The 54,572-nt window shown below is 55.9% G+C and carries 62 protein-coding genes and 4 tRNA genes; 55 read left to right on the forward strand and 11 right to left on the reverse strand.

Annotated features, from left to right (window positions below; genetic code table 11):
• The first annotated feature begins 207 nt into the window (after nt 1–207).
• The 50 genes from birA to bfr all read left to right on the forward strand — a co-directional run bounded on the left by birA (nt 208) and on the right by bfr (nt 36,752).
• On the forward strand, nt 208–1,167 hold the full coding sequence (gene birA, locus KGB23_RS23765) for a bifunctional biotin--[acetyl-CoA-carboxylase] ligase/biotin operon repressor BirA (RefSeq protein ID WP_223432829.1): 960 nt from the start codon (nt 208–210) through the stop codon (nt 1,165–1,167).
• Nucleotides 1,157–1,906: a pantothenate kinase gene (locus KGB23_RS23770; protein ID WP_223432830.1), complete on the forward strand. Its 750-nt coding sequence runs from the start codon at nt 1,157–1,159 to the stop codon at nt 1,904–1,906. The genes birA and KGB23_RS23770 overlap by 11 nt, the downstream gene beginning before the upstream one ends.
• A 7-nt stretch (nt 1,907–1,913) precedes the next feature.
• Nucleotides 1,914–2,354: a hypothetical protein gene (locus KGB23_RS23775; protein ID WP_095131481.1), complete on the forward strand. Its 441-nt coding sequence runs from the start codon at nt 1,914–1,916 to the stop codon at nt 2,352–2,354.
• A gap of 142 nt (nt 2,355–2,496) precedes the next feature.
• Nucleotides 2,497–2,581 (forward strand) — tRNA-Tyr (locus tag KGB23_RS23780).
• A 23-nt stretch (nt 2,582–2,604) separates the two neighbouring features.
• Nucleotides 2,605–2,678, forward strand: a tRNA-Gly gene (locus tag KGB23_RS23785).
• Nucleotides 2,679–2,704: 26 nt separating this feature from the next.
• Nucleotides 2,705–2,780, forward strand: a tRNA-Thr gene (locus KGB23_RS23790).
• Nucleotides 2,781–2,864: 84 nt separating this feature from the next.
• Nucleotides 2,865–4,058 carry an elongation factor Tu gene (gene tuf / locus KGB23_RS23795; RefSeq protein ID WP_007896619.1) on the forward strand — a complete coding sequence of 398 codons (1,194 nt, stop codon included), beginning with the start codon at nt 2,865–2,867 and terminating at the stop codon, nt 4,056–4,058.
• A gap of 53 nt (nt 4,059–4,111) precedes the next feature.
• Nucleotides 4,112–4,187, forward strand: a tRNA-Trp gene (locus KGB23_RS23800).
• A 45-nt stretch (nt 4,188–4,232) separates the two neighbouring features.
• Nucleotides 4,233–4,601, forward strand: coding sequence for a preprotein translocase subunit SecE (gene secE / locus KGB23_RS23805; protein WP_008145488.1), 369 nt, complete (start codon nt 4,233–4,235; stop codon nt 4,599–4,601).
• Between the two features lie 9 nt (nt 4,602–4,610).
• Nucleotides 4,611–5,144, forward strand: coding sequence for a transcription termination/antitermination protein NusG (gene nusG, locus KGB23_RS23810; protein ID WP_007896622.1), 534 nt, complete (start codon nt 4,611–4,613; stop codon nt 5,142–5,144).
• A gap of 117 nt (nt 5,145–5,261) precedes the next feature.
• On the forward strand, nt 5,262–5,693 hold the full coding sequence (gene rplK, locus KGB23_RS23815) for a 50S ribosomal protein L11 (protein ID WP_003210097.1): 432 nt from the start codon (nt 5,262–5,264) through the stop codon (nt 5,691–5,693).
• The gene (rplA, locus tag KGB23_RS23820) at nt 5,693–6,388 is read left to right on the forward strand and encodes a 50S ribosomal protein L1 (RefSeq protein WP_007896626.1); all 696 of its coding nucleotides are present in this window, start codon (nt 5,693–5,695) and stop codon (nt 6,386–6,388) included. The genes rplK and rplA overlap by 1 nt, the downstream gene beginning before the upstream one ends.
• A gap of 198 nt (nt 6,389–6,586) precedes the next feature.
• Nucleotides 6,587–7,087: a 50S ribosomal protein L10 gene (rplJ, locus tag KGB23_RS23825; RefSeq protein WP_008145489.1), complete on the forward strand. Its 501-nt coding sequence runs from the start codon at nt 6,587–6,589 to the stop codon at nt 7,085–7,087.
• 80 nt (nt 7,088–7,167) lie between these two features.
• Nucleotides 7,168–7,533, forward strand: coding sequence for a 50S ribosomal protein L7/L12 (gene rplL / locus KGB23_RS23830; RefSeq protein ID WP_008145490.1), 366 nt, complete (start codon nt 7,168–7,170; stop codon nt 7,531–7,533).
• 220 nt (nt 7,534–7,753) lie between these two features.
• Nucleotides 7,754–11,827 carry a DNA-directed RNA polymerase subunit beta gene (rpoB, locus tag KGB23_RS23835; protein WP_008145491.1) on the forward strand — a complete coding sequence of 1,358 codons (4,074 nt, stop codon included), beginning with the start codon at nt 7,754–7,756 and terminating at the stop codon, nt 11,825–11,827.
• 64 nt (nt 11,828–11,891) lie between these two features.
• Nucleotides 11,892–16,091 (forward strand): DNA-directed RNA polymerase subunit beta', encoded by a 4,200-nt coding sequence (rpoC, locus tag KGB23_RS23840; protein WP_046047315.1) that lies wholly within the window; start codon nt 11,892–11,894, stop codon nt 16,089–16,091.
• Nucleotides 16,092–16,307: 216 nt separating this feature from the next.
• Nucleotides 16,308–16,679, forward strand: coding sequence for a 30S ribosomal protein S12 (gene rpsL / locus KGB23_RS23845; protein WP_002555494.1), 372 nt, complete (start codon nt 16,308–16,310; stop codon nt 16,677–16,679).
• Nucleotides 16,680–16,797: 118 nt separating this feature from the next.
• Nucleotides 16,798–17,268, forward strand: coding sequence for a 30S ribosomal protein S7 (gene rpsG / locus KGB23_RS23850; RefSeq protein ID WP_002555493.1), 471 nt, complete (start codon nt 16,798–16,800; stop codon nt 17,266–17,268).
• Nucleotides 17,269–17,298: 30 nt separating this feature from the next.
• Nucleotides 17,299–19,404 (forward strand): elongation factor G, encoded by a 2,106-nt coding sequence (gene fusA / locus KGB23_RS23855; RefSeq protein ID WP_046047316.1) that lies wholly within the window; start codon nt 17,299–17,301, stop codon nt 19,402–19,404.
• Between the two features lie 31 nt (nt 19,405–19,435).
• A complete protein-coding gene (gene tuf / locus KGB23_RS23860; RefSeq protein ID WP_046047317.1) occupies nt 19,436–20,629 on the forward strand; it encodes an elongation factor Tu in 1,194 nt (397 codons plus the stop codon).
• A 141-nt stretch (nt 20,630–20,770) separates the two neighbouring features.
• Nucleotides 20,771–21,082, forward strand: coding sequence for a 30S ribosomal protein S10 (gene rpsJ, locus KGB23_RS23865; RefSeq protein WP_003186070.1), 312 nt, complete (start codon nt 20,771–20,773; stop codon nt 21,080–21,082).
• Nucleotides 21,083–21,162: 80 nt separating this feature from the next.
• On the forward strand, nt 21,163–21,798 hold the full coding sequence (rplC, locus tag KGB23_RS23870) for a 50S ribosomal protein L3 (RefSeq protein ID WP_003186059.1): 636 nt from the start codon (nt 21,163–21,165) through the stop codon (nt 21,796–21,798).
• A gap of 12 nt (nt 21,799–21,810) precedes the next feature.
• The gene (gene rplD / locus KGB23_RS23875; RefSeq protein ID WP_007896707.1) at nt 21,811–22,413 is read left to right on the forward strand and encodes a 50S ribosomal protein L4; all 603 of its coding nucleotides are present in this window, start codon (nt 21,811–21,813) and stop codon (nt 22,411–22,413) included.
• On the forward strand, nt 22,410–22,709 hold the full coding sequence (gene rplW, locus KGB23_RS23880; protein WP_002555488.1) for a 50S ribosomal protein L23: 300 nt from the start codon (nt 22,410–22,412) through the stop codon (nt 22,707–22,709). The genes rplD and rplW overlap by 4 nt, the downstream gene beginning before the upstream one ends.
• A 14-nt stretch (nt 22,710–22,723) precedes the next feature.
• On the forward strand, nt 22,724–23,548 hold the full coding sequence (gene rplB / locus KGB23_RS23885) for a 50S ribosomal protein L2 (RefSeq protein WP_003176423.1): 825 nt from the start codon (nt 22,724–22,726) through the stop codon (nt 23,546–23,548).
• A gap of 16 nt (nt 23,549–23,564) precedes the next feature.
• Nucleotides 23,565–23,840, forward strand: a complete 276-nt coding sequence (rpsS, locus tag KGB23_RS23890) for a 30S ribosomal protein S19 (RefSeq protein WP_002555486.1) — start codon at nt 23,565–23,567, stop codon at nt 23,838–23,840.
• Nucleotides 23,841–23,853: 13 nt separating this feature from the next.
• Nucleotides 23,854–24,186, forward strand: a complete 333-nt coding sequence (gene rplV, locus KGB23_RS23895; protein ID WP_003103908.1) for a 50S ribosomal protein L22 — start codon at nt 23,854–23,856, stop codon at nt 24,184–24,186.
• Nucleotides 24,187–24,199: 13 nt separating this feature from the next.
• A complete protein-coding gene (rpsC, locus tag KGB23_RS23900) occupies nt 24,200–24,886 on the forward strand; it encodes a 30S ribosomal protein S3 (RefSeq protein ID WP_003176422.1) in 687 nt (228 codons plus the stop codon).
• 12 nt (nt 24,887–24,898) lie between these two features.
• Nucleotides 24,899–25,312: a 50S ribosomal protein L16 gene (gene rplP, locus KGB23_RS23905; protein WP_008145497.1), complete on the forward strand. Its 414-nt coding sequence runs from the start codon at nt 24,899–24,901 to the stop codon at nt 25,310–25,312.
• Nucleotides 25,312–25,503 (forward strand): 50S ribosomal protein L29, encoded by a 192-nt coding sequence (gene rpmC / locus KGB23_RS23910; RefSeq protein WP_008030901.1) that lies wholly within the window; start codon nt 25,312–25,314, stop codon nt 25,501–25,503. Before rplP ends, rpmC begins: the two co-directional genes overlap by 1 nt.
• Before the next feature lie 2 nt (nt 25,504–25,505).
• Complete coding sequence (gene rpsQ, locus KGB23_RS23915) at nt 25,506–25,772, forward strand: 30S ribosomal protein S17 (RefSeq protein ID WP_003176419.1); 267 nt, start codon at nt 25,506–25,508, stop codon at nt 25,770–25,772.
• Between the two features lie 23 nt (nt 25,773–25,795).
• Nucleotides 25,796–26,164 (forward strand): 50S ribosomal protein L14, encoded by a 369-nt coding sequence (gene rplN, locus KGB23_RS23920; RefSeq protein WP_002555479.1) that lies wholly within the window; start codon nt 25,796–25,798, stop codon nt 26,162–26,164.
• Between the two features lie 11 nt (nt 26,165–26,175).
• On the forward strand, nt 26,176–26,490 hold the full coding sequence (gene rplX, locus KGB23_RS23925) for a 50S ribosomal protein L24 (protein WP_008145498.1): 315 nt from the start codon (nt 26,176–26,178) through the stop codon (nt 26,488–26,490).
• Nucleotides 26,491–26,510: 20 nt separating this feature from the next.
• On the forward strand, nt 26,511–27,050 hold the full coding sequence (gene rplE, locus KGB23_RS23930) for a 50S ribosomal protein L5 (RefSeq protein ID WP_003176415.1): 540 nt from the start codon (nt 26,511–26,513) through the stop codon (nt 27,048–27,050).
• Nucleotides 27,051–27,063: 13 nt separating this feature from the next.
• Entirely contained in the window at nt 27,064–27,369 is a 306-nt protein-coding gene (gene rpsN / locus KGB23_RS23935; RefSeq protein WP_003176414.1) for a 30S ribosomal protein S14, read from the forward strand.
• Between the two features lie 209 nt (nt 27,370–27,578).
• The gene (gene rpsH, locus KGB23_RS23940; protein WP_003186040.1) at nt 27,579–27,971 is read left to right on the forward strand and encodes a 30S ribosomal protein S8; all 393 of its coding nucleotides are present in this window, start codon (nt 27,579–27,581) and stop codon (nt 27,969–27,971) included.
• Between the two features lie 12 nt (nt 27,972–27,983).
• A complete protein-coding gene (gene rplF, locus KGB23_RS23945) occupies nt 27,984–28,517 on the forward strand; it encodes a 50S ribosomal protein L6 (RefSeq protein WP_003176412.1) in 534 nt (177 codons plus the stop codon).
• Between the two features lie 10 nt (nt 28,518–28,527).
• On the forward strand, nt 28,528–28,878 hold the full coding sequence (gene rplR / locus KGB23_RS23950) for a 50S ribosomal protein L18 (RefSeq protein ID WP_003186037.1): 351 nt from the start codon (nt 28,528–28,530) through the stop codon (nt 28,876–28,878).
• Between the two features lie 3 nt (nt 28,879–28,881).
• Complete coding sequence (gene rpsE, locus KGB23_RS23955; protein ID WP_007943782.1) at nt 28,882–29,382, forward strand: 30S ribosomal protein S5; 501 nt, start codon at nt 28,882–28,884, stop codon at nt 29,380–29,382.
• 2 nt (nt 29,383–29,384) lie between these two features.
• A complete protein-coding gene (gene rpmD / locus KGB23_RS23960; protein ID WP_003186033.1) occupies nt 29,385–29,561 on the forward strand; it encodes a 50S ribosomal protein L30 in 177 nt (58 codons plus the stop codon).
• A gap of 3 nt (nt 29,562–29,564) precedes the next feature.
• On the forward strand, nt 29,565–30,002 hold the full coding sequence (rplO, locus tag KGB23_RS23965) for a 50S ribosomal protein L15 (RefSeq protein ID WP_007896782.1): 438 nt from the start codon (nt 29,565–29,567) through the stop codon (nt 30,000–30,002).
• Nucleotides 30,003–31,331 carry a preprotein translocase subunit SecY gene (gene secY / locus KGB23_RS23970; RefSeq protein WP_003228718.1) on the forward strand — a complete coding sequence of 443 codons (1,329 nt, stop codon included), beginning with the start codon at nt 30,003–30,005 and terminating at the stop codon, nt 31,329–31,331. It abuts the gene before it with no gap.
• 27 nt (nt 31,332–31,358) lie between these two features.
• A complete protein-coding gene (gene rpmJ, locus KGB23_RS23975) occupies nt 31,359–31,475 on the forward strand; it encodes a 50S ribosomal protein L36 (RefSeq protein WP_002555468.1) in 117 nt (38 codons plus the stop codon).
• 130 nt (nt 31,476–31,605) lie between these two features.
• Entirely contained in the window at nt 31,606–31,962 is a 357-nt protein-coding gene (gene rpsM, locus KGB23_RS23980; RefSeq protein WP_003186020.1) for a 30S ribosomal protein S13, read from the forward strand.
• A gap of 30 nt (nt 31,963–31,992) precedes the next feature.
• Entirely contained in the window at nt 31,993–32,382 is a 390-nt protein-coding gene (gene rpsK, locus KGB23_RS23985) for a 30S ribosomal protein S11 (protein WP_002555466.1), read from the forward strand.
• Nucleotides 32,383–32,400: 18 nt separating this feature from the next.
• Nucleotides 32,401–33,021 (forward strand): 30S ribosomal protein S4, encoded by a 621-nt coding sequence (gene rpsD / locus KGB23_RS23990; RefSeq protein ID WP_003210056.1) that lies wholly within the window; start codon nt 32,401–32,403, stop codon nt 33,019–33,021.
• Nucleotides 33,022–33,043: 22 nt separating this feature from the next.
• Nucleotides 33,044–34,045, forward strand: coding sequence for a DNA-directed RNA polymerase subunit alpha (locus tag KGB23_RS23995; RefSeq protein WP_003186012.1), 1,002 nt, complete (start codon nt 33,044–33,046; stop codon nt 34,043–34,045).
• 42 nt (nt 34,046–34,087) lie between these two features.
• The gene (gene rplQ, locus KGB23_RS24000; protein ID WP_008145500.1) at nt 34,088–34,474 is read left to right on the forward strand and encodes a 50S ribosomal protein L17; all 387 of its coding nucleotides are present in this window, start codon (nt 34,088–34,090) and stop codon (nt 34,472–34,474) included.
• Between the two features lie 209 nt (nt 34,475–34,683).
• Nucleotides 34,684–36,138, forward strand: a complete 1,455-nt coding sequence (locus tag KGB23_RS24005; RefSeq protein ID WP_223432831.1) for a catalase — start codon at nt 34,684–34,686, stop codon at nt 36,136–36,138.
• 149 nt (nt 36,139–36,287) lie between these two features.
• Complete coding sequence (gene bfr / locus KGB23_RS24010) at nt 36,288–36,752, forward strand: bacterioferritin (RefSeq protein ID WP_007943775.1); 465 nt, start codon at nt 36,288–36,290, stop codon at nt 36,750–36,752.
• Nucleotides 36,753–36,817: 65 nt separating this feature from the next.
• On the opposite strand, the gene uvrA is transcribed toward bfr, so the two are convergent.
• Nucleotides 36,818–39,652: an excinuclease ABC subunit UvrA gene (gene uvrA / locus KGB23_RS24015; RefSeq protein WP_033059462.1), complete on the reverse strand. Its 2,835-nt coding sequence runs from the start codon at nt 39,650–39,652 to the stop codon at nt 36,818–36,820.
• A gap of 191 nt (nt 39,653–39,843) precedes the next feature.
• Here uvrA and KGB23_RS24020 point away from each other — a divergent pair, with 191 nt between their 5' ends.
• Complete coding sequence (locus tag KGB23_RS24020) at nt 39,844–41,241, forward strand: MFS transporter (protein WP_223432832.1); 1,398 nt, start codon at nt 39,844–39,846, stop codon at nt 41,239–41,241.
• A 9-nt stretch (nt 41,242–41,250) separates the two neighbouring features.
• Nucleotides 41,251–41,778 carry a single-stranded DNA-binding protein gene (locus KGB23_RS24025; protein ID WP_056743429.1) on the forward strand — a complete coding sequence of 176 codons (528 nt, stop codon included), beginning with the start codon at nt 41,251–41,253 and terminating at the stop codon, nt 41,776–41,778.
• A gap of 66 nt (nt 41,779–41,844) precedes the next feature.
• On the opposite strand, the gene KGB23_RS24030 is transcribed toward KGB23_RS24025, so the two are convergent.
• From KGB23_RS24030 to KGB23_RS24075, 10 genes are all read right to left on the reverse strand, one after another.
• Nucleotides 41,845–44,049 carry an OsmC domain/YcaO domain-containing protein gene (locus KGB23_RS24030; RefSeq protein ID WP_223432833.1) on the reverse strand — a complete coding sequence of 735 codons (2,205 nt, stop codon included), beginning with the start codon at nt 44,047–44,049 and terminating at the stop codon, nt 41,845–41,847.
• A gap of 108 nt (nt 44,050–44,157) precedes the next feature.
• Nucleotides 44,158–45,315 (reverse strand): glutathionylspermidine synthase family protein, encoded by a 1,158-nt coding sequence (locus KGB23_RS24035; RefSeq protein WP_223432834.1) that lies wholly within the window; start codon nt 45,313–45,315, stop codon nt 44,158–44,160.
• A 12-nt stretch (nt 45,316–45,327) separates the two neighbouring features.
• Nucleotides 45,328–46,053 (reverse strand): DUF1190 domain-containing protein, encoded by a 726-nt coding sequence (locus KGB23_RS24040; RefSeq protein WP_223432835.1) that lies wholly within the window; start codon nt 46,051–46,053, stop codon nt 45,328–45,330.
• Between the two features lie 19 nt (nt 46,054–46,072).
• On the reverse strand, nt 46,073–46,501 hold the full coding sequence (locus tag KGB23_RS24045; RefSeq protein WP_223432836.1) for a DUF350 domain-containing protein: 429 nt from the start codon (nt 46,499–46,501) through the stop codon (nt 46,073–46,075).
• A 15-nt stretch (nt 46,502–46,516) separates the two neighbouring features.
• On the reverse strand, nt 46,517–47,191 hold the full coding sequence (locus tag KGB23_RS24050) for a DUF2491 family protein (RefSeq protein ID WP_223432837.1): 675 nt from the start codon (nt 47,189–47,191) through the stop codon (nt 46,517–46,519).
• Nucleotides 47,178–48,212 carry an ion channel gene (locus KGB23_RS24055; protein ID WP_223432838.1) on the reverse strand — a complete coding sequence of 345 codons (1,035 nt, stop codon included), beginning with the start codon at nt 48,210–48,212 and terminating at the stop codon, nt 47,178–47,180. The genes KGB23_RS24050 and KGB23_RS24055 overlap by 14 nt, the downstream gene beginning before the upstream one ends.
• 73 nt (nt 48,213–48,285) lie before the next feature.
• Nucleotides 48,286–48,849: a rhomboid family intramembrane serine protease gene (locus tag KGB23_RS24060; protein ID WP_046047327.1), complete on the reverse strand. Its 564-nt coding sequence runs from the start codon at nt 48,847–48,849 to the stop codon at nt 48,286–48,288.
• 195 nt (nt 48,850–49,044) lie between these two features.
• Nucleotides 49,045–49,743 carry a PspA/IM30 family protein gene (locus KGB23_RS24065; protein WP_095131456.1) on the reverse strand — a complete coding sequence of 233 codons (699 nt, stop codon included), beginning with the start codon at nt 49,741–49,743 and terminating at the stop codon, nt 49,045–49,047.
• A 24-nt stretch (nt 49,744–49,767) separates the two neighbouring features.
• Nucleotides 49,768–50,457, reverse strand: coding sequence for a YjfI family protein (locus KGB23_RS24070; RefSeq protein WP_150658326.1), 690 nt, complete (start codon nt 50,455–50,457; stop codon nt 49,768–49,770).
• 160 nt (nt 50,458–50,617) lie between these two features.
• A complete protein-coding gene (locus tag KGB23_RS24075; protein ID WP_223432839.1) occupies nt 50,618–51,172 on the reverse strand; it encodes a cysteine hydrolase family protein in 555 nt (184 codons plus the stop codon).
• A gap of 101 nt (nt 51,173–51,273) precedes the next feature.
• Between KGB23_RS24075 and KGB23_RS24080 the strand changes: the two genes are divergently transcribed.
• From KGB23_RS24080 to KGB23_RS24090, 3 genes are all read left to right on the forward strand, one after another.
• Nucleotides 51,274–52,266 (forward strand): GlxA family transcriptional regulator, encoded by a 993-nt coding sequence (locus KGB23_RS24080; protein WP_223432840.1) that lies wholly within the window; start codon nt 51,274–51,276, stop codon nt 52,264–52,266.
• 303 nt (nt 52,267–52,569) lie between these two features.
• Nucleotides 52,570–53,679, forward strand: coding sequence for a DUF3182 family protein (locus tag KGB23_RS24085; protein WP_223432841.1), 1,110 nt, complete (start codon nt 52,570–52,572; stop codon nt 53,677–53,679).
• The gene (locus KGB23_RS24090) at nt 53,669–54,427 is read left to right on the forward strand and encodes an alpha/beta hydrolase family protein (protein ID WP_223432842.1); all 759 of its coding nucleotides are present in this window, start codon (nt 53,669–53,671) and stop codon (nt 54,425–54,427) included. The genes KGB23_RS24085 and KGB23_RS24090 overlap by 11 nt, the downstream gene beginning before the upstream one ends.
• Nucleotides 54,428–54,572 lie beyond the last annotated feature (145 nt).

The following is a 54,572-nucleotide window of genomic DNA, read 5'->3' on the forward strand; positions in this document are numbered from 1 at the left end:
CTCAGCAGTGAAACGATGCATCGCCGATGGTAGTGTGGGGTTTCCCCATGTGAGAGTAGGTCATCGTCAAGATTAAATTCCGAAACCCCTATCTGCGTATGCAGGTAGGGGTTTTGTTTTGTCCGCAGAAAAACTGCCCTGTAGGGTTTCTATGCAATGGTGTGGGGCATGGCTATCATGCGGGCCTCATTGTGAGGCGAGACTTGCATGCTGACATTGTTAAAGCTTCTTAAAGATGGCCGATTCCATTCGGGTCAGGCCTTGGGCGTCGCCTTGGGTGTCAGTCGTAGTGCCGTTTGGAAGCAGCTTCAGCATTTAGAAGCTGAGCTGGGGTTATCCATTCATAAAGTGCGGGGTCGCGGCTATCAACTGGCTGCGCCATTGACGCTGCTTGATCCTGTCGAGATAAGAGAGCAGGCGCCTTCTTGTGATTGGCCCATCCTGGTTTTCGATTCAATTGACTCCACTAATGCCGAGGCTTTGCGCGCCATAGAGCGGGGGCAGACGGCACCCTTTCTGGTGCTTGCCGAGCGGCAAACTGCAGGGCGCGGGCGGCGTGGACGTAAATGGGCGAGTCCATTCGCGGAAAACATCTATTACAGCCTCGTGTTGCGTATTGAAGGTGGGATGCGTCAGCTGGAGGGTTTGAGTCTTGTTGTTGGGCTCGCCGTCATGCAGGCCCTGCGTGAGCTTGGTATTTCGGGGGCTGGATTGAAATGGCCCAACGATGTTCTGGTTGGTCAGAAGAAGATTGCCGGGATATTGCTCGAGCTGGTGGGAGATCCTGCTGATGTGTGTCACGTTGTGCTGGGTGTGGGAATTAATGTGAACATGCAGATTACCGATGAGGTAGATCAGCAGTGGACGTCCATGCGGCTAGAGTCGGGCAAGGTGTTTGATCGAAATCTCTTGGTCGGGGAGTTGGGCGCGATGCTCCAGGCATATCTGTCTCGTCATCAAGTCGACGGATTTTCAGCTATCCAGGCAGAGTGGGAGCAAAATCATCTCTGGCAGGGGCGGGCCGTGTCGTTGATCGCAGGTGTTAACCATATAGATGGCGAAGTGCTGGGTATTGATAGTCAGGGTGCTCTGCGCTTGAAGGTGGGTGGTGTGGAAAAAGTCTTTAGTGGTGGTGAGCTCAGTCTGAGGTTACGTGATGATTCTTGAGCTCGACTGCGGAAACAGTTTTATCAAGTGGCGTGTGCTCGACGCGGACGTTCGGCGGGTGGTTGGCGAGGGCGTCGTTGATTCGGATCTCGCTTTGTTGGAGAGCTTGAAAGCGCTCAAGGGGCTCGCTCTCAAGTTTTGTCGGTTGGTCAGTGTCAGGACCGCCGAAGAAACCAGTGCACTGATTTCTCTGCTGACAGAAGCTTTTGGTGTGTCGGTGGTATGTGCGGCGCCGTCCCGCGAAATGTCCGGGGTTCGTAATGGTTATGAGGAGTTCGAGCGGTTAGGGCTCGACCGTTGGCTGGCGATGCTTGGGGGATTCCAACTGGCTTCGGGTGCGTGCCTTGTGCTTGATTTTGGTACGGCTGTTACCGCGGACTTCATCTCTAGGGGGGGAGAACACCTCGGAGGATTTATATGCCCAGGTATGCCTCTAATGCGGAACCAATTGCGTACCCATACCCGTAGAATTCGTTATGGCGATCTAGCAGCTGAGCGCGCTCTGGAAAGTCTTGTTCCTGGTCGGACAACTGTCGAAGCGGTCGAGCGGGGGTGCTCGTTGATGCTGAGAGGCTTTGTCCTGACTCAGCTGGAGTTGGCGCGTAGCTATTGGGGGGATGATTTTGCTGTGTTCCTCACTGGAGGAGATGCAGACCTGGTTTCCGAGATCGTGCCTGAGGCCAGGGTGGTTCCTGATCTGGTGTTTGTAGGTTTGGCTATGGCGTGCCCCTTGTCGTGAGGTTTTTATGCGTTGGTTGTTTCTGCTGCTGCTTGTTCTCAATGTGTTCTATTACATCTGGCACCAACAAGAGGCTCCTCTGCGTGCGAAGGATGTAACCCCTTTGAATTTATATAGGGGTTCGCAGCAGGATATTCGCTTGTTGAGTGAAACGACTGACGCGGCTCGTGATAAAGGAAAGCCTGCCCAGGCAGACGATGGATGCCTCTATCTTGGCGGTTTTACTCGTCAGGAGGCGGCTCAGGCGGTTGAGCGGCGATTGAGCGGCATGGAAATCAAGTTTGAGTCCTTGCTGAGGCCTCCTGCCGACTCTGATGGTTACTGGGTGCGTGTGGCACCAGAAAGCCGGCGTTGGCTGGATGACTCGCAGCTGAAAAACCTTTCTAGAGAATTCAATGAGTTAAAACATAAAATAATGCCGTGCGAGGGGGTTGCGCCCGCCGAATAGTTTGCATAGAATGGCGCCCGCTTCGCAGTGAAGACCTTTAGTGGTTAACGCCGCAAAGTGATGTCAACGCAGCTAACCTCAGGTTTTTAATGAGAAAATGCTTGACAGAAGGCTGGCATGATATAGAATGCCGGCTCGCTTAGGAGGGGTTCCCGAGCGGCCAAAGGGATCAGACTGTAAATCTGACGTCTACGACTTCGAAGGTTCGAATCCTTCCCCCTCCACCATTTTTAGCGAGAGCTGCAGGCTCGCGGGTATAGTTTAGTGGTAGAACCTCAGCCTTCCAAGCTGATGATGCGGGTTCGATTCCCGCTACCCGCTCCAAGTTTGCAGATCCTGCACAGTGTTGCGCTCTTGTAGCTCAGTTGGTAGAGCACACCCTTGGTAAGGGTGAGGTCAGCGGTTCAAATCCGCTCAAGAGCTCCATATAACAAGGCAGATATGAAAATATCTGCCTTTGTTTTAATGGCTTGTTTGACCTGCTCAATTCTTCTCCTAGGGGTGATTTTGATGGCTAAGGAAAAGTTCGAACGTAATAAGCCTCACGTCAACGTTGGTACCATTGGTCACGTCGACCACGGTAAAACTACTCTGACTGCTGCTTTGACCCGCGTCTGCTCCGAAGTTTTCGGTTCGGCAAAGGTTGACTTCGACAAGATCGATAGCGCCCCTGAAGAAAAAGCTCGTGGTATTACCATCAACACCGCTCACGTTGAGTACGATTCGGCTGTGCGTCACTACGCACATGTTGATTGTCCAGGTCACGCTGACTACGTAAAAAACATGATTACCGGTGCTGCTCAGATGGATGGCGCGATTCTGGTTTGCTCGGCCGCAGATGGTCCGATGCCGCAAACTCGTGAGCACATCCTTCTGTCCCGCCAGGTTGGCGTTCCGTACATCGTTGTCTTCCTGAACAAGGCTGACATGGTCGATGATGCTGAGCTGCTGGAGCTGGTTGAGATGGAGGTGCGCGACCTGCTGAGTACTTATGATTTCCCAGGTGATGACACTCCGATCATCATTGGTTCGGCGCTGATGGCGCTGAATGGTCAGGACGACAACGAGATGGGCACTACTGCCGTCAAGAAGTTGGTCGAGACTCTGGATAGCTACATTCCGCAGCCTGAGCGTGCTATTGATAAGCCGTTCCTGATGCCGATCGAGGATGTTTTCTCGATCTCCGGTCGCGGTACTGTTGTGACTGGTCGTGTTGAGCGTGGCATTGTCCGCATTCAGGAAGAAGTTGAGATTGTTGGTCTTCGTGACACTGTCAAAACTACTTGCACTGGTGTTGAGATGTTCCGCAAGCTGCTCGACGAAGGTCGTGCTGGCGAGAACTGCGGCGTATTGCTGCGTGGTACCAAGCGTGATGATGTTGAGCGTGGCCAGGTTCTGGTCAAGCCGGGCACCGTTAAGCCGCATACCAAGTTCACCGCTGAAGTTTACGTTCTGAGCAAGGAGGAGGGTGGTCGTCATACGCCATTCTTCAAAGGCTACCGTCCACAGTTCTACTTCCGGACCACCGACGTGACCGGTAACTGCGAACTGCCGGAAGGCGTTGAAATGGTGATGCCGGGTGATAACGTCCAAATGACGGTCACTCTGATCAAAACCATCGCAATGGAAGATGGTCTGCGTTTCGCCATTCGTGAAGGCGGTCGTACCGTCGGCGCTGGTGTCGTTGCTAAGGTTATCGAGTAAATTGTTGTAATGTCTTTTTCGGGCCGGCATAATGGTCGGCCTGATTTTGTTTTAGGTCAGTAGCTCAATTGGCAGAGCGACGGTCTCCAAAACCGTAGGTTGGGGGTTCGATTCCCTCCTGACCTGCCAGATTCACTTGGTGTGTCTGGCTTTCTTTTCACAGGATCTTCATAGATGACTCCTAAAGCTGAAGCTCAAGGCTCTCGCTTCGATCTGCTCAAGTGGCTAGTAGTAGTTGCTTTGGTGGTTGTTGGCGTTGTTGGCAATCAGTATTACTCTGCTTCGCCGATCCTGTACCGCGTACTTGCTTTGCTCGCCATTGCTGCTGTAGCTGCCTTTGTAGGCCTGCAGACGGTCAAGGGCAAGTCTTTCTTTGTACTGGTTAAGGAAGCTCGCACCGAGATTCGTAAAGTCGTATGGCCAACTCGCCAAGAAACCACGCAGACCACGTTGATTGTTGTGGCTGTTGTTCTGGTTATGGCGTTGCTGTTGTGGGGGCTTGATTCCCTGCTCGGCTGGCTTGTTTCCTTGATTGTCGGCTAAGGGTGTCCCGTGGCTAAGCGTTGGTACGTTGTGCATGCTTACTCCGGTTACGAGAAGCATGTCATGCGCTCGTTGGTAGAGCGCGTAAAGCTGGCTGGCATGGAAGATGGCTTCGGCGAAATTCTGGTTCCCACTGAAGAAGTGGTTGAAATGCGTAATGGCCAGAAACGCAAAAGCGAGCGCAAGTTCTTCCCGGGTTATGTGCTGGTTCAGATGGACATGAATGAGGGTACTTGGCACTTGGTCAAGGATACTCCTCGGGTGATGGGTTTTATCGGCGGTACTGCTGATAAGCCTGCACCTATCACAGATAAAGAGGCAGAAGCGATTCTGCGTCGCGTTGCTGATGGTAGCGACAAGCCGAAGCCGAAGACGTTGTTCGAGCCGGGTGAGTCGGTGCGTGTCAATGACGGTCCGTTTGCCGACTTTACCGGCACGGTCGAAGAAGTTAACTACGAGAAGAGCCGGATTCAAGTGGCAGTGCTCATTTTCGGTCGCTCTACTCCGGTAGAGCTAGAGTTCAGCCAGGTCGAAAAAGTCTAGCTGAGCAAGCATCCCAACCCCGCAGCCCTAGGCTGTGGGGTTTTGTCGTCACTGGGATAAACGCGCAAGTAACCGGGGAGCCTTTCGAGGCGTTCGAACCCGTAATTGGAGTGCCTCATGGCCAAGAAGATTACCGCTTACATCAAGCTGCAAGTGAAGGCCGCTCAGGCTAACCCAAGCCCACCTGTTGGTCCTGCTCTGGGTCAGCACGGCGTGAACATCATGGAATTCTGCAAGGCTTTCAACGCCCGTACTCAGGGTATTGAGCCAGGTCTGCCGACTCCAGTGATCATCACTGTCTACAGCGACCGTAGCTTCACTTTCGAAACCAAATCCACACCTGCTTCGGTTCTGCTGAAGAAAGCTGCTGGTCTGACTAGCGGTTCCGCTCGTCCGAACACCGTTAAGGTTGGCACCGTTACCCGTGCTCAGCTGGAAGAAATCGCGAAAACCAAAAACGCGGATCTGACTGCAGCTGATATGGACGCGGCCGTGCGTACTATCGCCGGTTCTGCTCGTAGCATGGGCCTTAACGTGGAGGGTGTGTAATGGCTAAGTTGACCAAGCGTCAAAAGGCTATCGCCGGCAAAATCGAAGCAGGCAAGTCCTACAACTTTGTAGACGCTGCTGCTCTGCTGGCTGAGCTGTCGACCGTCAAGTTCAGCGAGTCGTTTGACGTTGCTGTAAACTTGGGTGTTGACCCGCGTAAATCCGACCAGGTCGTTCGTAGCGCTACTGTGCTGCCACACGGCACTGGCAAGACTGTTCGCGTTGCTGTGTTCACCCAAGGTCCAGCTGCTGAGGCCGCTTTGGCTGCCGGCGCTGACCGTGTAGGTATGGACGATCTGGCTGCCGAAATGAAAGGCGGCGACCTGAACTATGACGTAGTTATCGCATCCCCGGATGCAATGCGCGTTGTTGGTCAGTTGGGTCAGATCCTGGGCCCACGTGGCCTGATGCCTAACCCTAAAGTCGGCACCGTAACGCCAGACGTAGCTACCGCGGTTAAGAACGCCAAGGCTGGTCAGGTTCGTTATCGCACCGACAAAAACGGCATCATCCACACCTCCGTTGGCAAGGTTGGCTTCGACGCCGTCAAGCTGAAGGAAAACGTTGAAGCCCTGATCGCTGATCTGAAGCGTATCAAGCCAGCTTCTTCGAAAGGTATTTACGTCAAGCGCGTTACCCTGAGCACCACCATGGGTCCAGGTCTGGTCATCGACCAAGGCTCGCTCGACGCGTAAGACAAAGATTGGCGCAAGCGATTGCGCCAATTGAAAGATTGGGGTCCCTGCCTGGCGGGGGCTATCCAAGACCGTAGGCGGCGCAAGTCTTAAACCCCAAGCCTACGCAGATGGTGCTCCCGGTTCCTTACCGAATCAGACACCAAAACGACATCTGGCCTCGGTTGGATGAAACGGTAACAAGCAGGAGTTTTTCCCGTGGCAATTAAACTTGAAGACAAGAAGGCCATCGTCGCTGAAGTCAACAAGGCTGCCCAAGTTGCTCTGTCCGCTGTCGTGGCTGATGCCCGTGGCGTAACAGTAGGCGCTATGACCGGACTCCGTAAAGAGGCTCGTGAAGCTGGCGTTTACGTACGTGTTGTACGTAACACCCTGCTCAAGCGCGCCGTTGCTGGCACTCAATATGACGTGCTCAACGACGTGTTCACCGGCCCGACCTTGATTGCATTCTCCAAAGATCATCCGGGCGCTGCTGCTCGTATCTTCAAAGAGTTCGCAAAAGGTCAGGATAAGTTCGAGATCAAGGCAGCTGCGTTCGAGGGCAAGTTCCTCGCAGCTAATCAGATCGACGTACTGGCAAGCCTGCCGACCCGTGACGAAGCAATTTCTCAGCTGATGAGCGTGATTCAAGGCGCAACCAGCAAATTGGCTCGTACTCTGGCGGCTCTTCGCGACCAGAAAGAAGCTGCCGCAGCCTAAGGCTGAGCGACTCCTTTCAGCGTTTATTGTTTATTTCGATGGCCGCGTAGGCTGTCACCCCAATACAGGAATTTATAGTCATGTCTCTGACTAACGACCAAATCATCGAAGCAATCGGCGAAAAATCCGTTCTGGAAATCGTTGAGCTGATCAAGGCCATGGAAGAGAAGTTCGGCGTTTCCGCTGCCGCTGCTTCCGCTGGTCCAGCTGCTGTCGCTGCCGTTGTTGAAGAACAAACTGAATTCAACGTCATGCTGCTGGAAGCTGGCGAGAAGAAAGTTAACGTGATCAAGGCAGTACGTGAACTGACCGGTCTGGGCCTGAAAGAAGCCAAGGCTGTAGTTGACGGCGCTCCTGGCGTTGTTCTGGAAGCTGTTTCGAAAGACGCAGCTGACAAAGCAAAAGCCACTCTGGAAGAAGCAGGCGCTAAAGTCGAGCTGAAGTAAGCATCGACTTTGCGTCTCCAGCCCGAGCGTTAAGCGAAAGGCTGATGGCTGGTGGCTCTTGCCACCGGCCTTTTTCCGTTATTGGCAGCCGACTGGGTCGGTGCTGATAACGAGCTGTAACCACCCGATGCGGTGGCGCAAACCATGGGGTTTGCACGATTTTCTGGCTGCTCCCGTCGGGAGGGGCCAAACAAGCAGGTGACCAAGCTGGGGAACGCTGATGGCTTACTCATATACTGAGAAAAAACGTATCCGCAAGGACTTTAGCAAGTTGCCGGACGTCATGGATGTGCCGTACCTCCTGGCCATCCAGCTGGATTCGTATCGTGAATTCTTGCAAGCGGGAGCGACTAAAGATCAGTTCCGCGACGTGGGCCTGCATGCGGCCTTCAAATCCGTTTTCCCGATCATCAGCTACTCTGGCAATGCTGCGCTGGAGTACGTCGGTTATCGCCTGGGCGAACCGGCATTTGATGTCAAAGAATGCGTATTGCGCGGTGTAACTTACGCCGTACCTTTGCGGGTAAAAGTGCGCCTGATCATTTTCGACAAAGAATCGTCGAACAAAGCGATCAAGGACATCAAAGAGCAAGAAGTCTACATGGGTGAAATTCCCCTGATGACTGAGAACGGTACCTTTGTAATCAACGGTACCGAGCGTGTAATCGTTTCCCAGCTGCACCGTTCCCCGGGCGTGTTCTTCGACCACGACCGTGGCAAGACGCACAGCTCCGGCAAACTGTTGTACTCGGCGCGTATCATTCCTTACCGCGGTTCGTGGCTGGACTTCGAGTTCGACCCGAAAGACTGCGTATTCGTGCGTATCGACCGTCGTCGCAAGCTGCCTGCATCGGTACTGCTGCGCGCGCTCGGCTATACCACTGAAGAAGTGCTCGACGCGTTCTACACCACCAACGTCTTCCACGTGCAAGGTGAAAACCTCAGCCTGGAACTGGTGCCTCACCGCCTGCGTGGTGAAATTGCTGTCCTGGATATCCTGGATGACAAAGGCAAGGTTATTGTCGAGCAAGGTCGTCGTATCACTGCTCGCCACATCAACCAGCTGGAAAAAGCCGGGATCAAAGAGCTGCAAGTGCCTCTGGACTACGTCCTGGGTCGCACTACCGCCAAGGTCATCGTGCATCCGGCAACCGGCGAAATCCTGGCAGAGTGCAACACCGAGCTGAACACCGAGATCCTGGCAAAAATCGCCAAGTCCCAGGTTGTTCGCATCGAAACTCTGTACACCAACGATATCGACTGCGGTCCGTTCGTCTCCGACACTCTGAAGATCGACTCCACCAGCAACCAATTGGAAGCGCTGGTCGAGATCTATCGCATGATGCGTCCAGGCGAGCCGCCAACCAAAGACGCTGCCGAGACTCTGTTCAACAACCTGTTCTTCAGTCCTGAGCGCTATGACCTGTCTGCGGTCGGCCGGATGAAGTTCAACCGTCGTATCGGTCGTACCGAAATCGAAGGTTCGGGCGTGTTGTGCAAGGAAGACATCGTCGCGGTACTGAAGACTCTGGTCGACATCCGTAACGGTAAAGGCATCGTCGATGACATCGACCACCTGGGTAACCGTCGTGTTCGCTGCGTAGGCGAAATGGCCGAGAACCAGTTCCGCGTTGGCCTGGTACGTGTTGAACGTGCGGTCAAAGAGCGTCTGTCGATGGCTGAAAGCGAAGGCCTGATGCCGCAAGACCTGATCAACGCCAAGCCAGTGGCTGCGGCGGTGAAAGAGTTCTTCGGTTCCAGCCAGCTTTCCCAGTTCATGGACCAGAACAACCCGCTTTCCGAGATCACCCACAAGCGTCGTGTTTCTGCACTCGGCCCTGGCGGTTTGACTCGTGAGCGCGCTGGCTTTGAAGTTCGTGACGTACACCCGACTCACTACGGTCGTGTATGCCCGATTGAAACGCCGGAAGGTCCGAACATCGGTCTGATCAACTCCCTGGCCGCTTATGCGCGCACCAACCAGTACGGCTTCCTCGAAAGCCCGTACCGCGTGGTGAAAGACGCTCTGGTCACCGACGAGATCGTGTTCCTGTCCGCCATCGAAGAAGCTGATCACGTGATCGCTCAGGCTTCGGCCACGATGAACGACAAGAAAATGCTGATCGACGAGCTGGTAGCTGTTCGTCACTTGAACGAGTTCACCGTCAAGGCGCCGGAAGACGTCACCTTGATGGACGTTTCTCCGAAGCAGGTAGTTTCGGTTGCAGCTTCGCTGATCCCGTTCCTCGAGCACGATGACGCCAACCGTGCGTTGATGGGTTCGAACATGCAGCGTCAAGCTGTACCAACCCTGCGCGCTGACAAGCCGCTGGTCGGTACTGGCATGGAGCGTAACGTAGCCCGTGACTCCGGCGTTTGCGTCGTGGCTCGTCGTGGTGGCGTTATCGATTCCGTCGACGCCAGCCGTATCGTGGTTCGTGTTGCTGATGATGAAGTTGAAACCGGTGAAGCTGGTGTCGACATCTACAACCTGACCAAATACACCCGCTCCAACCAGAACACCTGCATCAACCAGCGTCCGCTGGTGCGTAAAGGTGATCGGGTTCAGCGTAGCGACATCATGGCTGACGGCCCGTCCACCGACATGGGTGAACTGGCGCTGGGTCAGAACATGCGCATCGCGTTCATGGCCTGGAACGGTTACAACTTCGAAGACTCCATCTGCCTGTCGGAACGAGTTGTTCAAGAAGACCGCTTTACCACGATCCACATTCAGGAACTGACCTGTGTGGCACGTGACACCAAGCTTGGGCCAGAGGAAATCACTGCAGACATCCCGAACGTGGGTGAAGCTGCACTGAACAAGCTGGACGAAGCCGGTATCGTTTACGTAGGTGCTGAAGTTGGCGCAGGCGACATCCTGGTTGGTAAGGTCACTCCGAAAGGCGAGACCCAGCTGACTCCGGAAGAGAAACTGCTGCGTGCCATCTTCGGTGAAAAAGCCAGCGACGTTAAAGACACCTCCCTGCGCGTGCCTACCGGCACCAAGGGTACCGTCATCGACGTACAGGTCTTCACCCGCGACGGCGTTGAGCGTGATGCTCGTGCACTGTCGATCGAGAAGACTCAACTCGACGAGATCCGCAAGGACCTGAACGAAGAGTTCCGTATCGTTGAAGGCGCCACTTTCGAACGTCTGCGCTCCGCTCTGGTCGGCCACAAAGCCGAAGGCGGCGCCGGTCTGAAGAAAGGTCAGGACATCACCGACGAAGTTCTCGACGGTCTTGAGCATGGTCAGTGGTTCAAACTGCGCATGGCTGAAGATGCTCTGAACGAGCAGCTCGAGAAGGCTCAGGCCTACATCGTTGATCGCCGCCGTCTGCTGGACGACAAGTTCGAAGACAAGAAGCGCAAACTGCAGCAGGGCGATGACCTGGCTCCAGGCGTGCTGAAAATCGTCAAGGTTTACCTGGCAATCCGTCGCCGCATCCAGCCGGGCGACAAGATGGCCGGTCGTCACGGTAACAAAGGTGTGGTCTCTGTGATCATGCCGGTTGAAGACATGCCGCACGATGCCAATGGCACCCCGGTCGATGTGGTCCTCAACCCGTTGGGCGTACCTTCGCGTATGAACGTTGGTCAGATCCTTGAAACCCACCTGGGCCTCGCGGCTAAAGGCTTGGGCGAGAAGATCAACCGGATGATCGAAGAACAGCGCAAAGTCGCTGAGCTTCGTAAATTCCTGGACGAGATCTACAACCAGATCGGCGGTCGTAACGAAGATCTGGATAGCTTCTCCGACCAGGAAATCCTGGATCTGGCGAAGAACCTGCGTGGCGGTGTTCCAATGGCCACTCCAGTGTTCGACGGCGCCAAGGAAAGCGAAATCAAGGCCATGCTGAAACTGGCAGACCTGCCAGAGAGCGGCCAGATGCAGCTGACCGACGGCCGTACCGGCAACAAGTTCGAGCGCCCGGTTACTGTTGGCTACATGTACATGCTGAAGCTGAACCACTTGGTAGACGACAAGATGCACGCTCGTTCTACCGGTTCGTACAGCCTGGTTACTCAGCAGCCGCTGGGTGGTAAGGCGCAGTTCGGTGGTCAGCGTTTCGGGGAGATGGAGGTCTGGGCACTGGAAGCATACGGTGCTGCTTACACTCTGCAAGAAATGCTCACAGTGAAGTCGGACGATGTGAACGGCCGTACCAAGATGTACAAAAACATCGTGGATGGCGATCACCGTATGGAGCCGGGCATGCCCGAGTCCTTCAACGTGTTGATCAAGGAAATTCGTTCCCTCGGCATCGATATCGATCTGGAAACCGAATAACACGTGACGCGAATCGAGAGCGGGGCAGGATTGCCCGCTCTCTGCTCCGCCAGGAGGAAAGGCCTTGAAAGACCTACTGAATTTGCTGAAAAACCAGGGTCAAGTCGAAGAGTTCGACGCCATCCGTATTGGATTGGCATCGCCTGAGATGATCCGTTCGTGGTCGTTCGGTGAAGTTAAAAAGCCGGAAACCATCAACTACCGTACGTTCAAACCTGAGCGTGACGGCCTGTTCTGCGCCAAGATCTTTGGCCCGGTAAAGGATTACGAGTGCCTGTGCGGTAAGTACAAGCGCTTGAAGCACCGTGGTGTGATCTGCGAGAAGTGCGGCGTTGAAGTCGCGCTGGCCAAAGTTCGTCGTGAGCGCATGGCGCACATCGAACTGGCTTCCCCGGTTGCCCACATCTGGTTCCTGAAATCGCTGCCGTCGCGTATCGGTTTGCTGATGGACATGACCCTGCGTGATATCGAACGCGTTCTCTACTTCGAAAGCTATGTCGTTATCGATCCAGGCATGACCACCCTTGAAAAAGGTCAGCTGCTCAACGACGAGCAGTACTTCGAAGCGCTGGAAGAGTTCGGCGACGATTTCGATGCCCGCATGGGTGCCGAAGCTGTCCGTGAACTGCTGCACGCTATCGACCTGGAACACGAGATTGGCCGTCTGCGTGAAGAAATTCCGCAAACCAACTCCGAAACCAAAATCAAGAAGCTGTCCAAGCGTCTGAAGTTGATGGAAGCCTTCCAGGGTTCCGGCAACCTTCCAGAATGGATGGTGCTGACCGTTCTGCCGGTTCTGCCGCCAGATCTGCGTCCACTGGTCCCGCTGGATGGCGGTCGCTTCGCGACTTCCGACCTCAACGATCTGTATCGTCGAGTGATCAACCGTAACAACCGCTTGAAGCGCCTGCTTGATCTGTCCGCTCCGGACATCATCGTGCGTAACGAAAAGCGTATGTTGCAGGAAGCTGTCGACGCACTGCTCGATAACGGTCGTCGTGGCCGCGCTATCACCGGTTCCAACAAGCGTCCTCTGAAATCCCTGGCTGACATGATCAAGGGTAAGCAAGGTCGTTTCCGTCAGAACTTGCTCGGTAAGCGTGTTGACTACTCCGGTCGTTCGGTAATTACCGTAGGCCCGACCCTGCGTCTGCATCAGTGCGGTCTGCCGAAGAAAATGGCTCTCGAGCTGTTCAAGCCGTTCATTTTCGGCAAGCTGGAAATGCGTGGTCTCGCGACCACCATCAAAGCTGCCAAGAAGATGGTCGAGCGTGAGCTGCCTGAGGTTTGGGACGTTCTCGCTGAAGTGATCCGTGAACACCCGGTTCTCCTCAACCGTGCACCGACCCTTCACCGTCTGGGTATCCAGGCGTTTGAACCGGTACTGATCGAAGGTAAGGCTATCCAGCTGCACCCGTTGGTCTGTGCTGCGTACAACGCCGACTTCGACGGCGACCAAATGGCCGTGCACGTACCGCTGACACTGGAAGCCCAGTTGGAAGCGCGTGCGTTGATGATGTCGACCAACAACATTCTGTCGCCAGCCAACGGTGAGCCAATCATCGTTCCGTCGCAGGACGTTGTATTGGGTCTGTACTACATGACTCGTGAAGCGATCAACGCCAAGGGCGAAGGTCGTGTGTTCGCGGATTTGCAAGAAGTTGACCGTGTGTTCCGTGCCGGCGAAGCCGCACTGCACGCTAAAGTCAAAGTGCGGATCAACGAAACCGTTAACGACCGTGATGGCGGCAGCGTGAGCGGCACTCGTATCGTCGACACCACTGTCGGCCGTGCGCTGTTGTTCCAGGTTGTTCCACCTGGCCTGTCGTACGACGTCGTCAACCAGCCGATGAAGAAAAAGGCGATCTCCAAGCTGATCAACCAGTGCTACCGCGTGGTTGGTTTGAAAGAGACCGTGATCTTCGCTGACCAGTTGATGTACACCGGTTTTGCCTATTCGACCATTTCCGGCGTTTCCATCGGTGTTAACGACTTCGTTATCCCGGATGAAAAAGCCCGCATCATCAATGCTGCTACTGATGAAGTGAAAGAGATCGAAAGTCAGTACGCCTCCGGCCTGGTAACCCAGGGCGAGAAGTACAACAAAGTGATCGACCTTTGGTCCAAGGCGAACGACGAAGTTTCCAAGGCGATGATGGCCAACCTCTCGAAAGAGAAAGTCATCGACCGCCATGGCGTCGAAGTCGACCAGGAATCCTTCAACTCGATGTACATGATGGCCGACTCGGGCGCACGGGGTTCTGCTGCGCAGATCCGTCAGCTCGCCGGTATGCGTGGCCTGATGGCCAAGCCGGACGGTTCCATCATCGAAACGCCGATTACTGCGAACTTCCGTGAAGGTTTGAGCGTACTTCAGTACTTCATCTCGACTCACGGTGCTCGTAAAGGTTTGGCGGATACCGCGTTGAAAACTGCGAACTCCGGTTACCTGACTCGTCGTCTGGTAGACGTGGCGCAGGATCTGGTTGTGACCGAGATCGATTGCGGCACCGAGCATGGCCTGGTAATGACTCCGCACATTGAAGGCGGTGACGTTGTTGAGCCGCTGGGTGAGCGCGTATTGGGTCGTGTTATTGCCCGTGACGTGTTCAAGCCAGGTACCGAAGAAATCATCGTTCCTGCCGGCACGCTGGTAGACGAGAAGTGGGTTGAGTTCATCGAGCTGAACAGCATCGATGAAGTGATCGTGCGTTCGCCGATCAGCTGCGAAACCCGCTATGGCATTTGCGCCAAGTGCTACGGCCGTGACTTGGCTCGTGGTCACCAGGTGAACATTGGTGAAGCGGTCGGCGTTATTGCTGCCCAGTCCATCGGTGAGCCGGGTACCCAGCTGACCATGCGTACGTTCCACATCGGTGGTGCGGCAAGCCGGACCTCCGCAGCCGACAGCGTTCAGGTGAAGAATGGCGGTACCGTCCGTCTGCACAACCTGAAGCACGTTGAGCGAGTGGATGGTTGCCTGGTTGCTGTGTCCCGTTCCGGTGAGCTGGCAATCGCTGATGACTTCGGTCGTGAGCGCGAGCGTTACAAGCTGCCGTACGGTGCTGTGATTTCGGTTAAAGAAGGTGACAAGGTCGACGCTGGCGCAATCGTGGCCAAGTGGGATCCGCACACTCACCCAATCGTTACCGAAATGAAAGGTACCGTGACCTACGTGGGCATGGAAGAAGGCATCACGATCAAGCGTCAGACTGACGAATTGACCGGTATGACCAACATTGAAGTACTCGACGCCAAAGACCGTCCAGCTGCCGGTAAAGATATCCGTCCTGCTGTGAAGATGGTTGATGACAACGGCAAGGATCTCTTGCTGCCGGGTACCGACGTAATTGCTCAGTACTTCCTGCCTGCTAACGCCCTGGTTGGTGTAGCGGACGGTGCGAAGATTGCGATCGGTGATGTTATCGCTCGTATCCCGCAAGAGACTTCGAAGACCCGTGACATCACCGGTGGTCTGCCACGTGTTGCCGACTTGTTCGAAGCACGTCGTCCGAAAGAAGCCTCGATTCTGGCTGAAGTCAGCGGCACCATCGCGTTCGGTAAAGAGACCAAAGGCAAGCGCCGTCTGGTTATCACCCCGAACGACGGTACCGATCCGTACGAAGAGCTGATTCCTAAGTGGCGTCACCTGAACGTCTTCGAAGGCGAACAGGTAAACCGCGGCGAAGTTATCTCCGACGGCCCGAGCGATCCACACGACATCCTGCGTCTGCTGGGTGTGAGTGCGCTGGCCAAGTACATCGTGAACGAGATCCAGGACGTTTATCGTCTGCAAGGCGTGAAGATCAACGATAAGCACATCGAGACCATCCTGCGTCAGATGCTGCGTAAAGTTGAAATCGCTGAATCCGGCGACTCGACTTTCATCAAGGGCGACCAGATGGAGTTGACTCACGTTCTGGTAGAGAACGAGCGTCTGGCTGGCGACGAGAAATTCGTTTCCAAGTTCACTCGCGTGCTGCTGGGTATCACCAAGGCGTCGTTGTCCACCGAATCGTTCATCTCGGCGGCTTCCTTCCAGGAAACCACTCGCGTACTGACCGAAGCGGCGGTAACCGGCAAGCGCGATTACCTGCGCGGCCTGAAAGAAAACGTAGTCGTGGGTCGTCTGATCCCGGCTGGTACCGGTCTGGCTTATCACAGCGAGCGCAAGCGCCGCCGTGATGCTGACAAACCGTTGCGCGTAAGCGCCAGTGAAGTGGAAGCTGCACTGACCGAAGCGCTGAACTCGAGCGGTAACTGAGTTCTGCGATAAATGAGCGTAAGGCCCTGGCCGTTCCGTTCATCGAATCGAGACAATTTGTCGAGGTTCGATGAGCGGGGAGGTCGGGGCCTTGCCTTGACTGGGGGCAAGATCCTCTTTAGACTCTTGTACCCCTAAATTTGGCGGGAATTCGTTCCTGCCATTTTGCTTTTCTTGCAAGACAATAGCGTCGCAAGACAACAGTGGAGCTAGTAGATGGCAACTATCAACCAGCTGGTACGTCAGCCGCGTAAGCGTATCGTCGAGAAATCCGACGTGCCTGCGCTGCAGAACTGCCCGCAACGTCGTGGCGTATGCACCCGTGTGTATACCACCACGCCGAAAAAACCTAACTCGGCACTGCGTAAAGTATGCCGTGTGCGTCTGACCAACGGTTTCGAGGTTTCCTCGTACATCGGCGGTGAAGGCCACAACCTGCAAGAGCACAGCGTGGTACTGATCCGCGGCGGTCGTGTAAAAGACTTGCCAGGTGTTCGTTACCACACCGTACGCGGTTCTTTGGATACTTCCGGCGTCAAAGGTCGTAACCAGGGTCGTTCGAAGTACGGTACCAAGAAGCCTAAGTAGTAGTGGCTTTTTGTAAAAACTGATTTTCTATTTTTCTGAGTCGATAAGAGTAAGGTCGGAGGCGTCCCGAAAGGGCACCGATTCCGAGCGAACCTGAAGACCGTTTGAGGGCTTATCCATGCCAAGAAGACGCGTAGCAGCCAAGCGCGAAGTGCTTGACGATCCAAAATACGGCAGCCAGATCCTGGCCAAGTTCATGAACCACGTAATGGAAAGCGGCAAGAAAGCCGTTGCCGAGCGTATCGTTTATGGCGCGCTGGAAAAGGTTAAAGAACGCAAGAACAGCGATCCCCTGGAAATCTTCGAGAAAGCTCTCGACGCCATCGCTCCGCTGGTCGAAGTGAAGTCGCGCCGTGTAGGCGGTGCTACTTACCAGGTTCCGGTCGAAGTTCGTCCGTCCCGTCGTAACGCTCTGGCAATGCGCTGGTTGGTAGACTTCGCCCGTAAGCGCGGCGAGAAGTCTATGGCTCTGCGTTTGGCTGGCGAACTGTTGGACGCTGCCGAAGGTAAAGGTGCTGCAGTTAAGAAGCGTGAAGACGTGCACCGTATGGCTGAAGCCAACAAGGCTTTCTCGCACTACCGCTTCTAATTTTAGCGTCACTAATTTTGCGAGGGCTTTATGGCTCGTACTACACCGATTAATCGCTACCGTAACATTGGTATCGTTGCTCACGTGGATGCTGGTAAAACCACCACCACCGAGCGCGTCCTTTTTTACACTGGCAAAAGTCACAAGATGGGCGAGGTGCATGACGGCGCCGCGACCACAGACTGGATGGTGCAGGAGCAGGAGCGTGGTATTACCATTACTTCTGCTGCTATTACCGCCTTCTGGCAGGGTTCCGAGAAGCAGCACAAAGACCAATACCGCTTCAACGTTATTGATACCCCGGGTCACGTTGACTTCACTATTGAAGTTGAACGTTCCCTGCGTGTACTCGATGGCGCGGTCGTTGTGTTCTGCGGCACCTCGGGCGTTGAGCCTCAGTCGGAAACCGTATGGCGTCAGGCCAACAAATACGGCGTTCCACGTCTTGTTTACGTAAACAAGATGGACCGTGCTGGTGCGAACTTTCTGCGCGTGATCGGTCAGATCAAGCAGCGTCTGGGTCACACTCCGGTGCCAATCCAGTTGGCTATCGGTTCCGAAGACAACTTCCAGGGTCAGATCGATCTGATGGCTATGGAAGCTGTTTACTGGAACGACTCTGACAAAGGCATGGTTCCAGTTCGCAAGCCTATCCCTGCTGAACTGCAGGAATTGGCTGACGAATGGCGCGGCAACATGGTTGAAGCTGCGGCTGAAGCCAGCGAAGAGCTGATGAACAAGTACCTCGAAGGTGAAGAGCTCACCAACGAGGAAATCAAGGCCGCTCTGCGTCAGCGTACTATCGCTGGTGAGATCGTTCTGGCTGTTTGCGGTTCTTCCTTCAAGAACAAGGGTGTTCCCCTGGTTCTCGACGCCGTTATCGACTACCTGCCTGCTCCAAGCGACATTCCTGCCATCAAGGGTACTGACCCGGATGACGAGACCCAGGAAATGGAGCGTCACGCAGACGACAGCGAGCCGTTCTCGGCTCTGGCGTTCAAGATCGCTACCGACCCATTCGTGGGTACCTTGACCTTCGTTCGAGTTTACTCGGGCGTGTTGGCCTCCGGCGACGGCGTGATCAACTCGGTTAAAGGCAAGAAAGAGCGCGTGGGTCGTATGGTGCAAATGCACGCAAACGCCCGTGAAGAAATCAAGGAAGTGCGCGCTGGTGACATCGCGGCCTTGATCGGCATGAAGGACGTCACCACTGGTGAGACTTTGTGCAACGCTGACAAGCCAATCATCCTGGTTCGCATGGACTTCCCGGAGCCGGTTATTTCGGTTGCCGTAGAGCCTAAGACCAAGGACGACCAGGAAAAAATGGGTATCGCTCTGGGCAAGCTCGCTCAGGAAGATCCATCTTTCCGCGTCAAGACTGATGAAGAGACTGGTCAAACGATCATCTCCGGCATGGGCGAGTTGCACCTGGACATCCTGGTTGACCGGATGCGCCGTGAGTTCAACGTCGAAGCCAACATCGGTAAGCCTCAAGTTTCGTACCGTGAGCGCATCACGAAGAGCTGCGAAATTGAAGGCAAGTTCGTTCGCCAGTCCGGCGGTCGTGGCCAGTTCGGTCATTGCTGGATTCGTTTTGCTCCTGCTGACGAAGGTCAGGAAGGTCTGCAATTCCTGAACGAAGTAGTGGGTGGTGTGGTTCCTAAGGAATACATCCCGGCTATCCAGAAGGGTATCGAAGAGCAGATGAAGAACGGCGTTGTTGCCGGCTATCCGCTAATCGGCCTGAAGGCTACCGTGTTCGATGGTTCCTACCACGACGTCGACTCCAACGAGATGGCGTTTAAGGTGGCTGCTTCCATGGCTACCAAGCAACTGGCCCAGAAGGGCGGTGGTGAGTTGCTTGAGCCGATCATGGCGGTAGAGGTTGTTACGCCTGAAGACTATATGGGTGACGTGATGGGCGACCTTAACCGTCGTCGCGGCATGATCCTGGGTATGGAAGACACGGTTTCCGGCAAAGTGATTCGCGCCGAGGTTCCGTTGGGTGAGATGTTCGGTTACGCAACCGACGTTCGTTCCATGTCCCAAGGTCGCGCAAGCTACTCTATGGAATTCAAAAAATACAATACAGCTCCGTCGCATATCGTCGAAACTGTTACCAAAAAACAAGGCTGATTCAGCCCCTTTAGGCTAGGAGTTAATTGTCGTGGCTAAAGAAAAATTTGACCGTACCCTCCCGCACGTCAACGTTGGCACCATCGGTCACGTCGACCACGGTAAAACCACGCTGACCGCTGCTCTGACTCGCGTCTGCTCCGAAATTTTCGGTTCGGCCGTTGTTGCTTTCGACAAAATCGACAGCGCTCCGGAAGAAAAGGCTCGTGGTATCACCATCAACACCGCACACGTTGAATACAACTCGCTGATCCGTCACTACGCTCACGTTGACTGCCCAGGTCACGCTGACTATGTGAAGAACATGATCACCGGTGCTGCTCAAATGGACGGCGCTATCCTGGTTTGTTCGGCCGCTGATGGTCCGATGCCACAAACCCGTGAGCACATCCTGCTGTCCCGTCAGGTTGGCGTTCCGTACATCGTTGTCTTCCTGAACAAGGCTGACATGGTTGACGACGCTGAGTTGCTGGAACTGGTTGAGATGGAAGTGCGCGATCTGCTGAGCACTTACGACTTCCCAGGTGACGACACTCCGATCATCATCGGTTCGGCTCTGATGGCTCTGAACGGCCAAGACGACAACGAAATGGGTACCACCGCTGTTAAGCGCCTGGTAGAAACTCTGGACAGCTACATCCCGGATCCAGTTCGTGTTATCGACAAGCCGTTCCTGATGCCAATCGAAGACGTATTCTCGATCTCCGGTCGCGGTACTGTTGTGACTGGCCGTATCGAGCGCGGTATCGTCAAGGTTCAGGATCCACTGGAAATCGTTGGTCTGCGTGACACTACCGTCACCACCTGCACCGGTGTTGAAATGTTCCGTAAGCTGCTCGACGAAGGTCGTGCTGGCGAGAACTGCGGCGTGCTGCTGCGCGGCACCAAGCGTGACGACGTTGAGCGTGGCCAGGTTCTGGTCAAGCCAGGTTCGGTTAAGCCGCACACTACCTTCGAAGCTGAAGTGTACGTGTTGAGCAAAGAAGAAGGCGGTCGCCACACTCCGTTCTTCAAAGGCTACCGTCCACAGTTCTACTTCCGGACCACTGACGTGACCGGTAACTGCGAACTGCCGGAAGGCGTTGAAATGGTAATGCCAGGCGACAACATCAAAATGGTTGTCACCCTGATCAAAACCATCGCAATGGAAGATGGTCTGCGTTTCGCTATTCGTGAAGGCGGTCGTACCGTCGGCGCTGGCGTCGTAGCCAAAATCATCGCTTAATAAGTGATGACTTGAAAAAGCCCCCGCCTAGCGGGGGCTTTTTTATTGGGTTGACACTGTAGTAGCCCGTCTATAGAATTGCGCCTCCTTTTAACGGGCGTATTGCGCTCGCTGGGAATAGCAGCCGGAGTCTGAAATCCAATGCAAAATCAGCAAATCCGTATCAGGTTGAAGGCTTTTGACCATCGCCTGATCGACCAATCCACCCAGGAAATCGTGGAAACCGCGAAACGTACTGGTGCTCAAGTGCGTGGTCCAATTCCACTGCCTACCCGTAAAGAGCGGTTCACCGTTCTGGTCTCCCCGCACGTCAACAAAGACGCGCGTGACCAGTATGAGATCCGTACTCATAAGCGCGTTCTGGACATCGTCCAGCCAACGGATAAAACCGTTGATGCTCTTATGAAGCTTGATCTTGCGGCCGGTGTGGAAGTGCAGATCAGCCTCGGCTAAGACTCGGTCTTAGTCGTGTAACGCTCTGAAATGGGCGGCCATAGCGGGTGAAAGCCCCGTACACTCATGAGGTTTACAACATGACTATTGGTGTAGTCGGTCGTAAATGCGGTATGACCCGTATTTTCACCGAAGAAGGTGTCTCCATTCCGGTCACGGTCATTGAGATCGAACCGAATCGCGTCACCCAGTTCAAAACTGAAGAGACCGATGGCTATCGTGCAGTGCAAGTCACTGTAGGCGAGCGTCGTGCTTCGCGTGTTACAGCTGCTCAAGCTGGCCACTTCGCTAAAGCGAACGTTGCCGCTGGTCGTACCGTAATGGAATTCCGTCTTGAAGAAGGCGAGTACCAGGCCGGCGATCTGATCAACGCTGAAATCTTCGCCGCTGGTCAACTGGTTGATGTAACCGGTCAGTCCAAAGGTAAAGGCTTCCAGGGTACGATCAAGCGTTGGAATTTCCGCGGGCAAGATAATACCCACGGTAACTCCGTATCCCACCGCGTTCCAGGCTCTATCGGCCAGTGCCAGACTCCTGGTCGTGTATTCAAGGGCAAAAAAATGTCCGGTCATATGGGCGCTGAGCGCGTGACCGTGCAGTCCCTCGAAGTAGTGCGCGTGGACGCTGAACGCAATCTGTTGTTGGTCAAGGGCGCTGTTCCTGGCGCTACTGGCGGCAACTTGGTTGTACGTCCAGCAGCCAAGGCTCGCGGTTAAGGGGAAGCTGACATGCAATTAAATGTAAATGACGCTCAAGCGATCGAAGTTTCCGAACTGACATTTGGCGGCGAATTCAACGAGACGCTGGTTCACCAAGCAGTCGTGGCCTACATGGCCGGCGGCCGTCAAGGTAGCAAGCAGCAAAAGACCCGTTCCGACGTTCGTGGTGGCGGTAAGCGCCCATGGCGTCAGAAAGGTACTGGCCGTGCTCGTGCCGGTACTATCCGTAGCCCAATCTGGCGTGGCGGCGGTACCACTTTCGCAGCTCGTCCTCAGGATCACACCCAGAAGCTGAACAAGAAGATGTATCGCGCAGCAATGCGTTCCATCCTTGCTGAGCTGGTGCGTACTGATCGTCTGGTTGTGGTTCAGGACTTCGCTGTTGATGCACCGAAGACCAAAGATCTGCTGAACAAACTGACCGGCATGGGCCTGACTGACGTCTTGATCGTGTCTGAAGTGGTTGATCAGAACCTGTACCTGGCTGCTCGTAACCTGCCACACGTTGATGTACGTGACGTGCAGGGTTCCGATCCAGTTAGTCTGATCGCATACGACAAGGTGTTGATCACCGTGTCGGCCGTGAAGAAATTCGAGGAGCTGCTGGGATGAACCAGGAACGCGTATTTAAAGTTCTGCTTGGCCCGCACGTTTCCGAGAAGGCTACGGTTCTGGCTGACAAGAAAGGCCAGTTCGTTTTCAAGGTTGCAACTGATGCAACCAAGCTGGAAATCAAGAAGGCCGTCGAAAGCCTGTTCAGCGTGAAAGTAGAGCGTGTTACTACCCTGAATGTTCTGGGTAAGAGCAAACGCACTGCTCGCGGTCTGGGCAAGCGTAATGACTGGAAGAAGGCAGTTATCTCCCTTCAGCCAGGCCAAGATCTCGATTTCAGCAGCAGTGCTGAGTAAGGAAGGGGTGCATCATGGCAATCGTTAAATGCAAACCGACTTCCCCTGGCCGCCGTTTTGTGGTCAAGGTGGTCAACCAGGAGCTGCATAAAGGCGCTCCTCACGCACCGCTGCTCGAGAAAAAATCGAAGACTGGTGGTCGTAACAACAATGGTCGTATTACCACTCGTCACATCGGTGGTGGCCATAAGCAGCATTATCGTCTGGTCGATTTCCGTCGCAACGACAAAGATGGCATCTCTGCCACTGTCGAGCGTATTGAATACGATCCAAACCGTACTGCTCACATCGCTCTGCTGCTGTACGCAGATGGCGAGCGTCGCTACATCATCGCCCCTAAAGGCGTGAGTGCTGGCGACCAGCTGATCGCAGGTGCTCTGGCACCGATCAAGCCGGGCAACGCTCTGCAACTGCGTAACATTCCAGTTGGTAGCACCGTACACGGCATCGAATTGAAGCCAGGTAAAGGCGCGCAAATCGCTCGTTCCGCTGGTGCTTCGGCTCAGCTGATCGCTCGTGAAGGTGTCTACGTGACCCTGCGTCTGCGTTCTGGTGAGATGCGTAAAGTGCTGGCTGAATGCCGCGCGACCCTGGGTGAAGTCTCGAACTCCGAGCACAGCCTGCGTTCGCTGGGTAAAGCTGGTGCCAAACGCTGGCGTGGCGTTCGCCCAACCGTTCGTGGTGTTGCCATGAACCCGGTTGACCACCCGCATGGTGGTGGTGAAGGTCGTACCTCTGGTGGTCGTCATCCGGTATCGCCATGGGGCTTCCCGACTAAGGGCGCGAAGACTCGTGGTAATAAGCGTACCGACAAAATGATCGTCCGTCGTCGCAAGTAAATAGAGGGATACGACAGTGCCACGTTCTCTGAAAAAAGGTCCTTTTATTGATCTTCACCTACTGAAGAAGATCGAAGTGGCGGCGGAAAAGAACGATCGCAAACCAGTTAAAACCTGGTCGCGTCGTTCGATGATCCTGCCACAAATGGTCGGTTTGACCATTGCAGTGCATAACGGTCGTCAACATGTTCCAGTTCTCGTGAACGAAGACATGGTCGGCCACAAACTGGGCGAGTTTGCCGGTACCCGCACATATCGTGGGCACGTGGCAGACAAGAAAGCCAAGCGTTAAGGGGTAAGGAACGATGGAAGTAGCCGCTAAGTTGTCGGGCGCTCGAATCTCCGCCCAGAAAGCCCGCTTGGTCGCCGACCAGATCCGCGGGAAGAAGGTGGGCGAAGCGCTCAACCTGTTGGCTTTCAGCAGTAAGAAAGCCGCCGAGATCATGAAGAAAGTGCTGGAGTCGGCCGTAGCCAACGCCGAGCATAACGAAGGCGCAGACGTTGATGACCTTAAAGTCAGCACCGTTTTCGTCAACGAAGGGCGTTCGCTGAAGCGAATCATGCCACGTGCCAAAGGCCGTGCTGATCGCATCGTCAAGCGGTCTTGCCATATCACTGTCAAGGTTGCTGACAAGTAACGGAGTCGAAGAGATGGGTCAGAAAGTACATCCCATTGGCATTCGCCTGGGAATCGTCAAGGAGCACACCTCCGTCTGGTACGCAGACGGTCGGACTTATGCGGACTATTTGTTCGCTGATCTGAAGGTGCGTGAGTATCTCCAAGACAAACTAAAAAGCGCGTCCGTAAGCCGTATCGATATCCATCGTCCGGCTCAGACTGCACGTATCACCATCCACACCGCTCGTCCAGGTATCGTTATCGGGAAGAAAGGTGAAGATGTTGAGAAACTGCGTCAGGACCTGACCAAGCAAATGGGTGTGCCTGTGCACATCAATATCGAAGAGATCCGCAAGCCGGAACTCGACGGTATGCTGGTTGCGCAGAGCGTAGCTCAGCAGCTGGAGCGTCGCGTAATGTTCCGTCGCGCTATGAAGCGCGCTGTTCAGAACGCCATGCGCATTGGTGCCAAAGGCATCAAAATCCAAGTGAGCGGTCGTCTCGGCGGTGCTGAAATCGCACGTACTGAATGGTATCGCGAAGGTCGTGTGCCATTGCACACCCTGCGTGCCGACATCGACTATGCCAACTACGAAGCTCACACCACTTACGGTGTGATCGGTGTAAAGGTTTGGATCTTCAAAGGCGAAGTAATTGGTGGTCGCCAAGAAGAACTGAAACCACAAGCACCAGCGCCTCGTAAAAAAGCTGCTAAGTAAGGGGTACGCCAAATGTTGCAACCAAAGCGTACGAAGTTCCGCAAGCAGATGACAGGCCACAACCGTGGTCTGGCACAGCGCGGTAGCAAAGTCAGCTTCGGCGAGTTCGCGCTGAAGTCTGTAGCTCGTGGTCGTCTCACCGCTCGTCAGATCGAGTCAGCGCGTCGTGCTCTGACCCGTCACGTTAAACGTGGCGGCAAGATCTGGATCCGTGTATTCCCGGACAAGCCTATTTCCAAAAAGCCACTCGAAGTTCGGATGGGTAAAGGTAAGGGTAGTGTGGAGTACTGGGTTGCCCAGATTCAGCCAGGCAAAGTCCTGTATGAAATCGAGGGTGTTACTGAAGAGCTGGCGCGTGAGGCTTTTGCCTTGGCTGCTGCAAAGCTGCCGCTCGCCACTGCCTTCGTTAAACGGACGGTGATGTGATGAAAGCGAACGAACTTCGTGAAAAAGACGCGCCGCAGCTTAACGAGCAACTGCTCGGCCTGCTGCGCGACCAGTTCAATCTGCGCATGCAGAAAGCAACTGGCCAGTTGGGGCAGTCTCACCTGCTCCGGCAAGTTAAGCGTGACATCGCTCGCGTGAAGACTGTGCTCAAACAGCAGGCAGGTAAGTAATCATGGCTGAAGCCGAAAAAACCGTCCGTACGCTGACTGGCCGTGTTGTCAGCGACAAAATGGACAAGACCATCACCGTTCTGATCGAGCGTCGCGTTAAGCACCCGATCTACGGTAAATACGTTAAGCGTTCGACTAAGCTGCACGCGCACGACGAAACCAATCAGTGCCACATCGGCGACAAAGTCACTATTCGTGAAACTCGTCCTTTGGCCAAGACCAAGTCTTGGGCGCTGGTTGATGTTCTCGAACGCGCTGTGGAAGTCTAAGGACTAGGGGTCGGAGAAATTATATGATTCAGACTCAATCCATGCTCGATGTGGCCGATAACAGCGGCGCTCGCCGTGTTATGTGCATCAAGGTGCTGGGTGGCTCCCATCGTCGTTACGCTGGTATCGGTGACATCATCAAAGTTACTGTGAAGGAAGCAATTCCTCGCGGTAAAGTGAAAAAAGGCCAAGTGATGACTGCTGTTGTAGTCCGCACTCGTCACGGCGTACGCCGTGCTGATGGCTCCATTATCCGCTTTGATGGCAACGCTGCTGTTCTTCTGAACAACAAGCAAGAGCCGATCGGCACCCGTATCTTTGGGCCAGTGACCCGTGAACTTCGTACTGAGAAGTTCATGAAGATCGTCTCGCTCGCCCCAGAAGTGCTGTAAGGAGATCCGACATGCAAAAGATTCGTCGTGACGACGAGATCATCGTGATCGCCGGCAAAGACAAAGGTAAGCGCGGTAAGGTGCTTAAGGTTCTCGCTAATAACCGTCTGGTTATTGGTGGTCTGAACCTGGTTAAGCGTCATACCAAGCCTAACCCGGCGTCGGGCGTACAAGGCGGTATCGTCGAAAAAGAAGCTCCACTGGACGCTTCTAACGTCGCCATTTTCAACGGCGAAACCAACAAGGCTGACCGCGTTGGTTTCAAAGTAGAAGACGGCAAGAAAATTCGTGTCTTCAAGTCGACCCAAAAAGCGGTTGATGCTTGAACACTGCTAGGTAGAAGACCATGGCACGACTAAAAGAGATTTACTGGAAGGAAATCGCACCGAAGCTTAAGGAAGAACTTAAGCTTTCGAACGTGATGGAAGTTCCACGCGTTACAAAAATCACCCTGAACATGGGTCTGGGCGAAGCGGTCGGTGACAAAAAAGTCATCGAGCACGCTGTTGCCGACCTGGAAAAGATCACCGGCCAGAAAGTCGTTGTGACCTACGCTCGGAAATCCATCGCTGGCTTTAAAGTCCGTGAAGGTTGGCCGATCGGCGTCAAAGTGACCCTGCGCCGTGAGCGTATGTACGAGTTCCTGGATCGTCTGCTGTCGATCTCCCTGCCTCGGGTTCGCGACTTCCGCGGCCTGAATGCCAAGTCCTTCGATGGTCGTGGTAACTACAGCATGGGCGTTAAAGAGCAGATCATCTTCCCGGAAATCGACTACGACAAGATCGATGCTCTCCGCGGTCTGGACATTACCCTGACCACCACTGCCAAGAACGATGATGAAGGTCGCGCCCTGTTGCGTGCTTTCAAATTCCCGTTCCGCAACTGATTGGAGTAGGAAAATGGCCAAGATGAGCATGAAAAACCGCGAGCTGAAGCGTCAGCTCACGGTTGCCAAGTACGCCAAAAAGCGTGCAGCACTGAAAGCTATCATCGTTGATCTGAACGCAAGTCCAGAAGCACGTTGGGAAGCTACAGTAGCTCTGCAGAAGCAGCCGCGTGATGCAAGCGCCTCGCGCATGCGTAACCGCTGCCGCCTGACCGGTCGTCCACACGGCGTTTACCGCAAGTTCGGCCTTGGCCGTAACAAACTGCGTGAAGCTGCAATGCGTGGTGACGTACCTGGTCTGGTTAAAGCCAGCTGGTAAGCACTATCAAAGTCTCGGTGTTCGGGGTCGCAAGATCCTGACCGCCGGTGACCTTGAGCTTGAATCAAGCCCCTTTTGGGGCTTGATTCATTTGTGGGGTGTGTCTAGAATACCCGGCTCGCCTGAGCCCGTGCTTTTTCCGCATGGATGAGCTCGGCGACAAGTAGTAGCCGCAAGGCTAATTTTTTTGTATTAGGAGCGTCTAGCCCATGAGTATGCAGGACCCGTTAGCGGACATGCTAACTCGAATCCGTAATGCCCAGATGGCTGAAAAGTCCGTCGTAAGCATGCCATCTTCTACTTTGAAGGTAGCTGTTGCCAAAGTCCTGAAGGACGAAGGTTACATTGCGGGTTATCAGATCAGCAGCGAAATCAAACCACTGCTGTCCATCGAGCTGAAGTACTTCGAAGGCCGTCCGGTCATCGAAGAAGTGAAGCGCGTTAGCCGTCCAGGCCTGCGTCAGTACAAGTCCGTCGATGATCTGCCAAAAGTTCGTGGCGGTCTCGGTGTGTCTATCGTCTCCACCAACAAAGGTGTGATGACGGATCGTGCTGCGCGCGCTGCCGGTGTCGGCGGCGAAGTTCTTTGCACTGTGTTCTAAGGGGGGATAAGCATGTCACGCGTCGCTAAGAACCCCGTTAAGCTGCCAGCCGGTGTCGAAGTCAAATTCGCAGGCCAACAGCTTTCGGTGAAGGGTGCCAAGGGCACTCTCGAACTGAACATCCATTCGTCCGTTGAGATCGTTGAAGAAGCTGGTGAGCTGCGTTTCGCTGCTCGCAATGGCGATCAACAAACTCGCGCAATGGCTGGTACCACTCGTGCGTTGGTAAACAACATGGTCCAAGGCGTAAGCCAAGGCTTCGAGCGCAAGCTCCAGCTGGTCGGTGTTGGTTACAAAGCGCAAGCAAAAGGCACAGTGCTGAACCTGGCTCTTGGCTTCTCGCACCCAGTGGATTATGAACTGCCGGAAGGCATCACCGCTGAGACTCCTAGCCAGACCGATATCCTGATCAAGGGCATCGATAAGCAGCTGGTAGGTCAAGTGGCCGCCGAGATCCGCGACTTCCGTCCACCAGAGCCGTACAAAGGCAAAGGTGTGCGCTACGCGGACGAAGTCGTCCGTCGTAAAGAAGCCAAGAAGAAGTAGGGCATAGCAAATGACCGACAAAAAAGTTACTCGACTGCGTCGCGCTCGCAAAGCACGCCTGAAAATGCACGAACTCGAAGTCGTGCGTCTCTGCGTGTTCCGCTCGTCGCAGCACATCTACGCCCAGGTCATTTCGGCCGACGGCAACAAAGTCCTGGCATCTGCCTCGACTTTGGATAAAGAACTGCGTGATGGCGCCACTGGCAACATCGACGCGGCCACTAAGGTTGGCCAGCTGGTCGCTACGCGTGCTAAAGCCGCTGGCGTCTCGCAGGTGGCTTTCGACCGCTCTGGCTTCAAGTACCACGGCCGCGTCAAGGCGCTGGCTGATGCTGCTCGTGAAGCTGGGCTGGAGTTCTAAGTTATGTCAAATAACGACCAAAAGCGCGACGAAGGCTACATCGAGAAGCTGGTTCAAGTTAACCGTGTAGCCAAAACCGTTAAAGGCGGCCGTATCTTCACTTTTACCGCGTTGACCGTGGTTGGTGATGGTAAAGGGCGTGTTGGCTTCGGCCGTGGCAAGTCGCGTGAAGTGCCTGCTGCGATCCAGAAGGCAATGGAAGCTGCTCGCCGCAACATGATCCAAGTTGATCTGAACGGCACCACTCTGCAGTACGCAATGAAGTCCGGTCACGGCGCTTCGAAGGTGTACATGCAGCCTGCTTCTGAAGGTACCGGTATCATCGCTGGCGGCGCTATGCGTGCTGTCCTCGAAGTTGCTGGCGTTCAGAACGTTCTGGCCAAGTGCTACGGCTCGACTAACCCGGTAAACGTGGTTCACGCCACTTTCAAAGGTTTGAAAGCTATGCAGTCTCCTGAATCCATTGCCGCCAAGCGTGGCAAAAGCGTCAAGGAGATCTTCTGATCATGGCTACCGTAAAAGTTACGCTGATCAAAAGCATGACCGGCCGCATCCCTAACCACAAATTGTGCGTTAAGGGTCTGGGTCTGCGTCGCATCGGTCACACTGTAGAAGTACTTGATACTCCCGAGAATCGCGGGATGATCAACAAGGCTTACTACATGCTGCGTGTCGAGGGTTAATCGATGAAACTCAATGATCTGAGTCCAGCGCCGGGTTCCCGTCGCGAAAAGCATCGTCCGGGCCGTGGTATCGGTAGTGGTTTGGGCAAGACCGGTGGCCGTGGCCACAAAGGTCAGTCCTCCCGCTCCGGTGGCACCATTGCTCCAGGCTTTGAAGGCGGTCAACAGCCGCTGCATCGTCGCCTGCCGAAGTTCGGTTTCGTTTCCCTGAAAGCCATGGACCGCGCAGAAGTGCGTCTGTCCGAGCTGGCTAAAGTGGAAGGCGACATCGTCACCGTGCAGTCCCTGAAAGATGCCAACGTGATCAACGTCAACGTTCAGCGTGTGAAAATCATGCTGTCCGGCGAAGTTACTCGCGCTGTCACCATCGGAAAGGGAATCGGCGCCACCAAAGGTGCGCGTGCGGCTATCGAAGCAGCTGGCGGCAAGTTCGAGGAATAAATGGCTAAGCAAGGTGCTCTCTCTGCGCTCGGCAAAGGCGGTATGTCTGAACTCTGGGCTCGTCTGCGTTTTCTGTTCCTGGCGATTATCGTCTACCGAATAGGCGCACACATCCCGGTTCCAGGTATCAACCCGGACCGACTCGCGGACCTGTTTCGACAGAATGAGGGGACCATTCTTAGCTTGTTCAACATGTTTTCCGGCGGCGCGCTGGAACGGATGAGCATCTTTGCACTGGGGATCATGCCGTACATTTCGGCATCGATCATCATGCAACTGATGACCGCCGTTAGCCCGCAGCTGGAACAGTTGAAGAAGGAAGGTGAAGCTGGCCGTCGCAAGATCAGCCAGTACACCCGCTACGGCACTGTCGTCCTCGCTCTCGTTCAGGCAATTGGCATGTCCATTGGTCTGGCAGGGCAGGGCGTTGCGTTCACTGGTGACTTTGGCTTCCATTTCGTCGCGGTATCCACTTTTGTGGCTGGTGCGATGTTCATGATGTGGCTGGGTGAGCAGATTACTGAGCGTGGTGTTGGCAACGGTATCTCGATGTTGATTTTTTCGGGTATCGTCGCCGGTCTTCCGAGAGCGATCGGGCAGTCTTTCGAGTCTGCACGTCAGGGTGATATCAACATCTTCGCCCTGGTTGCCATCGGTTTGCTGGCAGTAGCGATTATCGGTTTCGTGGTGTTCATTGAGCGTGGTCAGCGTCGTATTGCTGTTCACTACGCCAAGCGTCAGCAGGGCCGCAAGGTCTTCGCTGCGCAGACTAGCCACTTGCCGCTGAAGGTGAACATGGCCGGTGTTATTCCGGCCATTTTCGCGAGCAGCATTTTGCTGTTCCCGGCTTCGTTGGGTGCCTGGTTCGGCCAGTCTGAAGGTATGGGCTGGTTGCAGGACATCTCGCAGTCGATCGCTCCTGGTCAGCCGTTGAATATTCTGCTGTTTAGTGCAGGGATTATTTTCTTCTGCTTCTTCTATACGGCGTTGATGTTCAATCCGAAAGACGTAGCGGAAAACCTGAAGAAGTCCGGTGCCTTTATTCCGGGCATCCGTCCAGGTGAGCAGTCTGCGCGCTACATTGATGGCGTTCTGACTCGCTTGACCATGTTCGGTGCTCTTTACATGACGGCCGTGTGCTTGTTGCCCCAGTTCCTGGTGGTTGCAGCAAACGTACCGTTCTACCTTGGCGGGACCTCGTTGCTGATCGTCGTCGTGGTTGTGATGGACTTCATGTCCCAAGTACAATCGCACCTCGTTTCGCACCAGTACGAATCCCTGATGAAGAAAGCCAACCTGAAGGGTTACGGCAGCGGCATGTTGCGCTGAGTACCCATAAGGTTCGAGGAGTTGGTGATGAAAGTTCGTGCATCGGTGAAAAAGCTGTGCCGTAACTGCAAGATTATTCGCCGCGAAGGTGTTGTTCGAGTAATTTGCAGCGCGGAACCGCGTCACAAACAGCGCCAAGGCTGAGTGTGATTGTGCTTCAAGCCCGGCAGCTAGTGCGCTGCCGGGTTGATTATTTGTTATTACAGCGATATTATCTCGCGCCCTATTTCTTGGCTTCCGGGGCGTAGGTAGCTGTCAATTGGAGTCCCACTGAATGGCCCGTATTGCAGGCGTTAACATTCCAGATAACAAGCATACTGTTATCTCGCTGACCTACATCTATGGTGTTGGTCGCACTACTGCACAGAAGATCTGTGCAGTGACTGGGGTAAACCCAGCCGCAAAGATCAAAGATCTGAGCGACGAGCAGATTGAACAGCTGCGTGGCGAAGTGGCGAAGTTCACCACTGAAGGTGACCTGCGTCGCGAAATCAACATGAAAATCAAGCGTTTGATGGACCTCGGTTGCTATCGCGGTCTGCGTCATCGTCGTGGTCTTCCAGTGCGCGGTCAGCGTACCAAGACTAACGCGCGTACCCGTAAAGGTCCGCGTAAGCCGATCCGCAAGTAATCGCCCCAGCGAATCGACAGGAAATTAATCATGGCTAAACCTGCTGCTCGTCCTCGTAAAAAAGTTAAAAAGACAGTGGTTGATGGCATCGCCCACATCCATGCATCTTTTAACAACACAATCGTGACCATCACCGACCGTCAAGGCAACGCTCTTTCCTGGGCTACCTCCGGTGGTTCGGGTTTCCGCGGTTCCCGCAAGTCCACCCCGTTTGCTGCTCAAGTAGCTGCTGAACGTGCTGGTCAAGCTGCGCTGGAATACGGCCTGAAAAACCTCGACGTTAACGTCAAAGGTCCAGGTCCAGGTCGTGAATCTGCAGTCCGCGCTTTGAACGGCTGTGGCTACAAGATCGCCAGCATCACCGACGTGACGCCAATCCCGCACAACGGGTGCCGTCCGCCGAAGAAGCGCCGCGTGTAATCCAGGAGATTGTAAAGAATGGCTCGTTACATTGGTCCAAAATGCAAACTCGCTCGTCGCGAAGGCACCGATCTCTTCTTGAAGAGCGGCGTGCGCGCGATCGAATCGAAGTGCAACATTGAAGCAGCACCTGGTATCCACGGCCAACGCCGCGGTCGCCAGTCCGATTACGGCACCCAACTGCGTGAAAAGCAGAAGGTCCGTCGTATCTACGGCGTTCTCGAGCGTCAATTCAGCGGCTACTACAAAGAAGCTGCTGGCAAGAAAGGTGCAACTGGCGAAAACCTGTTGCAACTGCTCGAATGCCGTCTGGACAACGTTGTATACCGTATGGGTTTTGGCTCTACTCGTGCCGAATCCCGTCAGCTGGTATCGCACAAATCCGTCAGCGTTAACGGTCAGACCGTAAACGTGCCGTCGTACCAGGTTCGTGCTGGTGACGTGGTCGCGATTCGCGAGAAAGCAAAGAACCAACTTCGCATTGTCCAAGCTCTCGATCTGTGTGCCCAACGTGGCCGCGTAGAATGGGTAGAAGTAGACACTGAGAAGAAGTCGGGCGTTTTCAAGAACGTTCCAGCTCGCAGTGATCTGTCCGCCGACATCAACGAAAGCCTGATTGTCGAGCTCTACTCCAAGTAAGGGCTAGAAAATAGGTGCATCCATGCAGATTTCGGTAAATGAGTTCCTGACACCCCGCCATATTGATGTGCAGGTTGTCAGTCCAACCCGCGCCAAGATCACTCTCGAGCCTCTCGAGCGTGGTTTTGGCCACACCCTGGGCAACGCGCTGCGCCGCATCCTGTTGTCCTCAATGCCCGGCTGCGCAGTAGTCGAGGCCGAGATTGACGGTGTGCTCCATGAGTACAGCGCCATCGAAGGTGTACAGGAAGACGTAATTGAAATCCTGTTGAACCTTAAAGGTCTGGCTATCAAGCTGCATGGCCGTGACGAAGTTACGCTGACCTTGTCGAAGAAGGGTTCGGGGGTGGTTACCGCTGCCGATATTCAGCTGGATCATGATGTCGAGATCGTTAACCCCGATCACGTAATCGCTAACCTGGCGTCTAACGGCGCCCTGAACATGAAGCTCACCGTAGCTCGTGGTCGTGGTTATGAACCGGCAGACTCGCGTCAGAGCGATGAAGACGAAAGCCGCAGCATTGGTCGCTTGCAGCTTGACTCTTCGTTCAGCCCGGTTCGCCGTATCGCATACGTGGTGGAAAACGCCCGTGTCGAACAGCGTACTAACCTGGACAAGCTGGTTATTGATCTGGAAACCAACGGTACTCTGGATCCTGAAGAGGCAATTCGCCGCGCTGCAACCATTCTGCAACAGCAGTTGGCTGCGTTCGTCGACCTCAAAGGTGACAGTGAGCCAGTGGTTGTCGAGCAGGAAGACGAGATCGATCCGATCCTGCTTCGCCCGGTTGACGATCTGGAACTGACTGTACGTTCGGCTAACTGCCTTAAGGCGGAAAACATTTACTACATCGGTGACCTGATTCAGCGTACCGAAGTAGAGCTGTTGAAGACTCCGAACCTTGGCAAGAAATCCTTGACTGAAATCAAGGACGTTCTGGCCTCCCGCGGTCTGTCCCTCGGCATGCGCCTCGACAACTGGCCGCCTGCAAGTCTTAAGAAGGACGACAAGGCGACTGCCTGATCGTCGTAATCACCGAACGTTGTGTTTGGTAAGGAATGAACCATGCGTCATCGTAAAAGTGGTCGTCACCTGAGCCGCACTAGCTCGCACCGCAAGGCCATGTTTCAAAACATGGCAGTGTCGCTGTTCGAGCACGAGCTGATCAAAACTACACTGCCGAAAGCTAAAGAACTGCGTCGCGTTGCTGAGCCGCTGATCACTTTGGCCAAGACAGACAGCCTGGCTAACCGCCGTCTGGCTTTCGACCGTACTCGTTCGAAAGCTATCGTTGGTAAGCTCTTCAACGACCTGGGCAAGCGTTACGCTACCCGTGAGGGTGGCTACTTGCGCATCCTCAAGTGCGGTTTCCGCACTGGCGACAACGCGCCTATGGCGTACGTCGAGTTGGTTGATCGTCCTGCCGGTGGTGAAGCTGTATCCGCCGAGTAAGACGTCAGTCTGAAACGAAGAACCGGGCCTAGTGCCCGGTTTTTTGTGCACGCTCGAAAAGTATCGAAAAGCCTAAGCGATAAAGCCTCATTAGTATTTATCTATCGATTCTCACAATTTAATGAATTTGATGGTGTCATGTTGATGGTCAATACTCCCTCTCAGCCGATTAGCCGGCAGTAGGAAAGACTGACAGAGGAAGACATCGCATGAGCCAAAATAAAACACTTACCACCGCCAGTGGCGCTCCTGTCGCTGATAACCAGAATTCCCGTTCCGCCGGCCCTCGTGGCCCGCTGCTGCTCGACGACTTTCACCTGATCGAGAAGCTTGCCCATTTCAACCGTGAAAACATCCCTGAGCGCCGCGTACACGCCAAAGGTTCGGGTGCTTACGGTACGTTCACCGTAACTCGGGACATCACCGAGTACACAAGCGCCAAACTGTTTGAGTCTATCGGCAAGCAAACCCCAACCTTCCTGCGGTTTTCCACCGTTGGCGGTGAGCGTGGTTCGGCCGACACCGAGCGCGATCCACGTGGTTTCGCCCTGAAGTTCTACACCGAAGAAGGTAACTGGGACATCGTCGGCAACAACACGCCAGTGTTCTTTATCCGCGATCCTTTGAAATTCCCGGACTTTATTCACACCCAGAAACGTCTGCCACAAAGCAACCTGAAAAGCGCGCAAATGATGTGGGACTTCTGGTCGCACTCACCTGAGGCGTTGCACCAGGTCACCATTTTGTTCTCGGACCGTGGCATCCCCGATGGCTACCGTCACATGCACGGCTTCGGCAGTCACACCTACAGCCTGATCAACACCAATGGCGAGCGTCACTGGGTGAAATGGCACTACAAGACCAAGCAAGGGATTAAAAACCTGGCGCCAGCAGAAGCGGCACGCCTGGCCGGTACCGATCCGGATTACGCGCAGCGTGATCTGTTCGGCGCGATTGAGCGCGGTGATTTCCCGAAATGGCGCGTGTGCATCCAGATCATGACCGAGGCTCAGGCCGCAGCGCACTACGAAAACCCGTTTGATGTGACCAAAACCTGGTCGCAGAAAGAGTTTCCGCTGATCGAAGTGGGCGAGCTGGAGCTTAACCGCAACCCGCAGAACTATTTCGCTGAAGTCGAGCAAGCGGCGTTCGGGCCGAGCAACATGGTCCCGGGTGTCGGTTTGTCGCCTGATCGCATGCTGCAGGGTCGAGTGTTCGCTTACGCCGATGCGCACCGCTACCGCATTGGCACCAACCACCAGCAATTGCCGGTGAACGCGCCTCGCAGCCCGGTAAACAGCTATCAGCGCGACGGTTCGATGGCGTTTGGCAGCAATGGCGGAGCGACACCTAACTACGAGCCGAACAGCTACGTCGAATCGCCGAAGCAAGCGCCTCGTTATGCAGAGCCGCCATTGGCGCTAAGTGGTTCGGCTGATCGCTACGATCACCGCGAGGATACCGACTACTACAGCCATGCTGGTGCGTTGTTCCGTTTGATGAGCGATGAGCAGAAAGCGCTGTTGGTCGGCAACATTGCCGGCGCAATGACCGGAGTTTCCAGCGATGTAGTTGACCGCCAATTGCAGCATTTCTACAAAGCCGATCCGGCGTATGGAGAAGCAATCGCAAAGCTGCTCAACGTACAGCTTAACGAAGTCTAAACGAGAAGCAGAACCGCCCTCATTAGGGCGGTTTTTGCGTTATTTAAACCACTTATCTCAGAATATCTTCGCTTTTATCGCGCAAGCAGAGTGACCAAACAGTCTGCTTGGTTCAAACTACAGACTTTCAAGCAGGGAGATGTAGGGCGATGCAAGGCCACCCAGACGTAATCGATTACCTCAACACGTTACTGACCGGCGAGCTGGCGGCGCGTGATCAATATTTCGTCCATTCGCGGATGTATGAGGACTGGGGTTTCACCAAGCTCTACGAACGTATCAACCACGAGATGGAAGAAGAGGCCGGGCACGCTGATGCCCTGATGCGCCGAATTCTGATGCTCGAAGGTACGCCGCGCATGCGTCCGGACGACCTTGATGTTGGCACCACTGTGCCGGACATGCTCGCCGCTGACCTGCGACTGGAATACAAAGTCCGCGCCGCGCTCTGCAAGGGCATCAAGCTCTGCGAGCAGCACAAGGACTATGTCAGCCGCGAGATGCTGCGGGTTCAATTGCATGACACCGAAGAAGACCACACCTACTGGCTTGAAAAGCAGATGGGTCTGATCAAGCTGATCGGTCTGGAAAATTACCTGCAATCGCACGCCTGATTCCACCGGATACAAAAAAGCCCCTGTCACCGAGAAAGTGACAGGGGCTTTTTCATGGCCGTGATTCAGGCCTTGTCGCGAGCCAGCAGCGGCTTGAGGTAGAAGCCGGTGTGAGATTGCTTCATCTCTGACACTTCTTCCGGCGTACCGACGGCGATGATCTGGCCGCCCTTGGAACCGCCTTCCGGCCCGAGGTCCACCAGCCAGTCGGCTGTTTTGATTACATCAAGGTTGTGTTCGATCACCACCACGGTATTGCCGTGGTCGCGCAATCGATGCAGTACGTCGAGCAGCTGCTGAATGTCCGCGAAGTGCAAGCCGGTCGTCGGCTCATCGAGGATATACAGCGTCTTGCCGGTGTCGCGCTTGGACAGTTCACGGGACAGCTTCACCCGTTGGGCTTCACCACCCGACAGCGTGGTCGCTGACTGCCCGAGCTTGATGTACGACAGGCCGACATCCATCAGCGTCTGAAGCTTGCGCGCCAGGGCCGGAACCGCGTCGAAGAACACCCGCGCTTCTTCGATCGTCATCTCGAGGGTTTCGTGGATGCTCTTGCCCTTGTACTTGATCTCCAGAGTCTCGCGGTTGTAGCGCTTGCTCTTGCAGACGTCGCACGGGACATAGATGTCCGGCAGGAAGTGCATCTCTACCTTGATCAGGCCATCACCCTGACACGCTTCGCAACGTCCGCCCTTCACGTTGAAGGAGAAGCGCCCAGGACCATAACCGCGGGAGCGGGACTCCGGCACACCGGCGAACAGTTCGCGAATCGGTGTGAACAATCCGGTGTAGGTCGCAGGGTTGGAGCGTGGTGTTCGACCGATCGGGCTCTGGTCGATGTCGACAACCTTATCCAGATGCTCCAGACCTTTGATGCTGTCGTGAGCGGCCGCTTCGAGCGTCGTCGCACCGTTCAATGCCGTAGCGCTAAGCGGGAACAAGGTGTTGTTGATCAGCGTCGACTTGCCCGAGCCGGACACGCCGGTCACGCAGGTCAGCAGGCCGATCGGAATGTCCAGATCGACATCGCGCAAGTTGTTGCCACGAGCGCCCTTGAGGGACAGCGACAACTTCTTGTTGCGCGGTGTGCGTTTGGCCGGGACTGCAATCTTCACCCGGCCCGACAAGTACTTGCCGGTCAACGAATCTGGATGAGCCATGACTTCGGCGGGCGTACCTTCGGCGACAATGTGTCCGCCGTGTACACCTGCGCCCGGACCGATATCCACCACATAGTCAGCCAGGCGAATCGCATCTTCGTCGTGCTCGACCACAATCACCGTATTACCGATGTCCCGCAAGTGCTTGAGCGTACCGAGCAATCGATCATTGTCCCGTTGGTGCAAACCAATCGACGGTTCGTCGAGGATGTACAGAACGCCCACCAGTCCAGCGCCGATCTGGCTGGCCAGACGGATACGCTGCGCTTCACCACCGGACAACGTGTCCGCACTGCGATCCAGCGACAAATAGTCCAGGCCAACGTTGACCAGGAACTGCAGTCGCTCGCGAATTTCCTTGAGAATCTTGTCGGCAATTTCGCCACGGCGGCCGGTGAGTTTCAGCACGCCGAAATATTCACAGGCATCGCCAATCGGCAGATTGGTCACCGCCGGCAGCGTCTTCTCGCCAACCCACACATGCCGCGCCTCACGACGCAGGCGAGTACCACGGCAATCCGGGCAAGGCTGGGTGCTGAGGAACTTGGCCAGCTCTTCACGCACCGAGGCGGACTCGGTTTCACGGTAGCGACGGTCCAGATTCGGCACGATGCCTTCGAACGGGTGCGAACGTTTGACGATGTCGCCGCGGTCGTTCAGGTATTTGAAGTCTACGTTTTGCGACCCGCTGCCGTGCAGGATGAACTTCTGCTGATCGGCCGTCAGTTCGTTGAATGGCACTTCCAGGCTGAACTTGTAGTGTGAAGCCAACGAGCCGAGCATCTGGAAATAATAGACATTTCGCCGGTCCCAGCCACGAATCGCGCCTTCCGCGAGCGTCAGTTCACCATTGACCAATCGCTTGATGTCGAAGAACTGCTTAACACCCAGGCCATCGCACGTCGGGCAAGCGCCGGCCGGGTTGTTGAAGGAGAACAGCTTGGGTTCCAGCTCGCTGATGGCATGGCCGCAGATCGGGCAGGCGAAGCGCGCGGAGAAGATGATTTCTTCGCCGGGCTCGTCGTCCATAGGCGCTACCAGGGCGATGCCGTCCGCGAGCTTCAAAGCGGTCTCGAACGATTCGGCCAAACGCTGTTGCAGGTCGGCGCGCACCTTGAAGCGGTCGACCACCACATCGATGGAGTGCTTCTTCTGCTTGTCCAGCTTAGGCAACTCGTCCAGCTCGCAGAGCCGGCCGTTGACCCGGGCCCGCACAAAGCCTTGGGCGCGCAGTTCTTCGAAGACTGAAAGGTGTTCGCCTTTACGCTCGCGGATGACCGGGGCCAGCAGCATAAGCTTGCTGCCCTCCGGTTGGGCGAGGACCAGGTCGACCATCTGGCTGACGGTCTGGGCTTCCAGCGGAATATCGTGATCCGGGCAACGCGGAATACCCACGCGAGCGTAAAGCAGGCGCAGATAGTCGTAGATTTCGGTGATGGTGCCGACCGTCGAACGCGGGTTGTGCGAGGTCGATTTCTGCTCGATGGAAATGGCTGGCGACAAACCTTCGATGGTGTCGACGTCAGGCTTTTCCATCATCGACAAAAATTGCCGCGCGTAGGCCGACAGCGATTCGACGTAGCGGCGCTGGCCTTCGGCGTACAGCGTGTCGAATGCCAGGGATGATTTTCCGGAGCCGGACAGGCCGGTGATGACAATCAGTTTGTCCCTGGGCAGGGTCAGGTCGATGTTCTTCAGGTTGTGGGTTCGGGCCCCACGAATCAGGATCTTGTCCAAAGTGGCCTCGCTCGGCGGGCGTCGAAAACGTAGGAGTATACGGCCAAATACTGGATGGATGCACACTATCGAATGAGCGGGTTGCAGCCTTACATGAAGAGTCTGTCAGCAGAGCGCGTCAAAGCGTCGCGATATACCCCGTCAATCGATGGGACTGGTAGAATCGCCGCCGGTTCACATGAGGTTTTTCCATGCACGATCCCCACAGCGAACGCATGAGTGGCAGTGAGACCCGCGCAGCAAGCGGTCTGGCCCTGGTGTTCGCCTTCCGTATGCTTGGCATGTTCATGGTGTTGCCGGTACTGGCGACCTATGGGATGGATCTGGCAGGAGCGACCCCGGCCCTCATCGGGCTGGCGATTGGCGCTTACGGCCTGACCCAGGCGATCTTTCAAATTCCCTTCGGCTTTATTTCCGACCGGATCGGTCGTCGTCCGGTGATTTACCTGGGGCTGATCGTCTTCGCCCTCGGTAGCGTGCTGGCGGCCAATGCCGACTCGATCTGGGGCGTGATTGCCGGACGAATCCTGCAAGGCGCCGGGGCGATTTCCGCGGCGGTGATGGCGTTGCTGTCAGACCTGACCCGCGAACAGCATCGGACCAAAGCCATGGCCATGATCGGCATGACGATCGGTCTGTCGTTCGCTGTCGCGATGGTTGTAGGACCGTTGCTGACCCGCGCCTTTGGCCTGTCCGGGTTGTTCCTCGCCACGGGTGGCATGGCGCTGTTCGGCATCGTGATCGTGATGTTCATGGTGCCTCGCTCAACTGGACCGTTGCAGCACCGCGAATCCGGCGTTGCGCGCCAGGCGCTGATCCCGACGCTCAAGCATCCAGACCTGCTGCGTCTGGACCTGGGCATTTTTGTGTTGCACGCGATGTTGATGTCGAGCTTCGTTGCATTGCCGCTGGCGCTGGTCGAAAAAGCCGGGTTGCCTAAAGAGCAGCACTGGTGGGTCTACCTCACTGCGCTGCTGATTTCCTTCTTCGCCATGATCCCGTTCATTATCTACGGCGAGAAGAAACGCAAAATGAAACGAGTTTTACTCGGCGCCGTCGCGACGCTGATGCTCACTGAGCTATTCTTCTGGCAGTTCGGCGATAGCTTGCGGGCTCTGGTGATCGGGACGGTGGTGTTCTTCACTGCGTTCAATCTGCTGGAAGCTTCGTTGCCATCGCTGATCAGCAAGGTTTCACCAGCAGGCGGCAAAGGCACGGCGATGGGGGTTTATTCCACCAGTCAGTTCCTCGGTTCGGCACTGGGCGGGATCCTCGGCGGCTGGTTGTTCCAGCATGGCGGTCTGTCGGTTGTGTTCCTTGGATGCGCCGGTCTGGCTGCCCTCTGGCTGGCCTTTGCTGTTACCATGCGCGAACCACCCTACGTGACGAGCCTGCGCTTGCCGTTGTCGCCCGAGGCGATCCGCGAAGCGGGTCTGGTCGAGCGCCTGAAGGCCGTCGTAGGGGTAACAGATGCGGTGATCGTTGCTGATGAAGCGGCGATTTACATCAAATTGGACACAGAACTATTGGATCGCACCACCCTTGAGCGCCTGGTGAACAACCCGGCCGGGGCAGCGTGCGTAGCCTAGGAGAACGTTATGGCCCGTGGGGTTAACAAAGTCATATTGGTCGGCACTTGCGGCCAGGATCCCGAAGTTCGCTACTTGCCTAACGGTAACGCCGTGACCAACCTGAGTCTGGCGACCAGCGAACAGTGGACCGACAAGCAAACCGGTCAGAAGGTCGAGAAAACCGAATGGCACCGTGTGTCGATGTTCGGCAAAGTTGCCGAGATCGCCGGCGAGTACCTGCGTAAAGGTTCGCAGGTCTACATCGAAGGCAAGCTGCAGACCCGCGAGTGGGAAAAAGACGGTATCAAGCGTTACACCACTGAAATCGTGGTCGACATGCAAGGCACCATGCAACTGCTGGGCGGCCGTCCACAGCAGGGCGACCAACAAGGCGGGGGCAATAACTACCAGCAGTCCGCCCCGGCCCCACGCCAACAGGCTCCGCGTCCACAGCAGTCGGCAGCACCGCAACAGTCGCGTCCGGCTCCACAGCAGCAGGCCGCTCCGCAACCGGCTCCGGATTTCGACAGCTTTGATGACGATATCCCGTTCTAAAAAGCAGCTATCCAGTCAGTAACAAAAAAAGCGAAGCCATCTGGCTTCGCTTTTTTGTTGGCGCTATTAACTGGATAACGCGGTCACATTGGCCCGTGCCGAGTGCAGTTTCTTGTAGCTATCGATCAGGCGCAGGTGTCTATCGAGCCCTTCCAGTTTGATGCTGGTCGGCGTCAAACCATGGAAGCGCACGCTGCCATCGACCGAGCCGATCACTGCATCCATTCGTTCGTTGCCAAACATCCGGCGGAAATTGGCCTCGTAGTCTTCCAGTTCCAGGTCTTCGTCCAGCTTCATCTCCAGCACCGCGTTGACGGCCTGGTAGAACAAGCCGCGCTCAACCGTGTTGTCGTTGTACTGCAGGAACATCTCCACTGCCTCTTTCGCCTCTTCAAATTGCTGCAAGGCGAGATAAATCAGCAGCTTCAACTCCAGGATCGTCAGCTGACCCCAGGCCGTATTGTCGTCAAATTCGATGCCGATCAGGGAGGTGATGTCGGTGTAGTCATCCAGCTCACTTTCCACCAGGCGCTCAACCAGCGCTTGCAGTTCGTCGTCGTCCAGGCGATGCAGGTTCAGGATATCGGCGCGGAAGAAAAGCGCTTTGTTGGTGTTATCCCAGATCAGGTCGTCCACGGGATAGATTTCCGAATAGTCCGGCACCAGGATGCGGCATGCCGTCGCGCCGATATGCTCGTAGACTGCCATGTACACTTCCTTGCCCATGCCTTCGAGAATGCCGAACAAGGTCGCGGCTTCTTCGGCATTCGAGTTTTCACCCTGGCCGGAGAAGTCCCACTCCACGAATTCGTAATCGGACTTGGAGCTGAAGAAGCGCCACGACACCACGCCGCTGGAATCGATGAAGTGCTCGACGAAGTTATTCGGCTCGGTCACCGCATGGCCTTCAAACGTCGGCTGGGGCAAGTCGTTGAGGCCTTCGAAGCTGCGGCCCTGGAGCAGTTCGGTCAGGCTGCGCTCCAGCGCCACTTCCAGGCTCGGGTGCGCGCCGAACGAGGCGAACACACCGCCGGTACGCGGGTTCATCAACGTGACGCACATCACCGGGAATTCACCGCCCAGGGATGCATCCTTCACCAATACGGGGAACCCTTGCTCTTCCAGCGCCTGAATACCGGCCAGGATCCCGGGGTACTTCGCCAGCACATCGGCGGGCACATCCGGCAGTGCAAATTCACCTTCGATGATTTCGCGTTTTACCGCACGCTCGAAGATCTCCGACAGGCATTGCACCTGGGCTTCGGCCAGCGTGTTGCCGGCACTCATGCCGTTGCTCAGGAACAGGTTTTCAATCAGGTTGGACGGGAAATACACCACTTCGCCGTCCGACTGGCGCACGTATGGCAGCGAGCAGATGCCGCGCTCTTCATTGCCCGAGTTGGTGTCGATCAGGTGGGAGCCACGCAACTCGCCGTCGCGGTTGTAAATCTTCAGGCAGTACGCGTCGAGGATTTCGGCCGGCAGTTCATCTTTACGGCCAGGCTTGAACCAGCGTTCGTCCGGGTAATGCACAAACGGCGCGTTGGCGATCTCTTCGCCCCAGAACTGATCGTTGTAGAAGAAGTTGCAGTTGAGTCGCTCGATAAACTCGCCCAACGCCGACGCCAGCGCGCCTTCCTTGGTCGTACCCTTGCCGTTGGTAAAGCACATCGGCGAGTGCGCATCGCGGATATGCAGCGACCACACATTGGGCACGATATTGCGCCACGAAGCGATTTCAATCTTCATGCCCAGGTCAGCCAGAATGGCCGACATATTGGCGATGGTTTGCTCCAGCGGCAGGTCCTTGCCCGCGATATAGGTGTGCGCCTCTGAATTAGAAGCGGGCATCAACAACGCCTGGGCATCGGCGTCGAGGTTTTCCACCTCTTCGATCACAAACTCAGGCCCGGCTTGCACCACTTTTTTCACGGTACACCGGTCGATGGAACGCAGGATGCCCTGGCGGTCCTTGTCGGAGATGTCCGCTGGTAGCTCGACCTGGATCTTGAAAATCTGGTTGTAGCGGTTTTCCGGATCAACAATGTTGTTCTGCGACAGGCGAATGTTTTCGGTGGGAATACTGCGAGTGTCGCAGTACAGCTTCACGAAATAAGCCGCACACAACGCCGACGAAGCCAGGAAGTAGTCGAACGGACCCGGTGCCGAGCCATCGCCCTTGTAGCGGATAGGTTGATCGGCCACCACCGTGAAGTCGTCGAACTTGGCTTCAAGTCGAAGGTTGTCGAGAAAGTTGACCTTGATTTCCATGGGGGGATTACCAGAATAACGGGCTAGACGATTTGGCCGCCATTATCCGGTATTTCAGCCGTAAGTCTTGCGGGCATCGTACTTATGTCCACACCGGCGATGGATGGATCAGTCGAGTATCAGGTGCGGCAAAAACCGGCTCGAATCCTTGGTGATCAAACTGTTGTCTTCCCGCACGCCGATCCCTGCTGCCTGGTCGCCGATCACCCAAGAGCCAATCAGCGTAAAGCTGTCGCCAAACTTCGGCAGCGGGGCGAGCTCCTGAAGGATAAAAGGTGCGTCGGTGTAGGGGCCGTCCTCTTTCACGATCAGACCGTCAGCAGTTTGCAGTTCGATGTTGGCGCCTTCTCGAGAAAAAAACGGTTTGCGCACCCAACCTTTGGGTACCGCTTTGCCCGGGTCGGTATCCAGGTGCGCCGCGAGCAGATTCGGGTGACCTTTGTTGAACTCCCACAGCAGCGGCAGGATGCCCTTGTTGGAGATGATCGATTTCCAGGCCGGCTCGAAAAATTGCGTATCGCTCTGGGCAATCGCTGCGCCGAACGGTTCGTGGAAGATGAACTCCCAGGCGTGCAGTTTGAACAGGTGAGGAATCCAGCGATCTTCCAGATCGACGAAGCGTCCGTCAGTGGTGAGGCCGATGTCTTCGATGTCGATGTGGCGTGATTCTATTCCGACTTTTTCGGCAATCAGGCGCAGGTAATCGGTGGTGCCCTTGTCCTCGACCGAGTCTTTCATCGAGGCGAAATAGAACGGCTGTGTGAGCTGCAGTTGAGCGAAGGCCTGATGCAGTCTGGTGTCGATGCTATTGAACTGGTCGGCGTGCTTGGGCAGCAGGCCACGTTCGATGCATTGTTCCAGCCAGCCCCATTGGAACGCGGCGGCCTCATAGAGGCTGGTCGGCGTGTCGTAGTTGAGCTCCAGCAACTTGGCCGGCCCGGTGCCGTTGTAAGAGAAATCCATCCGACCATACAGGTGCGGATGGCCTTCGAGCCATGAAGTGCGAACCAGGTCGAAAAACGGCTCGGGAATGCTCAGTCGCTCCAGCAATTCCTCGCTCTGCACCACGCGAGCCACCAGGTCCATGCACATGTCATGAAGCCCGGTGGTCGGGTCTTCCAGATCGTTTTCGATTTGCTTGAGCGTGAATTGGTAATACGCGCTCTCGTCCCAATAGGGTTCGTCGTCGATGGTATGGAACAGAAAGCCGAGACTTTCGGCGGTCTGTTTCCAGTCATGACGCTCTGCGCAGAGGATTTTCTTCATGGCTCTGTTCCCTTAGCTGCTCGAACCGCCAGAACTCTTGCTCGATCCACCCCAGCCACTGCGTGCGCTGGCTTGGCTGCCGAAGCCGCCACGGGAGGTGGACGATGCAACGGACACCGGCTTGCTGCGGGTGATGTTGTCGGTGTAACTGCTACTACCGTAGCGTGCCTGGTTGGACCTGTTGAAGGTCGAGCCTGACGAGACCCGTTGGCTGAGTGTCGAGGACGAATAGCTGCCGCGATCATCGCGATAGCGGTAGACCGGTTCGGAGTAGTAACTGTTGCGGTTGTTGCTGAGCATGTTGCCGATCAGGAGTCCCGTCAGCAGGCTACTGCCGGAGAAGCCCGAGCCTGCGGCGTTCGCTTCCGACGCGGGCAGTTTGGCCTTGGCCGCGTCCACTTCGGCTTGCGTGACCTCGCCATCGGCGCTCAGCTCGAAACCGCCGAGCTTGGGGATGAATTTGCCGGCGGAATCCTGCTGGCACCAGTCGGCAACGAAGTCGGCGTCGCAATCGGCCTTGTTGTCATACACCGGCGCAATGCTTCGATGCTGAGTCATGGCCTTCATGTAGGCATCAGAACAGATATCGACCGGGAGCTTTTCATCGGCGCACTGCTGAACGGACTGAAAGTTGTACTTTTTGTGTATCTCGTAGGTTTCTTCCGTCGCCCCGCAGCCAGAGATCGCCATTGCGACCGATGCGGCCAGTGAGAGCTGAACGTACTTGCTTCGTTTCATCGGAATCTCCGTGGCGCAATCAGTTCGGGGAAGGGGTCATGCACGCGGCGTTCAGCATGCCGACGCTAATGGCCACTGCCGCGATATAGATACCCGCGGCGATTTCACCCTTTTTAATGCGTTCAGAGGCGCCTTTAAGCACCAGGCTGGTCACCAGGAAAGCCAGCAGTTGTACGAAAGCGGCGATCACTGCCCAGACGACGAAGTCCAGAATGCTGATCGAGTAGGCAATCACATTGCTGGCTGGAATGGCGAAACCGATGATGGCGCCCCCCAGTGCGATTGAGGCCGCAACGTTGCCAGAGCGGATCAGTTCGAACTCTTTGTGCGGGGTGATTCGGGTGTAGATGAATTGAAACAGCGCGAACAATACGGCGGCACCGAGGATGTACGAAACAAACCCGAGCACGGCGGCTTTGTTCAGGGAGATGGAGAGCGCTTCAAGCATGGACTTCTTCCTTGTTTAAAAAGTGTTCAGGTCAGTGGTGTACAGCGAAATGCCCAGCGAAGTGCTCAAGCTGATGGTGCCTTCGGCGTCTTCTTCGACGGAAAACAGCAGGAATTCACGGCGATCGGTCAGGCCGGTTTCGCGGGCGTACAGCATCGAACGGTGCTCGATGCGGTAGGACTCATTCGGATTGCTCAGGCGTTCGCTCAACGCCACCAGTTCCGTCTGGCCTGCCTCGGTGCCCCATTCGCGGGTGTACTCGACACCGTTGTGGTTGTAGGTCGGCAGCCCGATCAGGCTCTGAGGGCCGGCCAGTCGGCGCAACTCCGCTTCACTGTTGATGGTGACGTAACTGAGGTAATTGAACAGGATCACCGACTCGACCTGTCCGGCGATGTCGCCGGTGGTGTGCACTTGCAGCCAGTAGTCTTCGTCGTTCATGTAATAGCGTGACAGCCAGGTCGACTGCCCGAGATCAACAGTGCCAGCGCTCCAGATCTGTTGGGCGCCAGGGATTACCACTGTGGTGTTACCGTCGAGCAACAACTTCAGCGTGGTGTCGAACATCACCTCTTTACCCAATGCCAGGCCCAGCGGACCGATGGCGGGCAGGGTTTCGTTGGCTGTCCATTTCGATTCCGTATTCGCTTTCGGGGCCTCAAGCCCCATCAACTGTTTAAACCATCCCATTGGTGATTTCCTTGAGGCGAGTGGAGGCGATGTAGAAGAGTTCGCCGCCCTCAACACGAGTGGCGCCGGGCGGGTTGATCGAAGGCTGTCGGGCGCCTTTGGCGCGGTAACCGATAAGGGTCGCGTTGTGATGCTCTTTCATCTGTGCATACAAATCGCCGAATGTTGCTTCAAAAGCCTCGGGCAGTTTCATCAGGTACTGGGTGGCGCCTTGACCCACGCACAGCAATTCATTAATGACTACTGACGAGCCCGGATCCTGAGAGGCGCGCACCAACATCTCGATGGCCATGCTTGAGGTGCACTCCAGACTGGGCGCGTAGGCGCTGGCGAGCGCGGCGATTTCACTGTCATTGAAGTGGGCGACCACATGCCCGACAGGGCTCAGTTGATTGATCGCCAGCACGGTGGCCAGGGACAGATCGTCTGAATGGGTTCTCACCAGGACGCGCTCGGCACCGGGAACGCCGGCACGCAGCAAAAGTGCGGCAGAGGACAGACTTTCGCCTTTGATAAAATCTGCTTTGCCCGGCATGGGGTTTTCTTCGAGGTCGCAATCGCAAATAACGATCAAGTTGTCATTGGACGTTTCGTCCTGCAGCAGTAATTCAATGACTCGCTCGCTGGACGCACCTTCCCAGCCGATGAGAACGGTGTGACCGACCTTGCCGGTGAAATCACCTTTGCCCTTCATGCTTTTTCTCCATACATCAATGACGCTGCTGGTGGTTTTGCCGATGGCTGCCGTCAGCAGCGCAATGCCCCCGAGCATGACCCAGGTAGCCACGAAAACCCGTCCCGCCGAGGTTTGGGGCGCAAGATCGCCGTAACCGACCGTCAGCGTGGTGGTGAGGTAGAAATAGGTAAATGTGGCGGGGGCGGTGAGGTGTTGTTCGCCCAGAAGCACCAGGCCGAGCCAGGCCGTACACAGGTGGATGCCCAAGGCAATCGCCAGTCCCGCCCAGCCGAAACGGTGGAAGAAGGACGAGGCATATACGCGTAATAAAAGAAAAATAGACATGACGTCCCTGTCTCCGTGGGATGACTCGTTCCTGGCAATGCGCAGGCCTGAACCCCTGAGCGTTCAATTGCCTTTACCGGGCGGCATTAAACCTGTTGCCGGGCGCCGAGAGAAGTACCTTGGCTGCAATAAATCCGGCGAATGCACCGGCGATATGGCCTTCGAAGGAAACCCCCTGGCGCGGAAGGAAGCCAAACACCAGGCCGCCATATAGCAGGGCGACGACCGCGGCCGTGATCAAGTTACCCCAACTGTGCTGGAACCAGGCTCGCGACAGAATGTACGCCCACAGCCCGAACACCCATCCGCTGGCACCGATGTGCATCCCGGAAAACCCGAACAGCCAGACCAGCAAGCCGCCCAGACCAATGATGATCGCGCTCACGGCGATGAAGCGATTGAGCCCGTCGACAATGACCAACGTGCCGAGGATCAAAAAGGGAATCAGGTTGGCGCTCAGGTGTGCAAAGGACGCGTGCAAGAAAGGCGAGGTGATGATGCCGACCAGTCCCTGCAGTGTTCTCGGAACCAGGCCGAAGGCAGTAAGGCTGTAGCCGGTCGCAACATTGAGCAGTTGCAGCGCAACCATGAAGATGGCCACGCCTGCGATTGTCTTGAAACCCTTCAGGGCATCCATCCGTGACCTCGACTCGAAGGGCCGTGAATGCCCGTTACTTAAGCGCAACCCATGTGGGAGCGGGCTTGCTCGCGAAGGCAGTGTGTCAGGCAACATTGATGTCGACTGACACTCCCTCTTCGCGAGCAAGCCCGCTCCCACAGGTTCCGCAGCTCGGCATCAGGGCAAAGAATGCCCTTCCTGCTGCTGTGTTGCTTACTCAGCCGATTTTTTCTTCAGGCGTTCCAGAATCGCATTGGCGCTGCCTTCGTTCGGCGTAATGCCGGCTTCGCGCAGTTTGCGTTCCAGATCAGTGCCGGTCGATGCATCGGCCAGTTGATCCTGGGCTTCCAGTTCAGCGGCGCGTTGCTGCTGCTTGGCCTGCAGGCGGTTCAGTGTACCGACGGCGGTTTCCAGCTTGCCGTTGGCGCCGCCACTGGCGATCGAAGCGCTGACCTGGGCTTTCTGTACGCTTTCGCGGGCCTTGGCCATGTCCACTTGCTGACGCAGGCTTTTGATGCGGCTTTCGGCCTTGGTGATGTCTTTGCGCATGTTGTCCGCGTAACCGCCGAATTCGGTGGCCTGCTTTTGCTCGACATCAAGCTCATTGGTCAGGGTCGAAATGGCTTCGGCCACTTCCAGCGCCAAGTCTTCGCGGTTGGCCTGAATCGCGGCCATGGCCTTGGATTCGAGGTCCTTGATCTTGGCGTTGTACTCGGCCACACGATCAGCCGACAGCTTGTGCTTGGCCATGATGGTGACCAACTCACGCTTGGCATTGGCCAGGGCGCTGTCAGCGTCGCGGATTTCCTGGTCGAGGATGCGCAGGGCCTGTTGGTCGACGATCGATTCGCCGACTTCATTGGCACCGCCACGCAGCGCGGTGAACAATTTGCTCCAGATGGACTGAGTCATTGGATATTTCCTGTTCCCGAAAAATTAGATGAAGAAACGTTCAAAGGCTTCGCTGGCGCGCTGGACGTTGTCGACGAGGGTTTTGACCTCGGTCACGACGTTGGTCAGGCTGGAGTCGGAACTCAGTGCGCCGAACATGTTGTAAACGATCTGCCCGTTGGGCATGGACTCGATACCGATCGAGGACAGCGGGAACATTTCCCGGCTGCGCAGAACGGCATCGTTGAATGCCGGTACGTCGTTGATGGACTCGACATCAACCAGAACGGTATCCACGATGACCTGATCGCCAACCACGGCGATGTAAATCGGCAAGCCACCGAAATCGTTCATTTCCAGCTTGATGCTGGACTCGGAGCCTTGAACGAGGGAGAGGGTGATGTCGTTCGAAACCACTTCGTCGAGGGCCTGAAGGGCACTGTAGAGGCGATCGATGTTCCAGTTGTTACCTGCGCTCATGTAATTCTCCGACATGAATGAGCCAGCCAGGATCGGTTGGCGTAGCTGTTTCTCCATCTGCTTGAGCAGGCTTCGGTTTTCGGGAAGCACCCAAGTCTCGTGTTTCACATAACCGGCGGCACCCAGACCCGCGCGCATCTGCTTCATGTAGAAGCTCGACGGTTTTTTCGCGGACGGTTTCGAGCGCTCTCCCTTGCTGCTTGCGGTATCGGTATCAGGCTCGGCAGGCGGACCTGATGGAGAGCGGCTTTTCATACTGGTGACTCCGTTGTGAAATCTCACGCGTGAGAAACACTACAGTGATTTTTTACACCACTCAATAGCTCACGCGTGAGATTTTTAGCGACCGGAAACGCAAAGGCCCGCAACGCGAAAGCGCGGCGGGCCTTTTGTTTATCGAGTTGTTCAGGGGGCGTTAGCGGCTGGCCGCGAGAAATTCGTCGGTGGACACCACGCTGGCGTAGGCAAAACCCAGGGCCGACATGAAGGCGGCATGAACGTGGGCTGCCGGAACGGTGACGCCGTTGAACTCTAGATCACGGGTAGCGCAGGCGTCATGAATCACCGTGACGCTGTAGCCAAGATCGGCGGCGGCGCGGGTGATGCCGTCGACACACATGTGGCTCATGCTGCCAACGACAACCAGTTCCTTGATGCCTTGCTCGTCGAGGATTGACTGTAGTTCGGTTTCGCGGAACGAGTTGACGAAGTGTTTGAGCACGACCGGTTCGTCGGCGCGGTTGAGAACTTTAGGGTGCAGCTTTGCGCCCTCGGAGCCCGGAGTGAAAAAGGGCGCTTCGTCGGAGGTGAATTCGTGGCGGATGTGTACCACCGAATCACCCGCATCGCGGAAGGCTTTGAGCAGACGAACGGCATTGTCCGCCGCGGCATCGGCGCCGACCAGCGGCCACTTGCCTTGAGGGAAGTAGTCGTTTTGGATATCGACTACGATGAGTGCTTGCTTGGCCATGACTGTTTCCTCGAAGTGCTTGTTGGTGTGGAATGAAGTATTGGGTCTGGCAGGCCGTCCGAGGATTGGCCGCACCGACAATAGAAGGGGGAAAACTGACAATGGACGCAGAAAGGGCAATCGCCGAACTGGGCGTGCTGATCTATCCCGGTGCGCAGATGGCGGCGGTGCATGGATTGACGGACTTGTTCGGGGTGGCGAACCGGATTGCCGCCGAGCATCAGGCGGCGCAGTTGCCGTTGTTGCGGGTCAGCCATTGGCAGGTTGATGGCGATCAGGCGCCCAAGCGGGTCTACGACAGTCATCCCGCTGCGGACGGCGCGTTGGTGGCGGTGTTGATCCCGCCGTCGATTGCCGGTTTTTCCGAAGGCCAGGCACCGCAGGCGCTGTTTCGCTGGCTGCGTCAGCAACACGCCAATGGCGCGACACTCGGCGGGGTTTGCGTGGGGTCGATTCTGTTGGCCGAGAGCGGCCTGCTCGACGGCCGAAGCGCCACCACCCACTGGACCTCGGCCAAAACCTTCGCCGAGCGTTACCCGGCGATCAAGCTCAAGGCCGACACACCCATCGTTGACGACGGCGACCTGATCACCACTGCCGGGCTGATGGCCTGGTCCGAACTGGGCTTGCGTCTGGTCAACCGTCTACTGGGGCCGAGCATCGCCACCAGCACCGCGCGGTTTCTGGTGGTGGAACACAGCGACAGCGCGAGTGAATGCGGCAGCAACTTTTCACCGATACTCAGCCATGGCGATGCCTCGATTCTCAAGGTCCAGCATTGGCTGCAAAGCACCGGAGCGACCGATGTGTCGCTGGCAACGATGGCCGAGCGGGCAGGGCTGGAAGAACGCACGTTCCTGCGTCGATTTCGCGCCGCAACCGGGCTTAAACCCACCGAGTACTGCCAGCACCTGCGGGTCGGCAAGGCCCGGGAAATGCTCGAGTTCACCAACGGCACCATCGATCACATTGCCTGGACGGTGGGTTATCAGGATCCGAGTGCCTTTCGGGCGACGTTCAAGAAGATTACCGGGTTGGCGCCGAGTGATTACCGGACCCGGTTTGGGGTAACACCCTCAGCTGTGACTCGGTAGCCAGATCGCAACAGATCAAAATGTGGGAGCGGGCTTGCTCGCGAATACGGTGTGTCATTCAGCACTAATGTCGACTGAAAGATTGCATTCGCGAGCAAGCCCGCTCCCACATTGGATCTGTGTAAGCCTTCGGTCGTGCAAAATGCCGGGATCTTGAAGGCTGTCGTGCAGAATCAAACAGGCACGGTGCCATCATGTTTTTCGCAACTGGCTGATTTGAAAAACGTTTGTCTTCGGCCCCCCTTGGCCTGATCTCTGCACCCTTTCAACTACATTCAACAAGCGCAGATTGAAGGGGGACGCATGACCCCAGCAAATCGCAAGAAACTGGTGGTCGCCCATTCCGTGCGCCCCGAGGCTCCGTTGCACGAAGTGGAAACCAATCGTGCGCTGGCCCGTTGGCTGGCACAGATCCTGGGGCTTAAATACGGCGGCAGTTACGACCCGGAACTGCACAACGGTCGAGACCTGTATCTGTTGCCGACCCAGACGCTTGTGGGCGTCGCTGCCGCCCGGCAATTAGGCGTCAAGGGGCCGGAGGATTTGTGGGGCGGTTATGTCGATCATGATTTCATCTGCACCAAAGCCATCAGCCACGGATTACGCAACAAAGATGCTCACGCTCCGGAAGGTTGGTCACCGTTGTTTTCCGAACGCGTGCGCAGCGTGGTGCTCGACGGCCTCAGTGTTTTTTCCATGGATGATGCGCGTCCTGCGGCGGAGCATCTGCTCTACAGCGGCCCGATCCGCATCAAGCCGATTCATGCCTGCGCCGGACGCGGTCAGGAAGTGATCAAAAGTCTCGACCAGTTCGATGCCATCCTCGCCAGACCCGATGCCAAAACGTTGTTCACCGAAGGTGTGGTGCTGGAGCAGGACCTGGACCACGTGATCACCCACAGCGTCGGTCAGAGTTTTATCGGCGACACGGTGCTGAGTTATTGCGGTGATCAATACTTGACCGAAGACGGTCAGGGCGAGCAGGTTTATGGAGGGTCCAACCTGCTGGTAGTGCGGGGTCACTACGATGATCTGCTCGAACTGGAACTGCCGGACGATGTTCAGCTGGCGATCCGCCAGGCACAAGTGTTCGACCGTGCCGCGGATGAGGCTTATCCCGGTTTCTACGCTTCGCGGCGCAACTACGACATCGCCCAAGGCGTGGACAGTAATGGCAAACAGCGTAGCGGCGTGCTCGAGCAATCCTGGCGGATGGGCGGTGCCAGCAGCGCCGAAGTCGCCGCCTTGCAGAGCTTCGTCAACGACCCCGGGATGCGCGCGATTCGCGTGTCGTCGGTCGAGACCTACATCGACCAGCCGCTGCCGGCGGACGCCATCGAGGTGTATCGCGGGCCGGCGCAAAACAGTGACTTTCTCCTCAAGTACGTAACGGTTAAATCCTATGACGGCTAGAAGCGAAACCATTCAGATCGACATCGACGATGAACAGATGATCGGGACTTTTCTCAGTCCCAAATCGAAAGTTCCCGGCGTGCTCTTTGTGCACGGTTGGGGCGGCAGTCAGGAGCGAGACCTGGAACGGGCCAAAGGCATCGCCGGTCTGGGTTGCGTGTGCCTGACGTTCGACTTGCGCGGGCATACCGGCGGCAGGGGTATTGCGCTGAGTCGAGTGACGCGCGAAGACAACCTGCGCGACCTGCTGGCGGCGTATGACCGCTTGCTCGCGCACCCGGCGCTCGATACATCGGCGATTGCCGTGGTCGGCACCAGTTATGGCGGTTATCTGGCCTCGATCCTGACGTCATTGCGTCCGGTGCGCTGGCTGGCGCTACGGGTGCCGGCGCTGTATCGCGATGATCAATGGCACACGCCCAAACGTGACCTGGACAAGATCGATTTACGTGATTACCGCAGCACGTTAGTCCGCGCCGACAGCAATCGTGCGCTGCATGCCTGTTCGCAATTTACCGGGGACGTGCTGCTGGTCGAATCAGAGACTGACGACTATGTGCCTCACTCAACCATCATGAGTTACCGCGCTGCGTGTCAGCAGACTCACTCGCTGACCCACCGGATTATCGACGGCGCCGATCACGCCTTGAGCGAGCCTGTTTCGCAACAGGCGTACACCTCGATCCTGGTGGGCTGGATCACCGAGATGGTGGTGGGCGAGCGGTTGAGCATTATTCAGGCAACGTAAAAAGATCGCAGCCTGCGGTGTAGTGGTTCAGTTTTTTTGAACCGCTCTGTAGGAGCATTAAGCCGCTTGCTGCTCAAACAGCGCAGGCGGCAGGTGGTTCGAAGCGGAATGGCAACGGCGATGGTTGTAATGTGAGATGAAGCCC

This window comes from Pseudomonas sp. GL-B-26 (assembly GCF_019947405.1).
Classification (GTDB): Bacteria; Pseudomonadota; Gammaproteobacteria; order Pseudomonadales; family Pseudomonadaceae; genus Aquipseudomonas.

What these genes read in the sequence shown, in the direction of transcription:
- birA (WP_223432829.1), top strand. Translation starts at nt 208, where the DNA reads ATGCTGACATTGTTAAAGCTTCTTAAAGATGGCCGATTCCATTCGGGT.
- KGB23_RS23770 (WP_223432830.1), top strand. Translation starts at nt 1,157, where the DNA reads ATGATTCTTGAGCTCGACTGCGGAAACAGTTTTATCAAGTGGCGTGTG.
- KGB23_RS23775 (WP_095131481.1), top strand. Translation starts at nt 1,914, where the DNA reads ATGCGTTGGTTGTTTCTGCTGCTGCTTGTTCTCAATGTGTTCTATTAC.
- tuf (WP_007896619.1), top strand. Translation starts at nt 2,865, where the DNA reads ATGGCTAAGGAAAAGTTCGAACGTAATAAGCCTCACGTCAACGTTGGT.
- secE (WP_008145488.1), top strand. Translation starts at nt 4,233, where the DNA reads ATGACTCCTAAAGCTGAAGCTCAAGGCTCTCGCTTCGATCTGCTCAAG.
- rplK (WP_003210097.1), top strand. Translation starts at nt 5,262, where the DNA reads ATGGCCAAGAAGATTACCGCTTACATCAAGCTGCAAGTGAAGGCCGCT.
- rplA (WP_007896626.1), top strand. Translation starts at nt 5,693, where the DNA reads ATGGCTAAGTTGACCAAGCGTCAAAAGGCTATCGCCGGCAAAATCGAA.
- rplL (WP_008145490.1), top strand. Translation starts at nt 7,168, where the DNA reads ATGTCTCTGACTAACGACCAAATCATCGAAGCAATCGGCGAAAAATCC.
- rpoB (WP_008145491.1), top strand. Translation starts at nt 7,754, where the DNA reads ATGGCTTACTCATATACTGAGAAAAAACGTATCCGCAAGGACTTTAGC.
- rpsL (WP_002555494.1), top strand. Translation starts at nt 16,308, where the DNA reads ATGGCAACTATCAACCAGCTGGTACGTCAGCCGCGTAAGCGTATCGTC.
- rpsG (WP_002555493.1), top strand. Translation starts at nt 16,798, where the DNA reads ATGCCAAGAAGACGCGTAGCAGCCAAGCGCGAAGTGCTTGACGATCCA.
- fusA (WP_046047316.1), top strand. Translation starts at nt 17,299, where the DNA reads ATGGCTCGTACTACACCGATTAATCGCTACCGTAACATTGGTATCGTT.
- rpsJ (WP_003186070.1), top strand. Translation starts at nt 20,771, where the DNA reads ATGCAAAATCAGCAAATCCGTATCAGGTTGAAGGCTTTTGACCATCGC.
- rplC (WP_003186059.1), top strand. Translation starts at nt 21,163, where the DNA reads ATGACTATTGGTGTAGTCGGTCGTAAATGCGGTATGACCCGTATTTTC.
- rplD (WP_007896707.1), top strand. Translation starts at nt 21,811, where the DNA reads ATGCAATTAAATGTAAATGACGCTCAAGCGATCGAAGTTTCCGAACTG.
- rplW (WP_002555488.1), top strand. Translation starts at nt 22,410, where the DNA reads ATGAACCAGGAACGCGTATTTAAAGTTCTGCTTGGCCCGCACGTTTCC.
- rplB (WP_003176423.1), top strand. Translation starts at nt 22,724, where the DNA reads ATGGCAATCGTTAAATGCAAACCGACTTCCCCTGGCCGCCGTTTTGTG.
- rplV (WP_003103908.1), top strand. Translation starts at nt 23,854, where the DNA reads ATGGAAGTAGCCGCTAAGTTGTCGGGCGCTCGAATCTCCGCCCAGAAA.
- rpsC (WP_003176422.1), top strand. Translation starts at nt 24,200, where the DNA reads ATGGGTCAGAAAGTACATCCCATTGGCATTCGCCTGGGAATCGTCAAG.
- rplP (WP_008145497.1), top strand. Translation starts at nt 24,899, where the DNA reads ATGTTGCAACCAAAGCGTACGAAGTTCCGCAAGCAGATGACAGGCCAC.
- rpmC (WP_008030901.1), top strand. Translation starts at nt 25,312, where the DNA reads ATGAAAGCGAACGAACTTCGTGAAAAAGACGCGCCGCAGCTTAACGAG.
- rpsQ (WP_003176419.1), top strand. Translation starts at nt 25,506, where the DNA reads ATGGCTGAAGCCGAAAAAACCGTCCGTACGCTGACTGGCCGTGTTGTC.
- rplN (WP_002555479.1), top strand. Translation starts at nt 25,796, where the DNA reads ATGATTCAGACTCAATCCATGCTCGATGTGGCCGATAACAGCGGCGCT.
- rplX (WP_008145498.1), top strand. Translation starts at nt 26,176, where the DNA reads ATGCAAAAGATTCGTCGTGACGACGAGATCATCGTGATCGCCGGCAAA.
- rplE (WP_003176415.1), top strand. Translation starts at nt 26,511, where the DNA reads ATGGCACGACTAAAAGAGATTTACTGGAAGGAAATCGCACCGAAGCTT.
- rpsN (WP_003176414.1), top strand. Translation starts at nt 27,064, where the DNA reads ATGGCCAAGATGAGCATGAAAAACCGCGAGCTGAAGCGTCAGCTCACG.
- rpsH (WP_003186040.1), top strand. Translation starts at nt 27,579, where the DNA reads ATGAGTATGCAGGACCCGTTAGCGGACATGCTAACTCGAATCCGTAAT.
- rplF (WP_003176412.1), top strand. Translation starts at nt 27,984, where the DNA reads ATGTCACGCGTCGCTAAGAACCCCGTTAAGCTGCCAGCCGGTGTCGAA.
- rplR (WP_003186037.1), top strand. Translation starts at nt 28,528, where the DNA reads ATGACCGACAAAAAAGTTACTCGACTGCGTCGCGCTCGCAAAGCACGC.
- rpsE (WP_007943782.1), top strand. Translation starts at nt 28,882, where the DNA reads ATGTCAAATAACGACCAAAAGCGCGACGAAGGCTACATCGAGAAGCTG.
- rpmD (WP_003186033.1), top strand. Translation starts at nt 29,385, where the DNA reads ATGGCTACCGTAAAAGTTACGCTGATCAAAAGCATGACCGGCCGCATC.
- rplO (WP_007896782.1), top strand. Translation starts at nt 29,565, where the DNA reads ATGAAACTCAATGATCTGAGTCCAGCGCCGGGTTCCCGTCGCGAAAAG.
- secY (WP_003228718.1), top strand. Translation starts at nt 30,003, where the DNA reads ATGGCTAAGCAAGGTGCTCTCTCTGCGCTCGGCAAAGGCGGTATGTCT.
- rpmJ (WP_002555468.1), top strand. Translation starts at nt 31,359, where the DNA reads ATGAAAGTTCGTGCATCGGTGAAAAAGCTGTGCCGTAACTGCAAGATT.
- rpsM (WP_003186020.1), top strand. Translation starts at nt 31,606, where the DNA reads ATGGCCCGTATTGCAGGCGTTAACATTCCAGATAACAAGCATACTGTT.
- rpsK (WP_002555466.1), top strand. Translation starts at nt 31,993, where the DNA reads ATGGCTAAACCTGCTGCTCGTCCTCGTAAAAAAGTTAAAAAGACAGTG.
- rpsD (WP_003210056.1), top strand. Translation starts at nt 32,401, where the DNA reads ATGGCTCGTTACATTGGTCCAAAATGCAAACTCGCTCGTCGCGAAGGC.
- KGB23_RS23995 (WP_003186012.1), top strand. Translation starts at nt 33,044, where the DNA reads ATGCAGATTTCGGTAAATGAGTTCCTGACACCCCGCCATATTGATGTG.
- rplQ (WP_008145500.1), top strand. Translation starts at nt 34,088, where the DNA reads ATGCGTCATCGTAAAAGTGGTCGTCACCTGAGCCGCACTAGCTCGCAC.
- KGB23_RS24005 (WP_223432831.1), top strand. Translation starts at nt 34,684, where the DNA reads ATGAGCCAAAATAAAACACTTACCACCGCCAGTGGCGCTCCTGTCGCT.
- bfr (WP_007943775.1), top strand. Translation starts at nt 36,288, where the DNA reads ATGCAAGGCCACCCAGACGTAATCGATTACCTCAACACGTTACTGACC.
- KGB23_RS24020 (WP_223432832.1), top strand. Translation starts at nt 39,844, where the DNA reads ATGCACGATCCCCACAGCGAACGCATGAGTGGCAGTGAGACCCGCGCA.
- KGB23_RS24025 (WP_056743429.1), top strand. Translation starts at nt 41,251, where the DNA reads ATGGCCCGTGGGGTTAACAAAGTCATATTGGTCGGCACTTGCGGCCAG.
- KGB23_RS24030 (WP_223432833.1), bottom strand. Translation starts at nt 44,049, where the DNA reads ATGGAAATCAAGGTCAACTTTCTCGACAACCTTCGACTTGAAGCCAAG.
- KGB23_RS24035 (WP_223432834.1), bottom strand. Translation starts at nt 45,315, where the DNA reads ATGAAGAAAATCCTCTGCGCAGAGCGTCATGACTGGAAACAGACCGCC.
- KGB23_RS24040 (WP_223432835.1), bottom strand. Translation starts at nt 46,053, where the DNA reads ATGAAACGAAGCAAGTACGTTCAGCTCTCACTGGCCGCATCGGTCGCA.
- KGB23_RS24045 (WP_223432836.1), bottom strand. Translation starts at nt 46,501, where the DNA reads ATGCTTGAAGCGCTCTCCATCTCCCTGAACAAAGCCGCCGTGCTCGGG.
- KGB23_RS24050 (WP_223432837.1), bottom strand. Translation starts at nt 47,191, where the DNA reads ATGGGATGGTTTAAACAGTTGATGGGGCTTGAGGCCCCGAAAGCGAAT.
- KGB23_RS24055 (WP_223432838.1), bottom strand. Translation starts at nt 48,212, where the DNA reads ATGTCTATTTTTCTTTTATTACGCGTATATGCCTCGTCCTTCTTCCAC.
- KGB23_RS24060 (WP_046047327.1), bottom strand. Translation starts at nt 48,849, where the DNA reads ATGGATGCCCTGAAGGGTTTCAAGACAATCGCAGGCGTGGCCATCTTC.
- KGB23_RS24065 (WP_095131456.1), bottom strand. Translation starts at nt 49,743, where the DNA reads ATGACTCAGTCCATCTGGAGCAAATTGTTCACCGCGCTGCGTGGCGGT.
- KGB23_RS24070 (WP_150658326.1), bottom strand. Translation starts at nt 50,457, where the DNA reads ATGAAAAGCCGCTCTCCATCAGGTCCGCCTGCCGAGCCTGATACCGAT.
- KGB23_RS24075 (WP_223432839.1), bottom strand. Translation starts at nt 51,172, where the DNA reads ATGGCCAAGCAAGCACTCATCGTAGTCGATATCCAAAACGACTACTTC.
- KGB23_RS24080 (WP_223432840.1), top strand. Translation starts at nt 51,274, where the DNA reads ATGGACGCAGAAAGGGCAATCGCCGAACTGGGCGTGCTGATCTATCCC.
- KGB23_RS24085 (WP_223432841.1), top strand. Translation starts at nt 52,570, where the DNA reads ATGACCCCAGCAAATCGCAAGAAACTGGTGGTCGCCCATTCCGTGCGC.
- KGB23_RS24090 (WP_223432842.1), top strand. Translation starts at nt 53,669, where the DNA reads ATGACGGCTAGAAGCGAAACCATTCAGATCGACATCGACGATGAACAG.